At 71.3% G+C, this 44,341-nt stretch carries 31 protein-coding genes (1 of these 31 cut by a window edge); 13 read left to right on the top strand and 18 right to left on the bottom strand.

The genetic code is table 11. The features are described 5' to 3' along the window. Positions 1 to 154: 154 nt before the first annotated feature. Genes ACFPQ9_RS27410 through ACFPQ9_RS27390 form a run of 5 tightly spaced genes read right to left on the bottom strand, consistent with a single transcriptional unit; the run spans position 155 to position 5,729 of the window. Entirely contained in the window at positions 155 to 1,465 is a 1,311-nt protein-coding gene (locus ACFPQ9_RS27410) for a DUF58 domain-containing protein (protein ID WP_380858600.1), read from the bottom strand. Further along, positions 1,465 to 2,454, bottom strand: a complete 990-nt coding sequence (locus ACFPQ9_RS27405) for an AAA family ATPase (protein ID WP_380858597.1) — start codon at positions 2,452 to 2,454, stop codon at positions 1,465 to 1,467. Before ACFPQ9_RS27405 ends, ACFPQ9_RS27410 begins: the two co-directional genes overlap by 1 nt. Beyond that, positions 2,454 to 3,656 carry a DUF4350 domain-containing protein gene (locus ACFPQ9_RS27400; RefSeq protein WP_380858594.1) on the bottom strand — a complete coding sequence of 401 codons (1,203 nt, stop codon included), beginning with the start codon at positions 3,654 to 3,656 and terminating at the stop codon, positions 2,454 to 2,456. Before ACFPQ9_RS27400 ends, ACFPQ9_RS27405 begins: the two co-directional genes overlap by 1 nt. Next, positions 3,653 to 4,348, bottom strand: a complete 696-nt coding sequence (locus ACFPQ9_RS27395; protein WP_380858591.1) for a DUF4129 domain-containing protein — start codon at positions 4,346 to 4,348, stop codon at positions 3,653 to 3,655. The genes ACFPQ9_RS27400 and ACFPQ9_RS27395 overlap by 4 nt, the downstream gene beginning before the upstream one ends. Positions 4,349 to 4,406: 58 nt before the next feature. Further along, positions 4,407 to 5,729 (bottom strand): DUF7847 domain-containing protein, encoded by a 1,323-nt coding sequence (locus tag ACFPQ9_RS27390; RefSeq protein ID WP_380858588.1) that lies wholly within the window; start codon positions 5,727 to 5,729, stop codon positions 4,407 to 4,409. A gap of 140 nt (positions 5,730 to 5,869) precedes the next feature. Between ACFPQ9_RS27390 and mtnA the strand changes: the two genes are divergently transcribed. From mtnA to ACFPQ9_RS27355, 7 genes are all read left to right on the top strand, one after another. Then, positions 5,870 to 7,024 (top strand): S-methyl-5-thioribose-1-phosphate isomerase, encoded by a 1,155-nt coding sequence (mtnA, locus tag ACFPQ9_RS27385; protein ID WP_380858585.1) that lies wholly within the window; start codon positions 5,870 to 5,872, stop codon positions 7,022 to 7,024. A gap of 156 nt (positions 7,025 to 7,180) precedes the next feature. Continuing rightward, complete coding sequence (gene mtrA, locus ACFPQ9_RS27380; protein WP_380858582.1) at positions 7,181 to 7,870, top strand: two-component system response regulator MtrA; 690 nt, start codon at positions 7,181 to 7,183, stop codon at positions 7,868 to 7,870. Between the two features lies 1 nt (position 7,871). After that, a complete protein-coding gene (mtrB, locus tag ACFPQ9_RS27375; protein ID WP_380858579.1) occupies positions 7,872 to 9,947 on the top strand; it encodes an MtrAB system histidine kinase MtrB in 2,076 nt (691 codons plus the stop codon). Continuing rightward, entirely contained in the window at positions 9,937 to 11,778 is a 1,842-nt protein-coding gene (locus ACFPQ9_RS27370; RefSeq protein ID WP_380858714.1) for an LpqB family beta-propeller domain-containing protein, read from the top strand. The genes mtrB and ACFPQ9_RS27370 overlap by 11 nt, the downstream gene beginning before the upstream one ends. 331 nt (positions 11,779 to 12,109) lie before the next feature. Next, positions 12,110 to 13,219, top strand: coding sequence for a ComF family protein (locus ACFPQ9_RS27365; protein ID WP_380858575.1), 1,110 nt, complete (start codon positions 12,110 to 12,112; stop codon positions 13,217 to 13,219). Between the two features lie 314 nt (positions 13,220 to 13,533). Beyond that, positions 13,534 to 14,226, top strand: coding sequence for a ribosome hibernation-promoting factor, HPF/YfiA family (hpf, locus tag ACFPQ9_RS27360; protein WP_371127647.1), 693 nt, complete (start codon positions 13,534 to 13,536; stop codon positions 14,224 to 14,226). 201 nt (positions 14,227 to 14,427) lie between these two features. Beyond that, on the top strand, positions 14,428 to 15,174 hold the full coding sequence (locus ACFPQ9_RS27355; protein WP_380858572.1) for a response regulator: 747 nt from the start codon (positions 14,428 to 14,430) through the stop codon (positions 15,172 to 15,174). 15 nt (positions 15,175 to 15,189) lie between these two features. On the opposite strand, the gene ACFPQ9_RS27350 is transcribed toward ACFPQ9_RS27355, so the two are convergent. Both ACFPQ9_RS27350 and ACFPQ9_RS27345 read right to left on the bottom strand, forming a co-directional pair. Continuing rightward, the gene (locus ACFPQ9_RS27350; RefSeq protein ID WP_380858569.1) at positions 15,190 to 16,362 is read right to left on the bottom strand and encodes a winged helix-turn-helix domain-containing protein; all 1,173 of its coding nucleotides are present in this window, start codon (positions 16,360 to 16,362) and stop codon (positions 15,190 to 15,192) included. 64 nt (positions 16,363 to 16,426) lie between these two features. Continuing rightward, positions 16,427 to 17,008, bottom strand: coding sequence for a GNAT family N-acetyltransferase (locus tag ACFPQ9_RS27345; protein ID WP_380858566.1), 582 nt, complete (start codon positions 17,006 to 17,008; stop codon positions 16,427 to 16,429). 273 nt (positions 17,009 to 17,281) lie between these two features. Here ACFPQ9_RS27345 and secA point away from each other — a divergent pair, with 273 nt between their 5' ends. Then, positions 17,282 to 20,131, top strand: coding sequence for a preprotein translocase subunit SecA (secA, locus tag ACFPQ9_RS27340; RefSeq protein ID WP_380858563.1), 2,850 nt, complete (start codon positions 17,282 to 17,284; stop codon positions 20,129 to 20,131). Between the two features lie 383 nt (positions 20,132 to 20,514). Here the strand turns inward: secA and ACFPQ9_RS27335 are convergent, their stop codons facing one another. Then, positions 20,515 to 21,180 (bottom strand): Rv3235 family protein, encoded by a 666-nt coding sequence (locus ACFPQ9_RS27335; RefSeq protein ID WP_380858560.1) that lies wholly within the window; start codon positions 21,178 to 21,180, stop codon positions 20,515 to 20,517. Between the two features lie 327 nt (positions 21,181 to 21,507). Here ACFPQ9_RS27335 and ACFPQ9_RS27330 point away from each other — a divergent pair, with 327 nt between their 5' ends. Together ACFPQ9_RS27330 and ACFPQ9_RS27325 are read left to right on the top strand one after the other, a co-directional pair. Then, a complete protein-coding gene (locus ACFPQ9_RS27330) occupies positions 21,508 to 22,023 on the top strand; it encodes a DUF6912 family protein (RefSeq protein WP_380858557.1) in 516 nt (171 codons plus the stop codon). Positions 22,024 to 22,262: 239 nt separating this feature from the next. After that, positions 22,263 to 22,928, top strand: coding sequence for an HAD family hydrolase (locus ACFPQ9_RS27325; protein ID WP_380858554.1), 666 nt, complete (start codon positions 22,263 to 22,265; stop codon positions 22,926 to 22,928). 354 nt (positions 22,929 to 23,282) lie between these two features. Here ACFPQ9_RS27325 and ACFPQ9_RS27320 read toward each other — a convergent pair whose 3' ends face one another. Continuing rightward, entirely contained in the window at positions 23,283 to 23,849 is a 567-nt protein-coding gene (locus ACFPQ9_RS27320) for a DJ-1/PfpI family protein (RefSeq protein WP_030947549.1), read from the bottom strand. 1,000 nt (positions 23,850 to 24,849) lie between these two features. Here ACFPQ9_RS27320 and ACFPQ9_RS27315 point away from each other — a divergent pair. After that, entirely contained in the window at positions 24,850 to 29,781 is a 4,932-nt protein-coding gene (locus ACFPQ9_RS27315; RefSeq protein WP_380858551.1) for an NAD-glutamate dehydrogenase, read from the top strand. Between the two features lie 63 nt (positions 29,782 to 29,844). Here ACFPQ9_RS27315 and ACFPQ9_RS27310 read toward each other — a convergent pair whose 3' ends face one another. Both ACFPQ9_RS27310 and ACFPQ9_RS27305 read right to left on the bottom strand, forming a co-directional pair. Beyond that, positions 29,845 to 30,672, bottom strand: coding sequence for an ABC transporter ATP-binding protein (locus ACFPQ9_RS27310; RefSeq protein ID WP_380858548.1), 828 nt, complete (start codon positions 30,670 to 30,672; stop codon positions 29,845 to 29,847). Then, positions 30,665 to 31,585, bottom strand: coding sequence for an ABC transporter permease (locus tag ACFPQ9_RS27305; protein ID WP_380858545.1), 921 nt, complete (start codon positions 31,583 to 31,585; stop codon positions 30,665 to 30,667). Before ACFPQ9_RS27305 ends, ACFPQ9_RS27310 begins: the two co-directional genes overlap by 8 nt. Positions 31,586 to 31,842: 257 nt before the next feature. On the opposite strand from ACFPQ9_RS27305, the gene ACFPQ9_RS27300 reads away from it, so the two are divergent. After that, positions 31,843 to 32,499: a TetR/AcrR family transcriptional regulator gene (locus ACFPQ9_RS27300; RefSeq protein WP_380858542.1), complete on the top strand. Its 657-nt coding sequence runs from the start codon at positions 31,843 to 31,845 to the stop codon at positions 32,497 to 32,499. Positions 32,500 to 32,704: 205 nt separating this feature from the next. On the opposite strand, the gene galE is transcribed toward ACFPQ9_RS27300, so the two are convergent. The 3 genes from galE to ACFPQ9_RS27285 form a co-directional block, all read right to left on the bottom strand. Beyond that, a complete protein-coding gene (gene galE, locus ACFPQ9_RS27295; RefSeq protein WP_380858539.1) occupies positions 32,705 to 33,685 on the bottom strand; it encodes a UDP-glucose 4-epimerase GalE in 981 nt (326 codons plus the stop codon). A gap of 17 nt (positions 33,686 to 33,702) precedes the next feature. After that, positions 33,703 to 35,379, bottom strand: coding sequence for a glycosyltransferase family 2 protein (locus ACFPQ9_RS27290; protein ID WP_380858536.1), 1,677 nt, complete (start codon positions 35,377 to 35,379; stop codon positions 33,703 to 33,705). Positions 35,380 to 35,702: 323 nt separating this feature from the next. Further along, entirely contained in the window at positions 35,703 to 36,173 is a 471-nt protein-coding gene (locus ACFPQ9_RS27285) for a MarR family winged helix-turn-helix transcriptional regulator (RefSeq protein ID WP_380858533.1), read from the bottom strand. 120 nt (positions 36,174 to 36,293) lie between these two features. On the opposite strand from ACFPQ9_RS27285, the gene ACFPQ9_RS27280 reads away from it, so the two are divergent. Beyond that, entirely contained in the window at positions 36,294 to 36,707 is a 414-nt protein-coding gene (locus ACFPQ9_RS27280; RefSeq protein ID WP_380858530.1) for an organic hydroperoxide resistance protein, read from the top strand. A 26-nt stretch (positions 36,708 to 36,733) separates the two neighbouring features. Here ACFPQ9_RS27280 and ACFPQ9_RS27275 read toward each other — a convergent pair whose 3' ends face one another. The 4 genes from ACFPQ9_RS27275 to ACFPQ9_RS27260 form a co-directional block, all read right to left on the bottom strand. Then, on the bottom strand, positions 36,734 to 38,335 hold the full coding sequence (locus ACFPQ9_RS27275; protein ID WP_380858527.1) for a hypothetical protein: 1,602 nt from the start codon (positions 38,333 to 38,335) through the stop codon (positions 36,734 to 36,736). Positions 38,336 to 38,397: 62 nt separating this feature from the next. Further along, entirely contained in the window at positions 38,398 to 40,650 is a 2,253-nt protein-coding gene (locus ACFPQ9_RS27270) for a bifunctional glycosyltransferase/CDP-glycerol:glycerophosphate glycerophosphotransferase (protein WP_380858524.1), read from the bottom strand. Between the two features lies 1 nt (position 40,651). Further along, on the bottom strand, positions 40,652 to 42,853 hold the full coding sequence (locus ACFPQ9_RS27265) for a bifunctional glycosyltransferase family 2 protein/CDP-glycerol:glycerophosphate glycerophosphotransferase (protein WP_380858521.1): 2,202 nt from the start codon (positions 42,851 to 42,853) through the stop codon (positions 40,652 to 40,654). Positions 42,854 to 42,997: 144 nt separating this feature from the next. After that, on the bottom strand, positions 42,998 to 44,341 hold the 3' portion of the coding sequence (locus ACFPQ9_RS27260; RefSeq protein ID WP_380858518.1) for a bifunctional glycosyltransferase/CDP-glycerol:glycerophosphate glycerophosphotransferase. Its footprint extends 921 nt past the window's final position; only the last 1,344 of its 2,265 coding nucleotides appear in the window; the start codon falls outside the window, past its right edge; the stop codon is at positions 42,998 to 43,000.

Below are 44,341 nucleotides of genomic sequence, written 5' to 3'. Positions count from 1 at the left end.
GCGCCGATGGTACTGCAGGGGGGACCCTGTGGGAGAGTAGGACGCCGCCGAACAAACTTTAGGGAAAGGCCCACGCCGTATGGCGTGGGCCTTTCTGCGTTTTCGGGTTGTGCACAGGCCCTCTCGTAGATGAGCCTGTGATTCCTTCTCCCGATTACAGGCGCCCCGCTGTCTTCAGAGCCAGATACGCGTCTGCCAGGGAGGGCGCCAGATCTTCTGGCGTTGCGTCGACGATCGTGACGCCATGTCGGCGGAGCTGGTCTGCTGTGCGGTGGCGTTCGTTCTGGGCTTGGGCGCCTGCGGCTGCCTCGTAGACGGCTTCCGTGTTTCCGCGGGTCGTTGCCATGCGGGCGATGTGGGGGTCCGCTACTGATGCGAGGAGGACTGTGTGGCGTTGCGTGAGCTGGGAGAGGACGGGGAGCAGGCCCTCCTCGATCGGGGCTGCGTCCAGCGTGGTGAGCAGCACGATCAGGGAGTGGCGCGGTGCCGTACGGAGAGCTGTGGCCGTGAGTCCTCTCGCGTCCGTTTCGATCAGTTCCGGTTCGAGCGTTGCCATTGCGTTGACCAGGGATGGCAGGACGTCGCCTGCTGTGCGGCCCTGTACCAGGGCGCGTACGCGGCGGTCGTAGGCGAGGAGGTCTACGCGGTCGCCGGCTCGGGATGCGAGGGCGGCCAGGAGCAGGGCGGCGTCCATGGAGGCGTCGAGGCGTGGGGCGTCGCCGACTCGGCCTGCTGAGGTGCGGCCGGTGTCCAGGACGAGGAGGATGTGGCGGTCGCGTTCGGGGCGCCAGGTGCGTACCGCGACCGTGGACTGGCGGGCCGTAGCGCGCCAGTCGATGGAGCGGGTGTCGTCGCCGGGGACGTACTCGCGCAGGCTGTCGAATTCTGTGCCTTCGCCGCGGGTGAGGACGCTGGTGCGGCCGTCGAGTTCGCGCAGGCGAGCCAGCTTGGAGGGCAGGTGCTTGCGGCTGGTGAACGGGGGGAGGACCCGTACCGTCCAGGGGACTTTGTGGGTGCCCTGGCGGGAGAAGAGCCCCAGGGGGCCGTAGGAGCGGATGGTCACGCGGTCGGCCTGGCGGTCGCCTCTGCGGGTGGGGCGTAGGCGTGTGGTGATGCGGCGGCGTTCGCCGGCCGGGATGGTCGCGCGGTGGCGGGAGGCCGCGACTTCGGCGCCGGGCTCCCAGCTGCTGGGGGGCCAGGCGTCGCGGAGGTGGGCGCGGAGGGGGCGGCGGGACGGGTTCGTGATCGTGAGAGTGACGTCGGCCGTTTCGCCCAGGCGTGCGGAGGTGTCGCCGGAGCGGGTCAGGCGCAGGTGGCGTACGGGTGCCGCGAGTGCGAAGTCGCAGGCGCAGGCCGCTGCCAAGGGGGCGTTGACCGCGAGGATGCCCGTCCAGCTGGGGTCCCAGATGCCTACGGGGAGGGAGCCCAGGGCCGCCAGGAGCGCGGCGCGTCCGGTGAGTGCCATCAGCGGGGGACGGGGACGTGGGCGAGGATCGAGTTGATCACGGAGTCGGCGGTGACGCCTTCCATCTCGGCCTCGGGGCGGAGTTGTACGCGGTGGCGGAGGGTGGGCAGGGCCAGGGCCTTCACGTCGTCGGGGATGACGTAGTCGCGGCCGGTCAGCCAGGCCCAGGCGCGGGCGGTGGCGAGGAGGGCCGTGGCGCCGCGTGGCGAGACGCCCAGGGTCAGGGACGGTGATTCCCGGGTGGCTCGGCAGATGTCGACGACGTAGGCCGTGATCTCGGGGGAGATCGTTGTCTTGGCGACTGCCGCGCGTGCCGCTTCCAGGTCGGCCGGGCCCGCTACGGGGCGTACGCCGGCGGAGCGGAGGTCGCGTGGGTTGAAGCCCTCGGCGTGGCGGGTGAGGACGTTGATCTCGTCCTGGCGGGAGGGAAGCGGGATGGTGAGCTTGAGGAGGAAACGGTCCAGCTGGGCCTCGGGGAGGGGGTAGGTGCCCTCGTACTCGACCGGGTTCTGGGTGGCCGCGACCAGGAAGGGGTCCGGGAGCCGGCGAGGCGTGCCGTCGACCGTGACCTGGCGTTCCTCCATGGCTTCCAGGAGGGAGGACTGGGTCTTCGGAGGGGTGCGGTTGATCTCGTCCGCGAGGAGGAGGTTGGTGAAGACCGGGCCGGGCTGGAAGGAGAACTCGGCGGTGCGGGTGTCGTAGACGAGGGAGCCCGTCACATCGCTTGGCATGAGGTCAGGGGTGAACTGGACGCGTTTGGTGTCGAGTTCGAGTGCGGATGCGAGGGCGCGGACGAGCAACGTTTTGGCGACCCCGGGGACTCCTTCTAGTAGGACGTGTCCGCGGCAGAGGAGGGCGACGACGAGGCCGGTCACGGCGGGGTCCTGGCCGACCACGGCTTTGGCGATCTCGGCGCGCAGGGCTTCCAGGGAGGCGCGGGCGGTGCCCGGGTCCCCGGTGTTCCCGGCGTTGTCAGTGGTCGGGTCCATCATGGACGGCGTACCTCTCTTTCGAGGGCGTCGAGTTGGTCGGCGAGGGAGATGAGTGCCGCGTCGTCGCCGGGCGGCGGGCCGAAGAGGAGGGAGGGCAGGGCCTGTCCGTCTCCGTGGTTGTGGAGGTGGGCGGACAGCGCGGGGAGCAGGGCCTCGGGCGCGTGCGCCTGGGAGACGGGGACACCGACAAGGGGGGCGAGGCGCGTGCGGGTGGTGGAGCGAAGAGCGGCGGCCGCGCGGTCGCGGGCGTTCGCCTTGCGGTAGAGGCGGGCGCGGCCTTCGACGGTTTCGGAGGCGCGGATCGCCACGGGGAGTTTTTCGGGCACCAGGGGGCCCAGTCGGCGTGCCCGCCAGAGGGCGGCCAGGGCTGCGGCGATGAAGAGCTGGAGTGTGCCCCAGAGCCAGCCCGAGGGGAGCAGGTCGAAGAAGCTGCGTTCGTCGTCCTCGTCGGCGGCCGACGTGTCGGACAGCGAGGGGAGGTACCAGACCAAATGAGGGCGGGAGCCGAGGAGTTGGAGGGCGAGGGAGGCGTTGCCCTGCTCGTCGAGGCGTTCGTTGTAGAGGATGTCGGGCGCGCCGAGGACGACGGTGTCGCCGTCCCCGGTGGTCTCCGGGACGCGCAGGAGCGTGGCCAGGCGCTCGCTGGGGTAGCACTCGTCGGCGTTGAGGTGGGTCGTGGTGTAGCGGATGCCGCCGAGGTCGGCGGTGCCGGCGCGCTGGGCGGCGGGCAGGGCGCAGTCGGGGGCGAGCTCGGAGTCGAGGCTGGTGGCGGGGTCCGCGGTGACCCCGGGGACGAGGCGTTCGACGGAATAGCTGCCGGGGGCGATGAGGATGGTGCGGCCGCCGGTGCCTGTCGTGGCCGAGTGCAGCCAGGACTGTTGACCGTGTGTCAACAGGTCGGGGGCGGCGACCAGGACAGTGGTGTCGGCGGCGGACGCGGCGCGTGCCTCGTCCAGGGTGGTGACGACGCGCGTGTCCACGCCGCGGTCGGCGAGGAGTTCGGCGACGGCCCGGCTGCCCTTGGGGTCGGCGGAGCGCGGGTCGAGGGCGCCGTGCCGGGCGTCGGAGCGGATCGTGGCGATCACGACGGCAGCCGTCAGCAGGAGGACGACGGCGAGCGCGACGCCTCGCGCGCGGGTCCACAGCCGGCGTGCGGTGGGCGAGGCCGAGGTGGAGGAGAGCGTGGCCTCGGTGGTCATTCGGCGGCTCCCTGGCGGGCGCTGGGCGCCGTGCTGGGGGCGCTGCTCGCGAGTTGGGGCTTGGTGTGCTCCAGGTCGCGGTCGAGTTCCGCGATGCGCTGGTACGCCTGCTGGGTCGCGGTCCGGCCGCCGTATGTCACGTCGTCGAAGTCCCGGGCGGCGGCGCGCAGTCGGTCCGTGTGGGCGGGCAGGGAGCGGCCGGCTTCGGCGGCCGCCTCGTCCGCGGTGCGACCTGGGCGGACGTCGAGGAGTGCGCGTTCCTCCAGGGAGCGGACGATGGCGCGCATGCGCTCCTGGACAGCCTGGTTCCAGTGGCCCTGGGCGGCGTGGGCCTCGGCGGCGGCGCGGTGTTCGGCGGCGCTGCGGGGGCGGTCGTCGAACAGGGCGGCGGAGGAGGTGGGTTGGCGGCCTGGGGTGCCCAGGCGCCACCACAGGGCGCCGAGCACCGCCACGATGACCAGGATGACGACGACCAGGCCGAGCGGCCCTCCGGGCGTCACGGTCGAGGCGCTGCTGAACAGGTCCTCGACCCAGTCCCAGAAGGCGTCCAGGGCGCGCTGGAACCAGCTGGGTTCGTGCTCGTGGTACATGCCCTTGGACAGCTCGCGCCGGGCCGCCTCCCGTGCGGGGTCGCGCGGGGTCGTAAGAGGCGGTTCGTCGTCGGAGCGCGCGAGCAGCGACATGGTGGCCATGGCTGTGTCCGGCAGTGCAGACGCCGTTGTGAGAACTCCCCCCGCGAAGCCCACCCGTTCAGCTCCCCGGAGTGGTGGTGCCGTAGTTCTGGACGCCGGCCGCGCGGGCCAGTTCGAGGTCGAGGGCCTCGCGGCGGATGCGCTGGTCGATGTAGAGCAGGACGGTGACGCCGGCCGTGATCGGGAAGGTGATCATGGAGCCGATCACCGAGCCGATGCCGCTGACGATGAGGAACGTCCAGCCGAGGTCGGTGGTGCCGTCCAGGATGTTGGCGCCGGCGTCACCGCTGAGTGCGGCGGCGAGGAAGGCGAAGGGGATGACGACGATCGCCGCGACGATGTTCGCGATGATCGTGGCCAGCAGCTGGATGCCGAAGACTCGCCACCAGGAGCCACGGACCAGCTTGGCGGAGCGGCTCAGGGCCTTGACGATGCCTTGCTTCTCCAGCATCAGTGCGGGGGAGGCGAGCGAGAAGCGGAACCACAGCCACAGCGCGACGACGAAACCGCCGATGACGCCGAGGACGGTCAGCGCCACGCCTGCGCCGGAGGAGCCGGTGGCGGCCACGAGGATGCCGGGCAGGGCGCCGGCGAAGACCACGCCGAAGGTCATGAGCAGCAGCAGGAAGAGCAGGCCGAAGAGGCGCGGCACCTGCGGGCGGGCGTCGCGCCAGGCCTCGCGGGTGGTCACCGACTTGCCCAGTACCGCGCGGCTGGTGACCGTCGTCAGAAGGGCCGTCGCCACGATCGCGCCGATCATCGAGATCAGGAAGATCACGCTGGAGCTGAGCATGGCGTCGCCCATGGCGCGGGTCAGCTCGTCGAGGCTGGCGCTCGGGTCGTTGAGGGCTTCGGTGCTGGTGCGGTCGTTCAGGACGAAGCCCTGAAGGAGGATGACGAGGATCTCCGTCACGATGGCGACGGTCAGGGAGATGCCGAGGACTGTGCGCCAGTACGTGCGCATGGTGGAGACCGCGCCGTCGAGGATCTCGCCGACGCCGAGCGGGCGCAACGGAATCACGCCGGGCTTGGCCGCGGGCGGCGGTCCGCCCCAGCCGCCTCCCCAAGCGCCGTATCCGCCGGGGCCGTAACCCGGGTGGCCGCCTCCGGGGCCGCCGGGTCCGGCCGGCGGGGCGCCCCAGCCCGGGCCGGGCGGTGGGGGCGGTGGGGTCTGGCCGGGCGCCGGTGCCCCGGTCGGGGCGGACCACTCGCCGGGTGGGGGCTGCTCCTTGGACCACTTCGGGCCGGAGCCCTGTGGGTCCGCTCCCGGCTGCTGCGTGGGGTCGGGACGGTCGGCGGGCTCGGCAGGACCGGACGCGCCGGGTTCCTGTCCGTCGGACGGGGCGGATCCGGGCGAGGCCCAACCCGGAGTGTCTTTCATCGTCGCTCCTTCACGGTGCCCGTCCGCGGTTGCGGCGGCAGGTTGGCAGCCATCGTGCCATGGGGTGGTCGGATGGGTACCGGCCGCGGTATGGGCTGCGCACCTTCAATTGTCCGCCGTGCAAGGGGCAGACTGACCGTATGGCTGATCAGCACGCGCAATCCGGCGAGGACAGCAGGCCGATCGAGATTCCGGCGATCCGATGGGACGAACCACCTGAAGGCCCCGTACTGGTCCTTCTCGACCAGACGAGGCTGCCGGCCGAGGAGGTCGAGCTCGTCTGTACGGATGCGCCCGCGCTGGTGGAGGCGATCCGTTCGCTCGCCGTGCGGGGGGCGCCGCTGCTCGGGATCGCCGGGGCGTACGGCGTCGCGCTCGCCGCCGCGCGCGGCTTCGACGTGGACGCAGCCGCGGAGTCGCTGGCGGGTGCCCGGCCCACGGCGGTGAACCTCGCCCTCGGTGTGCGGCGGGCCCAGGATGCGTACCGGGCCGCGCTCGCCGGCGGTGGCGACGTGGAGCAGGCGGCTGCCGCCGCGCTCGGTGCGGCGCGGGCGCTGCACAAGGAGGACGCCGAGGCCAGCGCACGGATGGCCGAGCGCGGGTTGGCGCTGCTGGACGAGCTGTTGCCCGGTGGCGGGCACCGCATCCTTACCCACTGCAACACCGGGGCGCTGGTGTCGGGCGGGGAGGGCACGGCGTTCGCGGTGGCGCTCGCGGCTCACCGGGCCGGGCAGCTGAGGCGGCTGTGGGTGGACGAGACGCGGCCGTTGCTGCAAGGGGCGCGGCTGACGGCGTACGAGGCGGCGCGCCGGGGGATGGCGTACACGCTGCTCACGGACAACGCGGCGGGTTCGCTCTTCGCCGCCGGTGAGGTGGACGCGGTGCTGATCGGGGCGGACCGGATCGCGGCCGACGGATCGGTGGCTAACAAGGTGGGGAGTTATCCGCTTGCGGTGCTCGCGCGGTATCACCATGTGCCGTTCATCGTGGTGGCGCCGCTGACGACGGTGGATCCGGACACGTCGGAGGGGGCGTCCATCGAGGTGGAGCAGCGTCCCGGGTTCGAGGTGACGGAGTTCGCCGCGCCTCGGGTGCCCGTGGCGGGCGGGGAGCCGGGAGGCGGGATTCCGGTGGCGCCGCTGGGGACGCAGGCGTACAACCCGGCGTTCGATGTGACGCCGCCGGAGCTGGTGACGGCGATCGTCACGGAGGAAGGGGTCGTCTCGCCGGTGACGGCCGAGGGGCTGGCCGAGCTGTGCCGGGTCGCGGCAGGTGACGCGGACGTTGTGAAGTAGAGGCTGGAACCAGTCGGGCGGACAGAGTGGGGCAGACTCGCCCAAAGGTCACGCCCTGTAGTGAAAGCAAGGGCAGACAGTTGCGACCGCCTACGACTAAGGTCACTGGCCGGTGACCTATCTCACCACTGCCTTCGCCACTGTTATGAGAATGGGATGATGTCGTTTATGAAGGGACGAGTCCTTGTCGTCGACGACGACACCGCACTGGCCGAGATGCTCGGCATTGTGCTGCGTGGTGAAGGTTTTGAGCCGTCTTTCGTAGCCGACGGCGACAAGGCGCTGGCCGCATTCCGCGAGACCAAGCCTGATCTGGTGCTGCTGGACCTGATGCTGCCCGGCCGGGACGGCATCGAGGTGTGCCGTCTGATCAGGGCGGAGTCCGGAGTGCCGATCGTGATGCTCACGGCGAAGAGCGACACCGTCGATGTCGTCGTGGGCCTGGAGTCCGGCGCCGACGACTACATCGTGAAGCCGTTCAAGCCGAAGGAGCTCGTCGCCCGCATCCGGGCGCGGCTGCGGAGGTCGGAGGAGCCCGCGCCGGAGCAGCTCGCCATCGGTGACCTGGTCATCGACGTGGCCGGGCACTCCGTGAAGCGGGGCGGGCAGTCGATCGCGCTGACGCCGCTGGAGTTCGACCTGCTGGTCGCGCTGGCGCGCAAGCCGTGGCAGGTGTTCACGCGGGAGGTGCTCCTCGAGCAGGTGTGGGGCTACCGGCACGCCGCCGACACCCGGCTGGTCAACGTGCATGTACAGCGGCTGCGCTCCAAGGTCGAGAAGGACCCGGAGCGGCCGGAGATCGTCGTGACCGTCCGTGGTGTCGGCTACAAGGCAGGGCCGAGCTGACATGTCCCGGGACAGTGCCGCTGCGGCCCCCGGTTCGGCCGGGTCCCGTCCGGAGCGGCCTGTCGGCCGGAAGTCGGCGGGCTCCCGCTGGGGACGGTTTCTCGAGGGCGGGCTGCTTCAGGGCGGAGTCCAGGGCAGCCCGGTCCTTCGGCTCGTGCTGCGCTGGATGCGCCGCCCGCTGCTGCCCGTCATGCGGCTGTGGCGGCGCAACATCCAGCTCAAGGTCGTCGTCACCACGCTGCTGATGTCGCTCGGCGTCGTCCTGCTGCTGGGCTTCGTCGTCATCGGGCAGGTGCGCAACGGCCTGCTGGACGCCAAGGTGAAGGCCTCCCAGAGCCAGGCCACGGGCGGGTTCGCGGCGGCCAAGAAGAGCTCTGACGAGGCCGCGGCGGGGACCGCCGACGACGGCTCGGCGACGGGTGAGCGCTCCGAGCAGAACGTCATCCAGTGGATGAGCGACCTCGTCTCCTCACTCTCCAGCGGCGGTCAGGGCGCCTTCGACGTGGTGACCCTGCCGGCCCCCGCGGGCGGCGACACCGGTGGACGCGGGCCGCGAGCCTCCGGAGACGTCAACCCGACGGGCAGCGTGCCCGAGGATCTGCGCGAGCGGATCGACAGCAGTACGGGGGCGTTCCAGAGCTACACCCGCATCGTCTACAACCCCACCGCCGACAAGGAGTCCCAGCCGGCTCTGGTCATCGGCAAGCAGGTCAACGACCCCAACGGCGACCCGTACCAGCTGTACTACCTCTTCCCGCTCACGCAGGAGGAGAAGTCGCTGAGCCTTGTCAAGGGGACGCTGGCCACCGCCGGGCTCTTCGTCGTCGTACTCCTCGGGGCCATCGCCTGGCTCGTGGTGCGCCAGGTCGTCACGCCGGTGCGGATGGCGGCCGGGATCGCCGAGCGCCTGTCGGCCGGGCGGCTTCAGGAACGGATGAAGGTCACCGGCGAGGACGACATCGCGCGGCTCGGCGAGGCCTTCAACAAGATGGCGCAGAACCTTCAGCTGAAGATCCAGCAGCTGGAGGACCTGTCGCGGATGCAGCGGCGGTTCGTGTCCGACGTGTCGCACGAGCTGCGGACGCCGCTGACGACCGTGCGCATGGCCGCCGACGTCATCCACGAGGCGCGCGAGGACTTCGACCCGGTGACCGCGCGGTCGGCGGAGCTGCTGGCCGACCAGTTGGACCGGTTCGAGTCGCTGCTCGCCGATCTGCTGGAGATCAGCCGCTTCGACGCGGGCGCGGCGGCGCTGGAGGCGGAGCCGATCGACCTCAGGGAGGTCGTGCGGCGCGTCGTCAGCGGGGCCGAGCCGCTCGCCGAGCGCAAGGGCACGCAGATACGCGTCGTCGGTGACCAGCAGCCCATCGTCGCCGAGGCAGACGCCCGGCGGGTCGAGCGCGTGCTGCGCAACCTCGTCGTCAACGCCGTCGAGCACGGCGAGGGCAGGGACGTCGTGGTCAAGCTCGCCTCGGCGGGCGGGGCGGTCGCGGTCGCGGTGCGTGACTACGGCGTCGGACTCAAGCCCGGCGAGGCGACGCGCGTCTTCAGCCGATTCTGGCGGGCCGACCCGGCACGCGCGCGTACCACGGGCGGCACGGGTCTGGGGCTGTCCATCGCGCTGGAGGACGCGCGGCTGCACGGCGGCTGGCTCCAGGCGTGGGGCGAGCCGGGTGGCGGTTCGCAGTTCCGGCTGACGCTGCCGCGAACCGCGGACGAGCCGCTGCGGGGCTCGCCGATACCCCTGGAACCCAAGGACTCGCGGCGCAACCGAGGACTTAATGACGCCGGCCTGCCGCGCGGCGGCGAGAAGGCCGCCACGGTGCCGGCTCAGCACAATGGCGACCAGGCGGCCGCTGCGCCGTCGAGGGACCCGATAGCACCGCGCCTGGGCGCCTCCTCGGTCCCCAAGGCCGATCCGACGGCACTGCCCGGCAACGGCGCACGAGTGGTCCCCCGTCCGGCGCCGGGCGCGCGGCGCCGGGACGACGAGCCCGAGACGCAAGAGCCGTCGAGCGACAAGACCGGGCACACCGAGGAGTCGAGCAAGCATGGGGAGGCATCTCGTGGGCGCTGACCGCGAGGGGGGCGCCCGGCGCGGGCCGGGGCGCGCGGCGGCGTACGTCGCCTGTGGCGCCGTACTGCTGGCGGGGTGCGCCTCGATGCCCGACAGCGGCGATCTGCGGGGCGTGGAGTCCACGCCCCGGCAGGAGGCGCAGGTGCGGGTCTTCGCGATGCCGCCGCACGAGGACGCCTCGTCGTCGGAGATCGTGTCGGGTTTCCTGGAGGCGCTGACCAGCGACGATCCGGACTACGAGATCGCGCGCAAGTACTTGACGAAGGAGGCGTCGGACAACTGGCGGCCCCTGCTGTCCACGATGGTGCTCGCCGACGGACCGGCCGCCGACGTGGATCGGGTGGGAGGCCGGGAAGAGACCGACAACCTCTCGTACCGGCTGACCGGCGCCAAGGTCGCCACGGTCGACGCGCAGCAGTCGTACGCGCCCGCCGGCGGGGACTACAGCGAGGCGATGCACCTCACGCGGGACAAGAAGACCAAGCAGTGGCGCATCGACGTGCCGCCCCGCGGTGTCGTCATGGGCAAGTCGGACTTCCAGCGCAACTACATGTCCGTGGACAAGTACTACTTCGCCACGAACACCACGCTCGGGACCTCCCCGCACACGGCGGCCGTCGCCGACCCGGTCTTCGTGCGGCGGAACGTCGACCCCGTGACGCAGACCGTGCGCTCTCTGCTGAAGGGGCCCACCAGCTGGCTCAATCCGGTGGTCAGGTCGAGTTTCCCCACCGGTACGGCGTTGAAGGACGACGTCAACACGTTGACGACGGACGACCAGAACCGGCTGACCGTACCGCTGAACGACAAGGCCGCACGCGTCGGGCCGACCAAGTGCAACGAGATGGCGGCCCAGCTGCTGTTCACCCTTCAGAACCTCACTCCCACCGTGGACGAGGTCGTGCTGCGGGCGGGCGGCCGGCAGCTGTGTGCGCTGGCCGCGGAGGACGCGGAGGCCGTCGCCGTGCGCGGCTCCGTGGAGCGCGCCGACTATCTGTACTTCCTCGACGACAAGCACCGGCTGGTACGGCTGGCCGCGGCCACCAGCGACACGCAGCCCGACCCCGTGCCGGGAGCGCTGGGTGAGGGCGACACACAGCTGAAGTCGGTTGGGGTGTCGCGTGATGAGGACATGGCGGCCGGTGTGGGTCTCGACGGCAAGAACCTCTACGTCGGAGCGCTGGTGTCGGGCGGCCCCCTCGGTGATCCCGAGCTGACCAGTGCCGGCAAGACGGCGGAGGAACGGCTCTCGGCGCCCAGCTGGGACGCCCAGGGCGATCTGTGGATCGCCGACCGCGATCCCGGCAACTCCCGGCTGCTCCTGCTGCAGGAGGGCGTGGGCGACCCGGTGGCCGTGAACCTGCCGGCGGGGCTGGAGGGGCGCATCGAGTCCGTACGAGTGGCCGCCGACGGAGTCCGGATCGCGCTCGTGGTGAAGCAGGGGGAGAAGTCCTCGCTGCTGATCGGGCGGATCGAACGGAGCGAGGACGGCAAGGCGGGTGACCGGTCGGCCGTCTCGGTGAGCGAACTGCGGTCCGCCACGCCCGCTTTGGAGGAGGTCTCGGCCATGTCGTGGGCCGGTGACAGCCGGCTCGTCGTGGTCGGGCGGGAGAAGGGCGGTGTGCAGACCATGCGGTACGTGCAGGTCGACGGCTCCACTCCGGAAGGGCCAGCGCCCGCGGCGCTCAGCGGGGTGAAGGAGATCACCGCGTCCGAGGATGCGCGGCTGCCGCTGGTGGGCTACTCGGAGGACGGGATCGTACGGCTGCCGTCCGGGGCGCAGTGGAAGAAGGTCGTGACGGACGGGACGGCTCCGGTCTATCCGGGGTGACGTTTCGCGCGGGGCCGGCCGTCGGGGTGCGACCGCGGGGGCGGTGCGTGCGGCGCCGTTAGGAGTCGCGGCGGTGAGTGTGGCGGAGCCGCGGCGGTGAGTGTGGCGGCCGCTTTCGGCCGGAGTGGGACTCCGGCCGAAAGCGGCCGTTTTCCTTGTCGGGCGGTATTCGGTGGCATTCGGTGCCAGTCCGCGGCATTCGGCGGCCTGGGAATCTCGCGCGGCTCCGGTCCGGCACGGGAATGGGCTTCCGCGTATGGGCCGGGAGTTTTCCACAGGGAGTTATCCACAGGGGTGGTCGGTCGGCGCGGGCGTTGGCACAGTGGTGGGCATGCGGGGGTGGTGGCAGGACCTCACCGATCTGGTGCTGCCGGCCGAGTGCGGAGGCTGTGGGAGGCCTCGCACGGTGCTCTGCCCGGAGTGCCGTGACGTCCTGAGCGGGACCGCACCGAGCCGGGTGCGACCGGCGCCGGAGCCGTCCGGGCTGCCGGTCGTGCACGCGGCGGCCAGGTACGAGGACGAGGCGAGGGCCGTGCTGCTGGCCCACAAGGAACGCGGCGCTCTTGCACTGGCGGCGCCGCTCGGGACGGCTCTGGCCGGAGCTGTGCGGACGGGTCTCCAGGAGGTCTGTGCGGCCGGTGCCGGTGTCTCCGAGCGGGCTGTACCGTCTCTGGGCTCTCTGGGCTCTCTGGGCTCTCTGGGCTCTCTGGGCTCCCTGGGCTCCCGGGATTCCCTGGGCTCTCTGGCGCGGGCCCAGGGGGCGGGGCGGTTGCCCGAGGGCGCTGGTGTGACTGTGCTGCTCGTGCCTGTTCCGTCGGCACGGGGTGCCGTGCGGGCGCGCGGGCATGATCCGGCGCGGCGGATCGCGCTCGCGGCGGCCGGTGAGCTGCGGCGGGCCGGGACGCCGACCCGGGTGCTCGCCGTGCTGCGGCAGGGGCGGGCGGTGGCCGATCAGTCGGGGCTCAACTCCCGGCAGCGGCTGGACAATCTCGGGGGCGCGCTGACGGTCGCTCCCGGGGGAGGCCGGCTGCTCACGGGTGGTGGTCCGGTCGTGCTCGTCGACGACCTGATGACGACGGGTGCGTCCCTGGCGGAGGCGGCGCGGGCCTTGCGGGCGGCGATGGCAGCGGGGGCCGGCTCGCGTGGGCCGGGGCGGATGGAGCCGTCCGGCGTGGATCTGGAGTCGTGCGCAACGGTGAGGGAGGTGGACACGTATGGATGGGGGACCGCGGAGCCCGCAAGGTGTGGTGACGGGGCAACCGCCGTGTATCGAGCGGGAAGTCGGGAAAGCACAGGAGAACGGAAGGCCGGATCGACGGAGGGCGCTGTGCGGCGGACGCGTGACGTGCCGGGAATCATGGGGACCGGACGGCCTGATGACCTGATCTGCGCTGCCGTGGTCGCTGCACCTCCGGATTCTTTCGAAATAAACCGGAACTGACTGAGAACTTGCATCGTTGCAGGTAACGAGAGGGTCAATTCACCTGAACGGAGGTACGCCGCAGTAGAGGGTGACGACATCCGTCCGGGCGAGATATGTTCGGTTGTGAGGGAAAGGCGCAGGCCATCCCCGTCATATCCGAATGCCGTGCCGCGGGTTTTGCGCAATCGGCCGCGGCCATGGGGTGGAGATCTTGCCCATGGGGGAGGAGGAGGTGGAAGTCACCGAGTCCGAGGCTCCGGGGTCCCCGGAGCCTGGTGCAAAAGGGAGATGCTCCGCCGATGGAGCGGGGCGATCCGGGAACGGAGTTCTGCGTGGACATCGTCGTCAAAGGCCGCAAGACCGAGGTGCCCGAGCGGTTCCGCAAGCACGTGGCCGAGAAGCTGAAGCTGGAGAAGATCCAGAGGCTCGATGCCAAGGTGATCAGCCTCGACGTCGAGGTGTCCAAGGAGCCCAACCCGCGACAGGCCGACCGCAGCGACCGAGTGGAGATCACGCTCCGCTCCCGCGGTCCGGTGATCCGGGCGGAGGCAGCGGCCAGCGACCCGTACGCGGCACTCGATCTGGCTGCGGAGAAGTTGGATGCGCGGCTGCGCAAGCAGCACGACAAGCGTTTCTCGCGCCGAGGGTCACGCCGGCTCACGGCGGCCGAGGTTCCCGACCACGTTCCGGGCGCGGCGACGCTCAACGGCAACGGCCACACCTTCCAGGAAGAAGAGCCGGACGGAGTTCCCACCAAGAAGATCGGCTCGCTCGAGGTGAAGGGCGAAGGGCCCCTCGTCGTACGCGAGAAGACGCACGTCGCCTCCCCGATGACCCTCGACCAGGCTCTCTACGAGATGGAGCTGGTCGGGCACGACTTCTACCTCTTCGTCGACTCCGAGACGAAGGAACCGAGTGTCGTCTACCGGCGGCACGCCTATGACTACGGGGTCATCCACCTCAACACGGATCCGATGGTCACCCAGGCGCAATCTCCCGCGGCTGGTGGCACGCTGGGCGGCTGACCCACCCGGCTGACAGCTGAGCCGGTGCCCCTGGAGCGCATGTGCGCCCCCAGGGGCACCGGTGTGCGACCACTTCGCGCCCCGCTCGTCACCGGAGTGTCGGTCGGGCATGAAATCATGGCCGTACCGGCCCAACCGGTGGGCCGCTGCCTTGGGTTGGCGGTGGCATATGACCAGCCGCAGCCTTCAGGGGGAGGAACGATGGCGGACAGCTTCGGACCGATGCGGGACGAGGATGCCGACGGTGACATCGTCGGCATGGGCCCTGACGCGGGCTCTCCACGCAAGGAACCGATCAGAGTCCTGGTCGTGGACGACCACGCTCTGTTCCGCCGTGGACTGGAGATCGTGCTCGCGGCCGAGGAGGACATCCAGGTGGTCGGGGAGGCGGGAGACGGCGCCGAGGCCGTCGACAAGGCCGCCGACCTGCTGCCGGACATCGTCCTGATGGACGTGCGGATGCCCAAGCGGGGCGGGATCGAGGCCTGCACCTCCATCAAGGAGGTGGCCCCCAGCGCGAAGATCATCATGCTGACGATCAGCGACGAGGAGGCCGACCTCTACGACGCGATCAAGGCGGGCGCGACGGGCTATCTCCTCAAGGAGATCTCCACGGACGAGGTGGCCACGGCCATCCGCGCGGTGGCCGACGGGCAGTCGCAGATCAGCCCGTCGATGGCGTCGAAGCTGCTCACCGAGTTCAAGTCGATGATCCAGCGGACGGACGAGCGCCGGCTCGTGCCCGCGCCGCGGCTGACCGACCGCGAGCTGGAGGTCCTCAAGCTCGTCGCGACGGGGATGAACAACCGTGACATCGCCAAGGAGTTGTTCATCTCCGAGAACACCGTGAAGAACCACGTGCGCAACATCCTGGAGAAGCTTCAGCTGCACTCCAGGATGGAGGCCGTGGTGTACGCGATGCGGGAGAAGATCCTCGAGATCCGCTGAGCGGGACTACGAGGGTCACCCCGTGAGGCGGGCGAGTTCTCTGGCGAGCGGCTCGCGCAGCTCCGGGGCGTTGACCCGTTCCACCCTTACGTCCGTGCAGTCCACCCAGCTCGCCGCCTCGGCCAGCGCCTGCGCCACCGCCGGGACCGCCTTCGGGCCGTCCAGAGTGGCCTGCTTGGCGACCAGGGTGCGGCCCTCACGGGCCGGGTCCACGCGGCCGACGAGTCGGCCGCCGGACAGGACCGGCATCGCGAAGTAGCCGTAGACGCGCTTCTGCTTCGGTACGTACGCCTCCAGGCGGTGTGTGAAGCCGAAGATCCGCTCCGTGCGCGCCCGTTCCCAGATCAGCGAGTCGAACGGGGACAGCAGCGTTGTACGGTGGCGGCCGCGCGGAGGTGTCTCAAGGGCCGCCGGGTCGGCCCAGGCCGGCTTGCCCCAGCCCTCGACCGTGACCGGCACCAGACCGGAGTCGGCGATCACCGCGTCGACCTGCTCGCCCTTGAGGCGGTGGTAGTCGGCGATGTCCGCGCGTGTGCCGACGCCCAGGGACTGGCCGGCCAGGCGGACCAGACGGCGCAGGCACTCGGTGTCGTCCAGGTCGTCGTGCAGCAGCGCCTGTGGGACGGCGCGCTCGGCGAGATCGTAGACACGCTTCCAGCCGCGGCGCTCGACACAGACCACCTCGCCGTACATCAGGGCACGCTCGACGGCGACCTTCGTGCCCGACCAGTCCCACCACTCGCTGGTGCGCTTCGCGCCGCCCAGCTCGGTGGCCGTGAGGGGGCCCTCGGCACGGAGCTGCTTGATCACCTGGTCGTAGGTGCCGTCGGGGAGGTCGTGGTTCCAGTGCGGCCGGTTGCGGTAGGCGCGGCGGCGGAACGCGAAGTGGGGCCACTCCTCGACGGGGAGGATGCAGGCCGCGTGGGACCAGTACTCGAAGGCGTGCGTCTCGGTCCAGTAGGCCTTCTCGACCGTCTTGCGCCCCACGGCGCCCAGGCGGGCGTACGGGATGAGCTCGTGGGAGCGGGCCAGGACGGAGATGGTGTCGAGTTGCACCGCGCCGAGGTGACGGAGGATGCCGCGGACGCCGGACCTGCGGTCGGGGGCGCCGAGGAAGCCCTGCGCGCGCAGGGCGATGCGGCGGGCCTCGTCGGCCGAGAGGGCGATGGTGGGGCGCAGGGTGGTCATGCCAGGCACCCTAGAGCTTGGCACTGACAATGCGGCGTGAGCTGGGGATATGCCCGAGAGAGGGCTACGCCGGCCGACTCCGCGCCGGCAGATACGGCGCCGTCGACGGCAGGGCCAGATCCGACGGCAGCAGGGAGCCCACCCAGCAGTCCCGGCGTACGCCCTGGTTGACGATGGCGGAGCGGAGGGTGCCCTCGGGGGTGAAGCCGGCCCGCTCGGCCACCGCCCGGGAAGTCCTGTTGCCGACCTCCGCGCGCCATTCCACGCGGTCGATCGACAGGTCGACGAAGGCCCACCGCGACGCGGCGAGAACGGCCTCGGTGACATAGCCGTTGCCGCGGTGCTCCCTGGTGCCCCAGAAGCCGATCTCCGCCTCGCTCATGGAACGCATCGTCAGACCGAGCATGCCCACCAGGTCCTCCCCTTCGGGGAGGAAGAGCCCCCAGGTGAGCATCGAACCGTACTTCCAGCCGTCGGGAACCAGTTGTTCCGTGAAGCTGTGCGCGTGCTCGCGCAGGTAGGGCGACGGGATGGTCGTCCAGCGCTGGATATCGGGATCCTGGACGGCCTCGTACACGGCATGGGTGTCCTTCGGGCCGACCGCGCGCATCAGAAGGCGGTCGGTGGTGAGCGTGACGGGTTCCATCGACCGATTCTCCCTCGCGGGTTCCGTGGCAGCGCCGACGATTTATGCGGTGGGTGAGCACGCGATTGCATTTCGCACAATTCATGGGTGGAACGCGGCACCATCCGCGACCCCCGTCCGTTGTCCCCTTTGACGGAGATTTGAAGCAGCGGACGCTCGTCGCCCCCGGCAGGCTCCCGGCGCGGCAGGGTCCTCGCATACGATGGCCGTTGCTCAGCCAAGCCAAATGGAAACCGACCGTCCCAGGCCCGACCGGCAAGGAGACCAACCCCCGTGTCCGTCCTCTCGAAGATCATGCGTGCAGGCGAAGGCAAGATCCTGCGCAAGCTGCACCGCATCGCGGACCAGGTCAACTCCATCGAAGAGGACTTCGTCGACCTCTCCGACGCCGAGCTGCGGGCCCTCACCGATGAGTACAAGCAGCGCTACGCCGACGGTGAGAGCCTGGACGACCTGCTGCCCGAGGCCTTCGCCACCGTTCGCGAGGCCGCCAAGCGGGTCCTCGGCCAGCGGCACTACGACGTGCAGATCATGGGCGGCGCTGCCCTCCACCTCGGCTATGTGGCCGAGATGAAGACCGGTGAGGGCAAGACGCTCGTCGGCACGCTGCCCGCTTATCTGAACGCGCTGTCCGGCGAGGGCGTCCACCTGATCACGGTGAACGACTATCTGGCCGAGCGCGACTCCGAGATGATGGGCCGCGTCCACAAGTTCCTCGGCCTGAACGTCGGCTGCATCCTCGCGAACATGACGCCGGCCCAGCGCCGCGAGCAGTACGCGTGCGACATCACCTACGGCACGAACAACGAGTTCGGCTTCGACTACCTGCGCGACAACATGGCGTGGTCCAAGGACGAACTCGTCCAGCGCGGCCACAACTTCGCCATCGTCGACGAGGTCGACTCCATCCTCGTCGACGAGGCCCGTACGCCGCTGATCATCTCCGGTCCCGCCGACCAGGCCACCAAGTGGTACGGCGACTTCGCCAAGCTCGTCACGCGCCTGAAGAGGGGCGAGGCGGGCAACCCGCTCAAGGGCCTTGAGGAGACCGGCGACTACGACGTCGACGAGAAGAAGCGCACGGTCGCCATCCACGAGGCCGGTGTCTCCAAGGTCGAGGACTGGCTGGGCATCGACAACCTCTACGAGTCGGTGAACACGCCTCTGGTGGGCTACCTGAACAACGCCATCAAGGCGAAGGAGCTCTTCAAGCTCGACAAGGACTACGTCGTCATCGACGGCGAGGTCATGATCGTCGACGAGCACACCGGCCGTATCCTCGCCGGCCGCCGCTACAACGAGGGCATGCACCAGGCGATCGAGGCGAAGGAAGGGGTGGACATCAAGGACGAGAACCAGACCCTCGCCACGATCACCCTCCAGAACTTCTTCCGCCTCTACAAGCGCCACGACCAGGACGGCAAGGAACAGCCCGGCCTGTCCGGCATGACCGGTACGGCGATGACCGAGGCCGCCGAGTTCCACCAGATCTACAAGCTCGGCGTGGTCCCGATCCCGACGAACAAGCCGATGATCCGCAAGGACCAGTCGGACCTGATCTACCGCACCGAGGTCGCCAAGTTCGAGGCGGTCGTCGACGACATCGTCGAGAAGCACGAGAAGGGCCAGCCGATCCTCGTCGGTACGACGTCGGTCGAGAAGTCCGAATACCTCTCGCAGCAGCTTTCCAAGCGCGGCGTCCAGCACGAGGTGCTGAACGCCAAGCAGCACGACCGTGAGGCGATCATCGTCGCCCAGGCCGGCCGCAAGGGCGCCGTCACCGTCGCCACCAACATGGCCGGCCGCGGTACCGACATCAAGCTCGGCGGTAACCCCGAGGACCTCGCCGAGGCGGAACTGCGCCAGCAGGGCCTCGACCCCGAGGAGCACATCGAGGAGTGGGCCCAGTACCTGCCGGCCGCCCTGGAGCGGGCCGAGCAGGCGGTCAAGGCGGAGTTCGAGGAGGTCAAGGACCTCGGCGGCCTCTACGTCCTGGGCACCGAGCGGCATGAGTCGCGCCGTATCGACAATCAGCTGCGCGGTCGTTCCGGCCGTCAGGGCGACCCGGGCGAGTCCCGGTTCTACCTCTCCCTCGGCGACGACCTGATGCGGCTGTTCAAGGCCCAGATGGTCGAGCGCGTGATGTCGATGGCGAACGTCCCGGACGACGTGCCGATCGAGAACAAGATGGTCACGCGCGCGATCGCGTCCGCCCAGTCGCAGGTCGAGCAGCAGAACTTCGAGACCCGTAAGAACGTCCTGAAGTACGACGAGGTCCTCAACCGCCAGCGCGAGGTCATCTACGGCGAGCGGCGCCGCGTCCTGGAGGGCGAGGACCTGCACGAGCAGGTGCAGCACTTCATGGACGACACGATCGACGCCTACATCGGCGCCGAGACCGCCGAGGGCTTCGCCGAGGAGTGGGACCTGGACCGGCTGTGGGGCGCCTTCAAGCAGCTCTACCCCGTGAAGGTCACCATCGAGGAGCTGGAGGAGGCCGCGGGCGACCGGGCCGGTCTCACCGCGGAGTTCATTGCGGAGTCCATCAAGGACGACATCTACGAGCAGTACCAGCAGCGTGAGTCGCAGCTCGGCTCCGAGATCATGCGTGAGCTGGAGCGCCGGGTCGTGCTGTCGGTCCTGGACCGCAAGTGGCGCGAGCACCTCTACGAGATGGACTACCTCCAGGAGGGCATCGGCCTGCGCGCCATGGCGCAGAAGGACCCGCTGGTCGAGTACCAGCGCGAGGGCTTCGACATGTTCACCGCGATGATGGAGGGCATCAAGGAGGAGTCCGTCGGCTATCTGTTCAACCTGGAGGTCCAGGTCGAGCAGCAGGTCGAGGAGGTCCCGGTCGAGGACACCAAGCCGGTGGCGGACCTGGAGAAGAAGGACGCGGTGCCGGCGCAGGCGGGCGCGCGTCCCGAGATCCGGGCCAAGGGGCTTGAGGCTCCGCGCCGTCCGGACCGGCTCCACTACACCGCTCCCAAGGTGGACGGCGAGGGCGACATCGTCGAGGGCGACTTCACCAACGACGACGAGCCGGTGCGCTCCGAGGCCGACGGTCTCACGCGCGCGGAGCGCCGCAAGCAGGCGCGTGGCGGGCGTCGCCGCAAGAAGTGACGCCGGGCGCGGTGCCGAGGGTGCTGTGGCGCCAGTTTTGAGAAGGCGGTGACGGTGCCTGCGGCGTCGTACAGCGGCTGAAAGGGCCGGGTCTCCCTCGGGGGCCCGGCCCTTCGCGTGGGTGGCGGCGGAGGGCGTTGTCGGCCGCCTGCGAGCCGCCCCGTGCTCGGCGCCTGCCTCGGCCGCTGCCCGCCGCCGTCAGCCGCTGCTTGCCGCTGTCAGTCGTCGGCCGTTGCGAGCCGCCCCCGTCCTCGGCGCCTGCCTCGGCCGCTGCCCGCTGCCCGCTGCCGTCAGCCTCGGCCGATGCCCGATGCCCGATGCCCGCTGCCGTCAGCCTCGGCCGCTGCCCGCCGCTGTCAGTCCTCAGCCGCTGCTTGCCGCTGTCAGTCGTCGTCGGTGTGTGGCCTGCGTGGGCCGCCCAGTTCTACCGCTGTGCAGCGCCAGCGGAGGTCGCCGCCCTGTTCGAGGCGGAAGGCCATGGCGCGCAGCTGTGTGCCGGCGCCGATGCGGGCGAAGGCCTCGATGGCGCCCGGGCGGGGTTCGAAATAGCCGATGTCGCGGACGACGGGGCGGGTGCCGCGGGTGCGCAGGGGGCCGCGTTCCGCGAGCCGGGCGAGTTCGTCGTAGGCGCGGCCGGCGGTGTGGCGCAGCATCGAGTGGACGGGGCGCTGGCCGCTCAGCACCAGGAGCAGGCGGTCGGCGAAGACATCGGTGGGGCGGGGCTGGGGGACGGCGGGTACGGCCGGCGTGGTGCGGGCGGCCGGGACGCCGTCCGTTGTCGGGACGCCGTCGGTTGTCGGGAGGCCGTTCTTCGCCGGGAGGCGGGAAGCGAGCGGCGTAGGGGTCGCTGGGCGAGTGTCCGTGGGCCCCGTGCGGGCAGGTGTCCCCGTCGCGCCGGGGGAGCTGGGCGGGCGGCCTCCGGGGGATGCCGTACGGGGTACGCCGCCGCGTGGGGTGCGGGGCGGGGAACCGGCCGGGCGGCGGGTGTCGCGGCGGGTCGGTGGGCGGGTGCCGAGGCGCTGCTGCGTCCTGGTCATGACCTTGTGCATGGAATCCCCGTTCGGTGGGCCCGGAAGATACCGAGCAGTAACTTCGTGGATGGTGATCTTGTACGGGGCGGCAGGGCCCGAGGGCAACAAAGCGAGGGCTCGCGCGGGGCGGTCGGAATCTTCACTTATCCGGGTGATGTGTGCGCGCGGAAGGCCGTGGTCGCAAGGGAGCTCAGGGTGAGTTCATGGACCGGAGTGGACGCCTCGGGCGGTGGCGGTGGGGACTCGAAAGGGGACACCCGCACGTATCCTGAAGGCCCTCCGGGAGGTGCGGGACAGCCCTCTTGGGGGTGCTCGCGGAGCCTACGAACACGAAAGCGGTCAGCCATGCGCGTCTACGTCCCTCTGACCCTCCCCGGTCTCGCCGAGGCGTACAAGACGGGAGAGCTGGGGGCCGGACCGCTCGTCGCGTACGCCGTCACGCCCGCGTTGCGCGAGTGGTATCTCTCGGACGACATCGAGGAGTTGGAGTACGCGGCGCTGAACCGGGCCGCACTCGCCTCGCTGCGGCTGCTCGCGGCGGATGCGGAGGCCGCGCGGCGCCGGGTCGTGGTCGCCGTCGACGTGCCCGACGGGGCGGCCGTCGCCGACCCCGACCGTGGGCTGGACCCCTCGGCGCTGGGCGAGGTGCGGATCGCCGGGGGCGTGGCGCTGGCCAAGGCGGCCTCCGTGCATGTCGACGCGGACGACGCCGAGACGGACGTGGCGGCGGCCGCTGAGGTGCTGGAGGCGGCGGACGGCGGGGACGACGACGCGCAGTTCGTCGTGGACGGGGCCGAGGATCATGAGCTGTTGTGGTTCGCGACGCAGGAGATCCCGAATCTGGTGGGGCTGGGGGACTGAGCCCGGCTCCCCAAGCCCGCCTCCCAAGCCGGCCCCCGTGGGCCCGCTTCCCAAGTCGGCCCCCGTGGGCCCGCCTCCCAAGTCGGCCCCCGTGGGCCCGCTTCCCAAGCCGGCTCCCGCGGGCCCGCTTCCCGAGCATGCCCCTCGGGTCGGGCCCCGGGGGGCGCCCCCGGGGCCCCTACTGGCCCGTTGACCTGCTGTTCTCATGATTGTCAGTCGTGGCGGGTACGGTTTTTGGCATGGGGATGCACGTAGGGGCGCACATCGTCTGGGACTGGAACGGGACGCTGTTCCACGACAATGACGCGATCATCGGGGCGACGAACGCGGCGTTCGGCGAGCTCGGGCTGGAGCCGATCACGATGGAGCAGTACCGGACGCTGTACTGCGTACCGGTGCCGAAGTTCTACGAGCGGTTGCTGGGGCGGCTGCCGACCGACGTCGAGTGGGAGGTCATGGACGAGACCTTCCACCGGTACTACACGGAGCACCGGGTGAGATGCGGCCTCACCGAGGGCGTGGGGGACCTGCTGGTGCGGTGGCGGTCCGCTGGGCGCAGCCAGTCGATCCTCAGCATGTACGGGCATGACGAGCTCGTCCCGCTGGTGCGCGGGTTCGGGATCGAGGAGCACTTCATACGGGTCGACGGGCGGACCGGGCCGTCCGGGGGCAGCAAGGCCGAGCACATGGTGCGGCACCTCGAGGCGCTCACGAGCGTGGACCCCGCTCGCACGGTGGTGATCGGCGACGCCGCCGACGACGGGGTGGCGGCGCTGCATGTGGGGGCGCGGGCCGTGCTCTACACCGGCGGGTCGCACAGCCGGGCGAGCCTGGAGAAGGTCGGCGTGCCGGTGGTGGACACGCTGGGGGAGGCCGTCGCGGAGGCGGAGCGGCTGGCGGCGTGAACCCGGCCGTGTGAGCGGCGGTGGCACGCACCCGGGTCAGCCGGCGGGCGGCACCGCGCCCCGGGTCAGCCGACGGGTGGCACCGCGCCCCGGGTCAGCCGACGGGTGGCACCGCACCCCGGGTCAGCCGACGGGTGGCACCGCACCCCCAGGGCAGCCAGCGGGCGGCGCGCCCCCGGGTCAGCGAGTGAGCGGCGCGCCCCCGGGGCAGCCAGGGGGCCGAGTAGCCCCGGATCGGACAGCGGGACGCGCGCGCCCCCCGGAACCGGACAGCGAGCGGCGCACCCCCCCCCCGCGTCAGCAGGCGGCACCGCGCCCCACGAACCCACCCGTGCCGCGGTGCCCGGCCCGCCCTCAGGTCACCGGTGCCTTCGCGCGCAGGACCGTCAGGAACTCCCGCATCCAGCCTGAGTGGTCCGGCCAGGCGCGGGACGACACCAGGGTGCCGTCGACGACGGCCTCCGCGTCCTGGAAGGTGGCGCCCGCGGCCTGCATGTCCAGCTCCAGGGCCGGGTACGCCGTGACGCGGCGGCCGCGGAGGCTGTCGATCGCCGCGGTGAGCAGCGGGCCGTGGCAGATCTGGGCGACCGGCTTGTCGGAGTCGAAGAAGGACTTGAGGATCTTGCGCAGCTCGGGGTCGTTGCGCAGGTACTCGGGGGCCCGGCCGCCGGGGATGACGACGGCCACGTAATCGCCGGGGTCGACCTCGGAGAAGGCGAGGTCGGCGGGCCAGGTGTAACCCGGTTTCTCGGTGTAGGTGTCGAAGCCCGGCTCGAAGTCGTGGACGACGAACTGGAGCTTCTTGCGGGTGGGGGCCGCGATATGGACGTCGTAGCCCTCCTCGCGGAGGCGCTGGTAGGGGTACAGGACCTCCAGGGACTCCGCGGCGTCGCCGGTGACGATGAGGATCTTCGCTGTCATGTCGGGTGCGCTCCTCTTCTCGGCCGTCCTGCCGTTCGGCTACCCGGCCGTCCTGCCGTTCGGCTACCCGGCCGTCCTGCCGTTCGGCTACCCGGCCGTCCTGCCGTTCGGCTACCCGGCCGTCCTGCCGTTCGGCTACCCGGCCGTCCTGCTGTTCGGCCGGCCTCCTGGGCAACGTGCCTCGGGGCCGGGGGCCTGCCAAGGGTTCGCGCGGCATGGGTTGCCGGCTTACCCGACACGTACCGCCGCGCCCGCCCCCGCACCGTCACACCCGCACCGCCCGGCGCGGCCATATCGCACCGCCCGGCGCAGCACGCCACGCCACCCGGCGCAGCCACACCACCCCGTCCGGTGCAGCCGCACCACCGCCAGTCGGCCCGCAGGCCCGTCGGCCCGCGTGAGTGGGCTCCGGCCCGGCCCTCTCCGGGCGCCGCCTGTTTTCAGACACGGGTCGGGTCCGGTTGGCGTGATTCCCGCCCGGTTTCCGGTCCAGGTCGCCGCCCCGGCCCTACACCTCAGACTCCCCCTTGCTGTCCGACCCCGCCAGTTACGCCCACCCCGCACCGTTTGCCCCTGTGCAGAACGTCAAAGTTCTCCCCCTGGTTTTGTACACATACGGCTCATGACGGAGGCCCTGTAAGGAGCGATAGCCTTAGTGGCGTGATCAGCGCGATAGCTCGCGGGGGCACCGTTGCCCCTGCCCCGCGCCCGGTGAGCACGGACGACATCCGTGACCGGGCGGCAGTCGCTGGTCCTCGCGGGCGGGAGGGAGCCGAACGGGCTCCCGGTAAGCCATGTACACCCCGGGTCAGGACGTCGCGGAGAGCAGCGTCACACCCCGGGTGCAGCTCAAGATTGGCTCATATACCCCCGCTCATCTCACCTCGCGGCATAGCGTCGAAGCAGACCGGACACCCCGCGTCGCGGCGTTACACCGGAGGGGAAGAGACCGTACTTCCTTCAACGTCACGCAACGGCGCGCGACAGGAGCCAGAGGACAATGCAGACCAAGCTGGACGAAGCCAAGGCCGAGCTGCTCGAGAGGGCCGCCCGGGTAGCTGAGAACAGCCCGGTCGGGGGGTACCTACCGACTGGGAAGACGGACGAGAGCAGCCCCGGCACCCCGGACCACGACACCGTGCTCTCGTTCCTCCAGCGCTACTACCTGCACACCGCCCCCGAGGACCTGACCGACCGCGACCCGGTCGACATCTTCGGAGCCGCCTTCTCGCACTACCGGCTGGCCGAGAACCGCCCCCAGGGCACGGCCAACGTGCGGGTGCACACGCCCACCGTCGAAGAGAACGGCTGGATGTGCAGCCATTCCGTCGTCGAGGTCGTCACCGACGACATGCCTTTCCTCGTCGACTCCGTCACCAACGAGCTGACGCGGCAGGGGCGGGGGATCCATGTGGTCATCCACCCCCAGGTCTTCGTCCGCCGCGACGTCACCGGCAAGCTCATCGAGGTGCTCGGCGCACCGCCCGCCGGCGAGCTGCCGCACGACACCCACACCGAGTCCTGGATCCACGTAGAGATCGACCGGGAGACCGACCGCGGCGACCTGAAGCAGATCACCGCGGACCTGCTGCGCGTCCTGTCCGACGTCCGTGAGGCCGTCGAGGACTGGAGCAAGATGCGGGACCTGGCCCTGCGGATGGCCGACGAGCTGCCGCGGGAGCCCCACTCCGACCTCCGTGAGCAGGAGTTCGAGGAGGCCCGCGAACTGCTGCGCTGGCTGGCCGACGACCACTTCACCTTCCTGGGCTTTCGCGAGTACGAGCTGCGCGAGGACGACTCGCTGGCCGCCGTGCCGGGCACCGGCCTCGGCATCCTGCGCTCCGACCCGCAGCACTCCGAGACCGACAGCCACCCGGTCAGCCCGTCCTTCGAGCGGCTGCCCGCCGACGCCCGCGCCAAGGCCCGCGAGCACAAGCTCCTCATCCTCACCAAGGCCAACAGCCGCGCCACCGTGCACCGGCCGTCGTACCTCGACTACGTCGGGGTGAAGAAGTTCAACGAGAACGGCGAGGTCGTCGGCGAGCGCCGCTTCCTGGGTCTGTTCTCGTCGGCCGCCTACACCGAGTCCGTCCGCCGCGTCCCGGTGATCCGGCGCAAGGTGGACGAGGTGCTCCACGCCGCCGGGTTCTCGCCCAACAGCCACGACGGCCGCGACCTGCTCCAGATCCTGGAGACGTACCCGCGCGACGAGCTCTTCCAGACCCCGGTGCCCGAGCTCCAGCGCATCGCGACCTCCGTCCTCTACCTGCAGGAACGCCGCCGGCTGCGGCTGTACCTGCGCCAGGACGAGTACGGCCGCTACTACTCGGCCCTCGTCTACCTGCCCCGCGACCGCTACACCACCGGTGTGCGGCTGCGGATCATCGACATCCTGAAGGAGGAGCTCGACGGCACCAGCGTCGACTTCACCGCCTGGAACACCGAGTCGATCCTCTCCCGGCTGCACTTCGTCGTCCGGGTCCCGCAGGGCACCGAGCTGCCGCAGCTCAGCGACAGCGACAAGGAACGCATCGAGGCACGTCTCGTCGAGGCCGCCCGCTCCTGGGCCGACGGCTTCGCCGACGCGCTGAACTCCGAACTCGGCGAGGAGCACGCCGCCGAGCTGCTGCGCCGCTACTCCAACGCCTTCCCCGAGGGCTACAAGGCCGACCACTCCCCGCGCGCGGCGGTCTCCGACCTCGTCCACATCGAGCAGCTCACCGAGGAGAACAACTTCTCGCTGAGCCTGTACGAGCCGGTCGGCGCCGCCCCCGAGGAGCGCCGCTTCAAGATCTACCGCAAGGGCGCGGCCGTCTCGCTGTCCGCCGTCCTGCCCGTCCTCAGCCGGCTCGGCGTCGAGGTCGTGGACGAGCGGCCGTACGAACTGCGCTGCTCCGACCGCAGCGTCGCCTGGATCTACGACTTCGGTCTGCGCATGCCCAAGTCGGCGGGCGCCGACTATCTCGGCGACGACGCGCGCGAGCGGTTCTCGGAGGCGTTCGCCGCGACCTGGACCGGCAAGGCGGAGAACGACGGCTTCAACGCCCTCGTGCTGGGCGCCGGGCTCACCTGGCGGCAGGCGATGGTGCTGCGGGCGTACGCGAAGTACCTGCGCCAGGCCGGCTCCACCTTCAGCCAGGACTACATGGAGGACACCCTCCGAAACAACGTCCACACCACCCGGCTGCTCGTCTCCCTGTTCGAGGCGCGGATGTCTCCGGACCGCCAGCGCGCGGGCCTCGAGATCGTCGACGCGCTGTTCGAAGAGGTCGACGCGGCGCTCGACCAGGTGGCGAGCCTCGACGAGGACCGGATCCTCAGGTCCTTCCTCACCGTGATCAAGGCGACGCTGCGGACGAACTTCTTCCAGGAGGCCGCGGGCGGTCACCCGCACGACTACGTCTCCATGAAGTTCGACCCGCAGGCCATCCCCGACCTGCCCGCGCCGCGCCCGGCGTTCGAGATCTGGGTCTACTCGCCGCGCGTCGAGGGCGTGCACCTGCGCTTCGGCAAGGTCGCGCGCGGCGGTCTGCGCTGGTCCGACCGGCGTGAGGACTTCCGTACCGAGATCCTCGGCCTGGTCAAGGCGCAGATGGTGAAGAACACCGTCATCGTGCCGGTCGGCGCCAAGGGCGGCTTCGTCGCCAAGCAGCTCCCGGACCCGAGCGTGGACCGGGACGCGTGGCTGGCCGAGGGGGTCGCGTCGTACAAGACCTTCATCTCGGCGCTGCTCGACATCACCGACAACATGGTGGCCGGCGATGTCGTGCCGCCCGCCGACGTCGTACGGCACGACGAGGACGACACCTACCTCGTGGTCGCCGCCGACAAGGGCACCGCGACCTTCTCCGACATCGCCAACGGAGTCGCCGAGCAGTACAACTTCTGGCTCGGTGACGCCTTCGCCTCCGGCGGTTCGGCCGGCTACGACCACAAGGGCATGGGCATCACCGCCCGCGGCGCCTGGGAGTCCGTCAAGCGGCACTTCCGTGAGCTGGGCGTGGACACGCAGACCGAGGACTTCACGGTCGTCGGCATCGGCGACATGTCCGGTGACGTGTTCGGCAACGGCATGCTGCTCAGCGAGCACATCCGCCTGGTCGCCGCCTTCGACCACCGGCACATCTTCATCGACCCCAACCCCGACGCGGCCACCTCCTACGCCGAGCGCCGCCGTGTCTTCGAGCTGCCCCGCTCCAGTTGGGGGGACTACAACACCGAGCTGATCTCGGCCGGTGGCGGCGTCTTCCCGCGCAGCGCCAAGGCCATCCCGGTCAACGCGCACATCCGCGAGGCCCTCGGCATCGAGGGCAAGGTCGCCAAGATGACCCCGGCCGACCTGATGAAGGCCATCCTGCGGTCGCCGGTGGACCTGCTGTGGAACGGCGGCATCGGTACGTATGTGAAGGCCTCCACCGAGACCCACGCCGACGTCGGTGACAAGGCCAACGACGCCATCCGCGTCGACGGCGCCGACCTGCGCGTCAAGGTCGTCGGCGAGGGCGGCAACCTCGGCCTGACGCAGCTGGGCCGGATCGAGTTCGCGCGGCACGGCGGCAAGATCAACACCGATGCCATCGACAACAGCGCGGGCGTGGACACCTCCGACCACGAGGTGAACATCAAGATCCTGCTCAACGGTCTGGTCTCCGAGGGCGACATGACCGTCAAGCAGCGCAACAAGCTGCTCGCCGAGATGACCGACGAGGTCGGCCGGCTCGTCCTGCGCAACAACTACGCGCAGAACACGGCGATCGCCAACGCCCTCGCCCAGTCCAGCGCCATGCTCCACGCCCAGCAGCGCTTCATGAAGCACCTGGTCAGGGAGGGGCACCTGGACCGGGCGCTGGAGTTCCTGCCCACCGACCGCCAGATCCGCGAACGCCTCGGCGCCGACCACGGCCTGACCGGCCCGGAGACGGCCGTACTGATGGCGTACACGAAGATCACGGTCGCCGAGGAGCTGCTGCACACCACGCTGCCGGACGACCCGTACTTGAGCACCCTGCTGCACGCGTACTTCCCGACCGCGCTGCGCGAGCAGTTCCCGGAGCACCTCGTCAGCCACCCGCTGCGCCGTGAGATCACCACGACCGTGCTGGTCAACGACACGGTCAACACGGGCGGTACGACGTATCTGCACCGGCTGCGCGAGGAGACCGGCGCCTCGCTCGAGGAGATCGTCCGGGCGCAGACCGTGGCCCGTGCGATCTTCCGCTCGGCGGAGGTGTGGGACGCGGTCGAGGCCCTCGACAACAAGGTCGAGGCCGCCGTCCAGACCCGGATCCGGCTGCACTCGCGCCGCCTCGTCGAGCGCGGCACGCGCTGGCTGCTCAACAACCGGCAGCAGCCGCTCCAGCTCGCCGAGACGGTCGACTTCTTCGCCGACCGTGTCGAGCAGGTGTGGTCGCAGCTGCCGAAGCTGCTGCGCGGCGCGGACCTGGACTGGTACCAGCAGATCTACGACGAGCTGACCGGCGCCGGTGTCCCCGCCGAACTCGCCACGCGGGTCGCCGGGTTCTCGTCCGCCTTCCCGACGCTCGACATCGTCTCGGTGGCGGACCGCATGGGCAGGGACCCGATGGACGTCGCCGAGGTCTACTACGACCTCGCCGACCGGCTGAACATCACCCAGCTCATGGACCGCATCATCGAGCTGCCGCGTGCGGACCGCTGGCAGTCCATGGCCCGCGCCTCCATCCGCGAGGACCTCTACGCCGCCCACGCGGCCCTGACCTCGGACGTCCTGGCCGCCGGCAACGGCACCGCGACGCCCGAACAGCGCTTCACCGTGTGGGAGAAGAAGAACGGCGCGATCCTCGGCCGGGCGCGTACGACCCTGGAGGAGATCCGCGGCTCGGACGAGTTCGACCTGGCCAACCTGTCGGTGGCGATGCGCACCATGAGGACGCTGCTGCGGACGCACACATAAGACGTACGTGCACAAGGGCGCCGGGCTGTGACAGTCCGGGGCGCCCTCACATGTTCGGCCGCCTCAAGCGGTGACCGGCGTGGCCTTCGGCTTCGGCCTGGCCGTCTTGTCGCCCGTGAACGCCTCGTACTCCTTCAGCACCTCGTCCGTCGGCCCGTCCATGCGCAGCTCGCCGCGCTCCAGCCACAGGACCCGGTCACAGGTGTCGCGGATCGACTTGTTGTTGTGGCTGACCAGGAACACCGTGCCCGCGTGCTTGCGCAACTCGCGGATGCGGGCCTCGGAGCGCTTCTGGAAGGAGCGGTCACCCGTCGCGAGGGCCTCGTCGATCAGCAGCACGTCGTGGTCCTTGGCGGCGGCGATGGAGAAGCGCAGCCGGGCCGCCATGCCGGAGGAGTACGTGCGCATGGGCAGGGTGATGAAGTCGCCCTTCTCGTTGATGCCGGAGAAGTCGACGATCTCCTGGTAGCGGTCCCTGACCTGGTCACGGGACATGCCCATCGCGAGGCCGCCGAGGAAGATGTTGCGCTCGCCGGTGAGGTCGTTCATCAGGGCCGCGTTCACGCCCAGCAGGGAGGGCTGGCCGTCGGTGTAGATATGGCCGTTCTCCACCGGGAGCAGACCCGCGACCGCCTTGAGCAGCGTCGACTTGCCGGAGCCGTTGGTTCCGATGAGGCCGATGGCCTCGCCTCGGTACGCCGTGAAGGAGACGTTCTTGACCGCGTGCACCGTGCGCACGCCCGCCGCCTTCTCGGCCTGCCCCCGGCGCAGGATGCGGTTGAGGGCGGCGGTGGCGGAGCCACGGCCGGCTCCCGTGCCGTTGACGCGGTAGACGATGTCGACGCCGTCGGCGATGACGGTGGGGATGGTGTCGCTCGGGTTCTCAGCCACGGCCGTACGTCTCCTCAGCCTTCCAGAAGTAGATGAAGCCGCCGACGCCGGCCAGCAGGGCCCAGCCCGTCGCGATCGCCCACACGTGCGGTGGGAGCTGGCTGCCGTGGAAGCTGTCGATGAGCGCGAAGCGCATCAGGTCGATGTAGACGGCGGCGGGGTTGGCCTGAAGGAGCTCGGGCACCCAGGACGGCAGTCCCTTGTGGCTGCTCGTGACGTGGCTGATGCTGAACATCACGCCGGACGCGTACATCCAGGTGCGCAGCACGAACGGCATCAGCTGCGCGATGTCCGGGGTCTTGGCGCCCATACGGGCCATGACCATCGCGACGCCCGCGTTGAAGGTGAACTGCAGGAACAGCGCCGGGATCACCAGCACCCAGGACGCGGCGAGCGGAATACCGAAGCAGAGCAGGATGACGACCAGGGCGGCCATCGAGAACAGCAGTTGCTGGAGCTGTTGCAGGGCGAAGGAGATCGGCAGCGCGGCCCGCGGGAAGTGCAGGGCGCGGACCAGGCCCAGGTTCCCCGAGATCGCCCGGGTGCCCGCCATGATCGAGCTCTGGGTGAACGTCCAGACGAACACCCCGGTCACCAGGAACGGGATGTAGTCCTGCACGCCGTGGCTGGTGCCCAGGAGCATGCCGAAGATGAAGTAGTACACCGCCGCGTTCAGCAACGGCGTCATCACCTGCCAGACCTGGCCGAGCTTCGCCTGGCTGTACTGGGCGGTCAGCTTGGCGGTGGCGAAGGCGCTGATGAAGTGGCGCCGCGCCCACAGCTGCCGGACGTACTCGGGCAGGGAGGGGCGGGCACCGCTGACCGCGAGACCGTGCCGGGCGGCGAGCGCCGAGAGATCGGGCGGGGCCGGGGCGGGTGTCGTCGGGGGCGGTGTGTCGAGGACCTGGCTCACATCCGCTGCTTTCGCTCGGGGGGAGGGGTGCGGCGACGGACGTTCTCTTACGTGACTCTTCACGTTCTCTTACGTCGGGACGGGACCGTATCGTCGCAACGTGAGCGTAGGGCGAGCGGGCGTCGGAACGCAACCGTTTCGTCGTGGCGTGAGCGACGTTACGGCAACGTGGGGACGGGGCCGTGAGGACGAGAGCGTGAGGACCGGACCGTGAGGACGAGACCGTAGGGACGGGACCGTATCGTCGTAACGCCCCTATGCTGGTTCGCATGACGAGCAACGCCGACCAGCCCCAGCCCCAGACGGGGGCGCAGCCGCCTGCGCGCCGCCGGGCCCCCGCCGGGGCGGCCGTCCTGCGGGAGGACGTGACCGAGGCCATCCGGGCGGCCGTCTTCGAGGAACTGGCGGCCGTCGGCTACGCGCGCATGTCGATCGAGGGCATCGCGCGCCGGGCGGGCGTCGGCAAGACGGCGGTGTACCGGCGCTGGCGCTCCAAGCTGCACCTGGTCCTCGACGTGGTGTCGGCGGTGGCCGTGATGGGGCTGCCCGTCCCGGACGCCGGCTCCCTGGAGGGCGATCTACGGCTGCTGTACGAAGTGACCGCGCGCGCCCTGCGTCACCCGCTGGCCTCGCAGATCCTCCCGGACCTCCAGGCCGAGGCGGCCCGCAGCCCCGAGATCGCGGAGGCGGTGCAGAAGGCGCTGCGGGACGGACAGGCGAGCGTGGCCAGCGGCATCGTGATGGCCGCGGAGAAGCGCGGCGAGGTGCGTCCGGGCATCGACGAGGAGCTGGCCCTCGACCTGATCTCGGGCCCGCTGTACTGGCGTTCCGTGGTGATCCGCAGTCCCAAGGTGCCCAAGGGCTATATGGACGCCCTCGCCCGTGCCACCGCCCACGCCCTCAAGGCACTGTGACCGGAACAGAGGTCCGACTGCCTTGAGAGTCGTGATCGCCGAGGACAGCGCCTGCTGCGCGAGGGCCTCGTCCTGCTGCTGACCTCAAACCAGGCCTGCCGCAGAGCGACAGCGGGCATCGCCGGGTGCTCGCGGTGCTGACGTACCTGAACAACTCCTGGCGCGGGCCCGCGCGTCGGTGGGCCCGCGCGTCGGCGGGGCCGCGTCAGTCGCGGGCCGCGTCCGGGTGCTGTCGCACCCACCCCGCCCAGGCCGACGCGATCATGTCCTGGACGTCGTGCTTGGCCTTCCAGCCCAGCTCGGTGGCGATGCGGTCGGCGGAGGCGACGACACGGGCCGGGTCGCCGGGGCGGCGCGGGGTGACGGTCGGCGGGCGGTCGTAGCCGGTGACGGCGTTGATCCGGTCGATCATCTCGCGCACCGAAACGCCCTCGCCCCGGCCGATGTTGAGGGTCAGGTCGTGGCCCGGCGAGTCCTGCAGGGCGCGGGCGGCGGCCACATGGGCCTCCGCCAGGTCGACCACGTGGATGTAGTCGCGGATGCAGGTGCCGTCGGGGGTCGGATAGTCGTCGCCGAAGATGCGTGGGGGCGCGTTCTCCGTCAGCTTCTCGAAGACCATGGGGACGAGGTTGAAGACGCCGGTGTCGGCGAGTTCGGGGGTGGCCGCGCCGGCCACGTTGAAGTAGCGGAGCGACGCCGTGGACAGGCCCGTCGCACGGCCCGTCGCCCGCACCAGCCACTCGCCCGCCAGCTTGGTCTCGCCGTACGGCGACAGCGGCGCGCACGGCGTCTCCTCCGTCACCAGGTCGACGTCCGGCATGCCGTACACCGCCGCCGAGGAGGAGAAGACGAAGGAGCGCACGTCGGCCGCCGTCACGGCCTCCAGCAGGATCCGCAGGCCCTCGAGGTTCTCCCGGTAGTAGTGCAGCGGCAGCTCGACCGACTCGCCGACCTGCTTCTTCGCGGCGAGATGGACGACACCGGTGATGCGGTGGGCCGCGATGGCGCGGGCGACGCGCTCACGGTCCAGGGTCGAGCCGACGACCAGCGGGACGCCGTCGGGCACCCGGTCGGCGATGCCGGTGGACAGGTCGTCGTAGACCACGGCGCGCTCGCCCGCCTCGGTCATCGCCCGCGCGACGTGCGCTCCGATGTAACCGGCGCCGCCGGTGATCAGCCAGGACATGTGCGGCCGTCCCCTCGTCAGTGGGCCTGTGGTCGTGAGTGACAGTGAAGCAGGCGGCGGAGTCTGTCGCGTACGACTGAGATGACTCCGCGCAGGCCGGGGGCCACGCGCAGTGCCAGCGCCCCGGAGTATGTGGTGTACGGCTGCACGAGTACGACGGAGTGCCGGGCCCGCACCACCGCGCAGCGGCGCGGCGGTTCGGCATCCGCGCGCACCCGCGCCGTGACCTCGCGGTACGCGCCGCCCCCAAAGCGCACCCGCAGCCGCAGGTCCCATGCACGCGCACCGCCGGCGGACATCCGGCCGGCCGTGAACGCGGCCCACCGCACCGGCACCTCCGCCGACCAGACGCCGCCCGTGTCCCCGTCGGCGGGCGCGGCGAGCCCCACCGTCGTGCGCGGCCCCGCCGTCCGCCCCGTCGCCCGGCACCGCCACTCCACCTCCAGCGCCTCCGGCCCGGCCTGCGCCACCCGGCCGTACAGCTCGTGCAGGCGCAGCCGCAGGAGTGCGGTACGCGCGCGTGCCCGCAAGTCGGCGTCGACGGCGAGAGGGAGGAGGCGGACGGGCAGGGTCAGCAGGGGTTCCAGGGTGATTTGGGGGAGGTCGGCGGACCAGACGGGGGTGCCGTCGGGTGCGTGGGCGTAGGGAGGGAGCAGCCGGGCCGGACCGGCGGCCAGGTCCCGGATGCGCGGCAGGTCGCGGGGCTCGGGGGAGGCCAGCACGACCCGGCCGACGAGACAGCCGGGCGCGGTGGGGTCGTGCTCCCAGTCGGACGCGTCGTACTCGGCGAGATACGCCCGCGTGAGATCCCACCACGTGCGCTGGTAGCGCACGTCGTGCAACTCCAGCTCGCGGGCGTACATCCGCAGCTCGTGGTCGAGGAACTTCGCCCGCGCCTCCCGCGCGAGCTCCTTGCGCCCGGCGGCCAGCAGGATCTCGTACGCCGTCCGGCTCGCCTCCGTGCGCGCCCGCCAGTTGGCGATGCCGGCCCGGTCCAGGGAGATCGAGAGCCGGTCGGCCGAGCGGCGTACGTGCGAGATGTACACCCGGTTCGGGACGAGGGCGATGCGCGGACCGGCGGCCAGCACGCGCGCGCTGAAGACGAAGTCCTCGTAGCGGAACCGGCCCTCGGGGAAGCGGATGCCGTTCTCGCGCAGGAAGGCGGTGCCGTAGAGCTTGTTGACGCAGAGCGTGTCGTGGACCAGACGCGGGCGCTGCGCCGGGCGTTCGTACACCGCACGCGTCGCGTAGAGGGCGGCCTCCCACGGCACCTCGCGCCCCTCGGGCAGCTCCCGCCGCACACACAGTCCGCCCGAAACCTGAGCCCCCGTGTCCGTCGCCGCCCTGAGCAGCACGGCGACCGCGCCCGGCGGCAGCACGTCGTCGCTGTCCAGGAACATCACGTACGGCGAGGTCACCCGGTCGAGTCCGGTGTTGCGGGGGCTGCCGCAGCCGCCGCTGTTGACCCGGCGCCGGACCACCCGCACCCGGGGTTCGGTGGCGGCGAGACGCGTGAGCAGTTCCGCGCTGCCGTCCGTCGAGCAGTCGTCGACGGCGACGACCTCGCCGACGAGGGGACCCTGGGCCAGCGCCGAGCGGACGGCGGACGTCACGTGCGCCGCGTCGTTGTAGCCGATGACCACGACGCCGACCTGCGGTACGGGCGCCGCGGTGCGCGGGGCGTGAGGGTCCATGGGCCGTGTTCCGGAGTCGTAGGAATGGTGGCTCACCACCCGCCGGGAGGGACGTGTGGCCCGAGCCGGAAGACGGCGGTGTCCGGGCTCCGGTTCACTCACGGGCGACGGCGGTTCGGGGCGGAAGTGGTGCGTCTCCGGGATCGTAGGACGGGTGATTGCCATATCTGCGGAGATACGCCGTCAACGGCAAAGAATCGTCGGCTAATAGCACAACACCTGCCCTGCGGTGCACGCGTCATGGCCGTACGGGTCGCGGTGGACGCACCATGGCCGCACCGGCTGCGGTGAACGCGCCATGCCCCCCGTGCGCCGGTCGCGCATCACGCCCCCTGCGACTCCTCCAGCGCGGCCGCGTCCAGTGCCTCGGTGAGCTGGTCCAGCTGCTCCCGCAGCCTGCCGATCGCGTCCTTGTCGAAGCCCGTCGCCGTGGCGATCCGGCGCGGCACCTGCAGCGCCCGCTCGCGCAGCGCGACGCCCTCGTCGGTGAGCCGCACCTCCACCGAGCGCTCGTCGCGGGCGCTGCGCTCCCGGCGCACCAGGCCGGTCGCCTCCAGCCGCTTGAGCAGCGGCGAGAGCGTGCCGGAGTCCAGGCGCAGATGCTCGCCCAGCTTCTTCACGGGCAGGTCGCCGTGCTCCCACAGCACCAGCATCACCAGGTACTGCGGATACGTGAGCCCCAGGTCCTTCAGGACCACGCGGTAGACGCCGCCGAAGGCGCGTGAGGCGGCGTTCAGGGAGAAGCAGATCTGCTGGTCGAGGCGGAGCCAGTCCGCCGTGGGCGTGGTCGTCATGGCTCCAGGATACCGCCTGTCCGTCATTGAGTTGTGTGCAATTGAATTGTGTGCTCTACTTGTGGTCGTCCGGGGCCGCCAACGGAGCCGCCGGACCACGAATCGAGAGGGATGGTTCCCATGGACGCGCTCTACACCGCTGTCGCCACCGCCACCCACGGCCGTGACGGTCGCGCCGTCTCCAACGACGGCAGGATCGACCTGAAGCTGGCCCCGCCGGTGGAGCTGGGCGGCAACGGCGAGGGCACCAACCCGGAGCAGCTGTTCGCCGCCGGTTACGCCGCCTGCTTCGGCAGCGCGCTCGGTCTCGTCGGCCGCCAGGCCAAGGTCGACGTCACCGACGCCGCCGTCACCGCCGAGGTCGGCATAGGCAAGCAGGGCGAGGGCTTCGGTCTGAAGGTGACGCTGCGCGTGGAGCTTCCCGACACCCTGGACGAGGAGACCGGCCGCAAGCTGGTCGAGCAGGCCCACCAGGTCTGCCCCTACTCCAACGCCACCCGCGGCAACATCGACGTCGACCTCGTCATCGAGTAGGACCCGCGGACCCGGCGCGGATCGGGTCACCCGATCCGCGCCAGCACCTCCCCCGTCTCGCGGCTCCACGCCACCACCACGGCCTCGCCCGGCACCCGCTTCCACCGCGTCAGCAGCAGCCAGCGCGCGTGGTAGCGCCGGGCGACGGTCGTGCGCTCGGCGCGGGTCGAGGCGGGGGCGAGGTAGGCGCGGACGTCGGCGAGCCGGCGCTCCCGGTCCCGCTCGTCCAGGGCGGGATCGGGCCAGATCGGCGCGGCCAGGTCGGGCCCGAACCCGGGGATCGAGCGCGGGGCGTAATGCCCGTCGGCGATCACCACCTCGCCCCTGCCGACATGCCGTGCCACCCAGGCGTACGACGGCCAGCGCGAGGGCTGTTCAAGGCCCACCGGGTCCAGCGCCCGCGGCACCACCGCCCCGCCCTGCACGGTCAGGAACCCGACACAGGCCCCGGCCGCCGCGGCCCCGCCCAGCATCCGGCGCGCCCTGCTCCAGGGCCCGGGGCCGGTCCGGGGCGCCGCCAGCTCCACCGCCAGCGCGAACTGGAGCGGCACCAGGGTGAGCCCGAGGATCCTGCCGTACGTGTAGTGGCCGCTGACCCAGCCGTACGCCACGAACAGACAGTCGAGCGCGAACAGCAGCACCAGCGGATCGCGCCGGGAGTCCCGCCATCGCAGCCACAGCGCCGGCAGCCCGAGCAGCGCCAGCCAGAACTGCCCGAGGAGCTGCTCGTACAGCCGCCGGTGCATCCGGTCCACGCTGCGGTCCGAGGCCAGCGCGAACACATCGAAGTACGGCCAGCACCAGGCGACCAGCACCGCCGTCCCCGCCGCCACGCCCCACCGCAGGAGTACGGCGGCCCCCCACCCCCGCTGCCACCCGGCGACGAACGCCACCGCCCCCAGCACCGCGGCCGCCGCGGTGATCGGATGGACCAGCAGGATCAGCCCGTACAGCGCGCCGAGCCCGGCGTACCCGGCGCATCCCGGCAGCCCGCTCGGTCCGACGTAGCGCACCGGCTTCTGCCCACGGGCGAACGCGCCCGTCCACGCCCAGGCCCAGAAGGTGAGCCCGATGGCGAACGCCGACGGATAGCCGAGGTTGCCGGTCATCGACATCAGGCTGAGGTAGCCGCTCCACCAGGCCCGCTCGGTCCCCCACAGCAGCGTCATCGCGCCCAGCGCGAGCACCGGCGCCCACGGTCGCGGCGTCAGCACCCGCACGAGACGGCCGAGGCCCGTCAGCAGCACGGCCAGGTTCAGCACCCCGGCCAGCCGCACCACCTCCCAGCCGCCCAGCCCGGTCAGCCGGGCGAAGGCGCCCTGCGCGAGGGCGTACGGCGAGTAGTACGGGCTGCCCGCGCCCGGCAGGTCCGCCATCGGATGCCGCGGATGCAGCAGATCCGCCCTCAGACGCTCCACGACCGCCGCGTGCTGGCCCGCGTCACAGCACAGCGGAACCGCCCAGTACGCCAGCAGCATCACCAGGAAGAACGCCAAGCCGAGGACCTGGTACGGCGTCGGACGCGGGCCGCGACCGCCGCGCAGCGCGGTGGCACCGCGCACCGTCCCTCGGACGAGAGTGCCGACGGCCGCCTTTCCGACGTGGGAGGTCGCATCGGTTCGGGGCATTTGCCGTATGTTCCCGGTGGGGTCAACGGCATTGCCTCACTTCACCTCATCGAGTGAGCCGGTCAGTGAGCCCGTCCGTGGGCGTCCATGAGCGGCCGCGCGGTCGCCGGACCGGGCACCCGGCCCGCCCCGGCCGCCCCGGGCTCCGCCATCCCCTCACCCAGCATCAGCGTCCGGACCACCCGCTCGGCGGCCAGCCCGTCGTCGAACTCGCAGAACCGCTCCCGGAATCCCCGCCTGAGCCGCGCCGATTCCGCGTCCTGCCAGGTCCCGGAGTCGAATAGCCACGCCAACTCCCGGTACGAGCGCGACACATGCCCCGGCGCGTCCGCCGTGATGTCGAAGTAGGCGCCCCGGCTCGCCGTGTACGCCGCCCAGTCGTCGGCGTGGATCACGATCGGCCGGTCCAGGTTGGCGTAGTCGAACATCAGGGCGGAGTAGTCGGTGACCAGGACGTCGGCCGCGAGCATCACGTCCTCGACATGCGGCTCGTCCGTCGCGTCGATCAGCACGCCCCGCCGGTGCAGATCGGCCAGGCCCATCCCGCGCGCGATGCCCTTCGCCAGCGACGGGTGCAGCCGTACGACGAGCGTGTGACCCGCGCCGAGGTCCCGGGCGAACCGGGCCAGGTCGATCCGGTCGACATGGCCGCCGCGGCGATAGTCGCGGCGGGTCGGCGCGTACAGCACGACGGTGTGCCCGGCCGGGACGCCGAGCCGGGCACGGGCCGCCTCGGTGGCCTCGGCGTTCGCGTTCACCAGCACGTCGTTGCGCGGGCTGCCCGTCCGCGCCGAGGAGAAGTGACACGGGTAGGCCCGCTCCCACACCAGCTCCGAGTGCCGGTTGGCCACCAGGCTGTGGTCCCAGCGGTCGGCCCGCCACAGCATCTTCGGCACGTCGAAGCCGTGCCGGGCACCGGGCTTGGCCAGCAGGTCGGCCGCCATGTACTTGAGCGGGGTGCCCTGATGGGTGTGGATGTGCACGCTGCCGGGCCGCTTGGCCAGGGCGCCCGGCCAGTTGACGTTGTTCACCCAGTACGTCGCCCGCGCCATGACCTCGTGATAGCGCCGCGAGCCCGGCGTCACGAAGTCGATGCCCGGCGCCAGCGTATCCACCGCGTCCTCCCGCACCACCCACACCCCCTTCATGTGCGGGGCGATCTGACCGGCCTTCGCGTGGATCGCCGCCGGATCGCCCAGCACACCCCGGTGCGAGAACGCCGAGTACACCGCGAGCTGCGGATCGAGGGGCCGCCGCGACCGGGCCGCGTACAGGGCCCGCCCGGCCCGCCGCCCGACCGCACTCGTCACCCGCCGCTTGCCGCTCCCGGCGAACCCGCGCAGCTCACGCAGCACACGGGCCGCGGCGAACGACTCGTACGACGCCGTGGCCAGCAGCCGCATCTCCTTGCCGCGCGGGCTGTCCGGCGGGACGAAGCCCTCCGGGACGTGCCGGGCGTGGAAGGAGCGGATCGCCCGGTAGAAGTCCGGCCGGTGCCCGAGCCGCACCCGGTCCTCGCGGGCCAGCACGAACAGCATGTGGTCCAGCGCCCGTTCGAACAGCGGCGGGCACGCCCACGCCAGGTCCGGGCGCTGCCGCAGGAACGCGAACAGGGACTCGTACTGCGGGAAGATGTCGAAGTGCCGCCGCCCCGGCGTCCGGGTGATCGCGCCCTGCCGGCGCTGCCGGTACTCGACGCCGATCCGCTCCAGACAGGCGACCCGGTCGGCCAGCACCATCGACCGGTAGGTGACGGGCGCGTCCTCGTACAGGCCCGGCGCGTACGCCAGCTCGTGCCTGAGGAAGAAGTCACGCCGATACGCCTTGTTCCAGGCCACCAGGAACAGATGCAGATACTCCGGGTTCTCCCGCACGCTGACGGTGCCGGTACCGGCCGCCGCCAGCAGGTCCGCCGACGAACTGCGGCCGCCGCGCCCCCACCAGTGGGTGCGCACATGGTCGAAGACCAGGATGTCCGGGTCACGGGTGGCCGCCAGCCGCGCCGCGACCGCCTCCAGCAGACCGGGCGTGTAGTGGTCGTCGCTGTCGAGGAACAGGACGTAGTCGCCGCTCGCCTCCGCGAGACCGGCGTTGCGGGCCCGGCCGAGACCGACGTTCTCCGCCAGATGCAGCACCCGCACCCGGGCGTCGCGCTCGGCGTAGCCGTCCAGGATGGCCGGGCAGCCGTCGGGGGAGCGGTCGTCGACCGCGATCACCTCGAAGTCCGTGTACGACTGCCCGAGCACCGAGTCCAGGCACTCCCGCAGGAAGCCCTGCACCTTGAACACGGGCACGATGATGCTGAAGCGGGGCACGTCAGCTCCTCACGAGGGTCGTCGCGGCGGGGGCGGGGACACGGTCGGCGAGCGGGACCACCGGCGGCAGCGCCTCGGGCGGCTCGCCCAGCAGCACCCGGCGTACGACACGCTCGGCGGCGAACCCGTCGTCGAACTGGCAGAACCGCTCCCGGAACGCGGCCCGCAGGGCGTCGGCCTCCTCGTCCGCGTAACTGCCGTCGCGCAGCACCGCCGCCAGCTCGCCCGGCGTGCGCGCCACCCGGCCCGGCGGCGCCTCCATCAGGTCGAAGTAGACGCCCCGCAGCTCCCGGTAGACGTCCCAGTCGTCGGCGTACACGACGATCGGCCGGTCCAGGTTGGCGTAGTCGAACAGGATCGAGGAGTAGTCGGTGATCAGCGCGTCGGCGGCCAGGCACACGTCCTCCGCGGACAGGTGCCCCGTGACGTCGATGATCCGGCCGGTGCTCCTCATCGCGCCCTGGTCGTAGAAGTAGTGGGCGCGCAGCAGCACCACGTACTCGTCGCCGATCTCCTCGCACAGCGCCTGAAGGTCGAGGCCCGGCTCGAAACCGGTGGCGTGGTCGCGGTGCGTGGGCGCGTACAGCAGCGCCTTCTTGCCCTTGGGGACGCCCAGTTCGCCCCGCACGCGCTCGACGTCGGCCGCGGTCGCCGTGCAGTAGACGTCGTTGCGCGGATAGCCGTACTCCAGGGTCTCGTGGGCGGCGGGGAAGGCCCGCTCCCACATCTCCGTGGAGTGCCGGTTGGAGCTCAGGTTGAAGTCCCAGCGGTCCACGCGGGCCAGCAGCCCGGTGAAGCTGCCGGTCGCCGCGGCCACCACCGGGTACGTCGCCTGGTCGGCGCCCATCTTCTTCAGCGGGGTGCCGTGCTGGGTCGACAGATGCACGCTGCCCTTGCGCTTGACGACGGCGTCCGCGAAGTTGGCGTTGTTGATCAGGTACTTGGCGCGGGCCAGCACGTCCCAGTAGGCGCGGCTGCCGATCACCGCGTACTCCACGCCCTCCGGCACGGTGTGCGCCTGGTCCGCCTCGACCAGGAACACCGAGCGGATGTGCGGGGCGAGTTCCCGCGCCTTGGCGTGGATCGCCGCCGGGTTGCAGACATAGCCGCGACCCCAGTACGCGCAGTACACGGCGAGGTTCGCGTCCAGCCGGGTGCGCAGCCGGCGCCGGTACCGCAGCCGGGTGCGCAGCCCGCGCGGACGCGGCACCGCCGAAGCGGCCTTCGCCAGCGCCCGGTTGGCCCCGCGCAGCGCCCGGAACACCGGATACGCCCCGCTCGCCAGCAGCCGGTGCTGCACCCCGAGACTGCCCCCCGGCGTCCGGTACCCGGCGGGCCGGTAGCGCCGGTACAGCCCGCTGGCCCGCTGGAAGAAGGCCCGCCGTCGGCGCGGCAGCCGGCGCGGATGGGCTGCCGTCTTCAGCACCGCCGCGAAGAGCTGCTCGAACAGCGGCCCGAACCGCTCCCCGGGCAACTCCAGTTCGGCGGCCCGCGCGAGCACCAGCTCGGCCTGCGCGAGCAGCTCGAAGTGGTGCCCGCCCGGCAGCCCCAGCCGGTTGCCCTGCCGGCGCAGCAGATGCCGTACGACGACCTGCCGCAGCACCGCCATGCGCTCGGCGCTCAGCATGGCCAGACCGCCGAAGCCGATGTCGGTGAAGCGGCCCACGGGGAAGGTGAGCTGCCGTTCGGTGAGAAAGGCCCGCCGGTAGGCCGCGCTCCACGCCGGCAGCTCCACACCGGTGAGGTGCGGCGCCCGCTCGGGCGGGAAGACGCCGTCCGGAGCGCGTGCGAGCACGGGGCCGGCCGGGTTGGTCGGCTCACCCGTCCACCACGGGGTGCGTTCGTGCTCGAAGTACAGCACGTCCACGTCACCGGTCTCGCTCAGCCGGGCGTCCAGCGCCGCCAGCGCGCCCGGCACCAGCATGTCGTCGCCGTCCAGGAACAGCAGCCAGTCACCGGTCGCGGACCGCAGCCCGGCATCGCGCGCCCCGGCCAGCCCGGCCGCCGGCGGCGAGTGCACGGGCGCCACCCGGCAGTCCCGCTCGGCGTACCCGGCGGCGACGCCCTGCGCCGGTGCGTCGGGGCCGTCCGTGACCGGGATCAGCTCGAAGTCGCCGAAGGGCTGGCCCAGAACCGAGTCCAGCGCCCGGGACAGCCGGCCAGCGACCCCGTGGGACGGAACGATGATGCTGAAGCGGGGCATACTGCTCTTCCTGTCGGTGTGCGGTGTGCTCAGCCGGCGCCGAGGCGGCCGGGCCGCCCCGCGGGACGCCAGGTGGGCGGCCGGCTCGGTGTGGGTCGTGACGGGCTGGAGGGCATGCGGACTCCTCTTCCGTGAGAACGCCGTTCAGCGGCTCTCGGTGACGGTCACCGGCCCCGCGGGATGCGGCACGGTCGCCTGCGGGGTGTGTGCGAGCGACGCGGCCGGCGACGGCACGGGGTGGCGCCGGGCCGGCGGCACGACCGCCGGCCGGTCCGGCTCGCCGAGCACCACATGGCGGACGACCCGCTCGGCGGCACGTCCGTCGTCGTAGGGGCAGAAGCGCTCGCGGAACGCCGCCCGCAGCTGGGCGGAGCGCGAGCCGCGCCAGTGGCCGGTGGCGAAGATGTCGACCAGTTCGTCCTCGCCGCGCGAGATCGCGCCCGGCGGGAAGGACCGCAGGTCGAAGTAGGTGCCGCGGGCCGCCTCGTACGCCTCCCGGTCGTCGGCGTGGATCACGATCGGCCGGTCCAGGCCCGCGTAGTCGAACATGATCGACGAGTAGTCCGTGACCAGCACGTCCGAGGCCAGGCACAGCGACTCGACGCTCGGGTACCCGGTGACGTCGACGACCCGGCCGGACGGGTTCTCGACGAGCGGGCCGCCGTGGCGGTGATGGGCGCGGGCCAGGATGACGTAGCGCGGGCCCAGGCGGCGCGCGACGCGGTGCAGGTCGAGGGCGGTGGTCTGGGTGCGGCGGTAGTCGCGGTGGGTGGGGGCGTACAGGATCACCACCGAGCCCTCGGGGATGCCGAGCTCTTCGCGGACGCGGGTCACGTCCGCCGAAGTGGCCTGCTGGAAGACGTCGTTGCGGGGGCTGCCGTATTCGAGAGTGGTGTACTCGCCCGGGTACACGCGCTCCCACACCAGGGTCGAGTGGCGGTTGCCGGACAGGGCGTAGTCCCACTTGTCGACGTCGTCGAGGAGCTCGTCGATGTCCGTGTCCCCGGCCGCCGCCGGGTGTTCGCGCAGGTCCAGGCCCATGTGCTTGAGCGGGGTGCCCCGGTGGGTGCGCACCAGAACCTGGCCGCGGCGCTTGACCAGGCCGCGGTCGAAGCCCGCGTTGTGCACCAGGTACTTGGAGCGGGCGAGGGCCGTCCAGTAGGCGGCGGTGCCGGGGCGTACGGGACGGGTGCCGGAGGGGATCGAGCCCTGCTGCTCGGGCTCGGCGATCCAGGCCGTGCGGATGTGCGGGGCGTGCGTGCGGAACGCCTGCTCCAGGGCGCCCGGGTGGCAGCCGTGCCCCTGGACGCCGTCCGCGGCGAAGACGGCCCGGTCGGCGCGCACCGGCAGCAGCCGCTGGACGCGGTAGTGCAGCCGCAGGGCGCCGGCGCGCAGGCGCCTGCGCAGTCGGCCGGTGAGCCTGGCGGTACGGCGCAGCAGGGCCGCCGTGCGTTGCAGGAGGTGATAGGTGCGGTGCGCGCCCAGGCG

It is taken from the genome of Streptomyces coerulescens, assembly GCF_042657965.1.
GTDB classification, from domain to species: domain Bacteria; phylum Actinomycetota; class Actinomycetes; order Streptomycetales; family Streptomycetaceae; genus Streptomyces; species Streptomyces coerulescens.
This window is presented reverse-complemented; position numbering and strand designations above follow the sequence as displayed.

What these genes read in the sequence shown, in the direction of transcription:
- ACFPQ9_RS27410 (WP_380858600.1), bottom strand. Translation starts at nt 1,465, where the DNA reads ATGGCACTCACCGGACGCGCCGCGCTCCTGGCGGCCCTGGGCTCCCTC.
- ACFPQ9_RS27405 (WP_380858597.1), bottom strand. Translation starts at nt 2,454, where the DNA reads ATGGACCCGACCACTGACAACGCCGGGAACACCGGGGACCCGGGCACC.
- ACFPQ9_RS27400 (WP_380858594.1), bottom strand. Translation starts at nt 3,656, where the DNA reads ATGACCACCGAGGCCACGCTCTCCTCCACCTCGGCCTCGCCCACCGCA.
- ACFPQ9_RS27395 (WP_380858591.1), bottom strand. Translation starts at nt 4,348, where the DNA reads ATGGCCACCATGTCGCTGCTCGCGCGCTCCGACGACGAACCGCCTCTT.
- ACFPQ9_RS27390 (WP_380858588.1), bottom strand. Translation starts at nt 5,729, where the DNA reads ATGAAAGACACTCCGGGTTGGGCCTCGCCCGGATCCGCCCCGTCCGAC.
- mtnA (WP_380858585.1), top strand. Translation starts at nt 5,870, where the DNA reads ATGGCTGATCAGCACGCGCAATCCGGCGAGGACAGCAGGCCGATCGAG.
- mtrA (WP_380858582.1), top strand. Translation starts at nt 7,181, where the DNA reads ATGATGTCGTTTATGAAGGGACGAGTCCTTGTCGTCGACGACGACACC.
- mtrB (WP_380858579.1), top strand. Translation starts at nt 7,872, where the DNA reads ATGTCCCGGGACAGTGCCGCTGCGGCCCCCGGTTCGGCCGGGTCCCGT.
- ACFPQ9_RS27365 (WP_380858575.1), top strand. Translation starts at nt 12,110, where the DNA reads ATGCGGGGGTGGTGGCAGGACCTCACCGATCTGGTGCTGCCGGCCGAG.
- ACFPQ9_RS27355 (WP_380858572.1), top strand. Translation starts at nt 14,428, where the DNA reads ATGGCGGACAGCTTCGGACCGATGCGGGACGAGGATGCCGACGGTGAC.
- ACFPQ9_RS27350 (WP_380858569.1), bottom strand. Translation starts at nt 16,362, where the DNA reads ATGACCACCCTGCGCCCCACCATCGCCCTCTCGGCCGACGAGGCCCGC.
- ACFPQ9_RS27345 (WP_380858566.1), bottom strand. Translation starts at nt 17,008, where the DNA reads ATGGAACCCGTCACGCTCACCACCGACCGCCTTCTGATGCGCGCGGTC.
- ACFPQ9_RS27335 (WP_380858560.1), bottom strand. Translation starts at nt 21,180, where the DNA reads ATGCACAAGGTCATGACCAGGACGCAGCAGCGCCTCGGCACCCGCCCA.
- ACFPQ9_RS27330 (WP_380858557.1), top strand. Translation starts at nt 21,508, where the DNA reads ATGCGCGTCTACGTCCCTCTGACCCTCCCCGGTCTCGCCGAGGCGTAC.
- ACFPQ9_RS27325 (WP_380858554.1), top strand. Translation starts at nt 22,263, where the DNA reads ATGGGGATGCACGTAGGGGCGCACATCGTCTGGGACTGGAACGGGACG.
- ACFPQ9_RS27320 (WP_030947549.1), bottom strand. Translation starts at nt 23,849, where the DNA reads ATGACAGCGAAGATCCTCATCGTCACCGGCGACGCCGCGGAGTCCCTG.
- ACFPQ9_RS27315 (WP_380858551.1), top strand. Translation starts at nt 24,850, where the DNA reads ATGCAGACCAAGCTGGACGAAGCCAAGGCCGAGCTGCTCGAGAGGGCC.
- ACFPQ9_RS27300 (WP_380858542.1), top strand. Translation starts at nt 31,843, where the DNA reads ATGCTGGTTCGCATGACGAGCAACGCCGACCAGCCCCAGCCCCAGACG.
- galE (WP_380858539.1), bottom strand. Translation starts at nt 33,685, where the DNA reads ATGTCCTGGCTGATCACCGGCGGCGCCGGTTACATCGGAGCGCACGTC.
- ACFPQ9_RS27290 (WP_380858536.1), bottom strand. Translation starts at nt 35,379, where the DNA reads ATGGACCCTCACGCCCCGCGCACCGCGGCGCCCGTACCGCAGGTCGGC.
- ACFPQ9_RS27285 (WP_380858533.1), bottom strand. Translation starts at nt 36,173, where the DNA reads ATGACGACCACGCCCACGGCGGACTGGCTCCGCCTCGACCAGCAGATC.
- ACFPQ9_RS27280 (WP_380858530.1), top strand. Translation starts at nt 36,294, where the DNA reads ATGGACGCGCTCTACACCGCTGTCGCCACCGCCACCCACGGCCGTGAC.
- ACFPQ9_RS27275 (WP_380858527.1), bottom strand. Translation starts at nt 38,335, where the DNA reads ATGCCCCGAACCGATGCGACCTCCCACGTCGGAAAGGCGGCCGTCGGC.
- ACFPQ9_RS27265 (WP_380858521.1), bottom strand. Translation starts at nt 42,853, where the DNA reads ATGCCCCGCTTCAGCATCATCGTTCCGTCCCACGGGGTCGCTGGCCGG.